This window comes from Aquibacillus sediminis (assembly GCF_005870085.1).
Lineage (GTDB): Bacteria > Bacillota > Bacilli > Bacillales > Amphibacillaceae > Aquibacillus_E > Aquibacillus_E sediminis.
On sequence record NZ_SZNM01000012.1, the window covers coordinates 1 to 57,671 of the forward strand.

Consider the following 57,671-nt stretch of genomic DNA (forward strand, 5'->3'; position numbering starts at 1 on the left):
GTTTCCTTTACCAAGTTAGCTGAGGCCGTGCCCATGGAAAGCGTAGTATTCTGCCGTAGCGATGGTATAACACTTATTTTAATCAGAATAGAAGAAAGCAGAATTACAATAGTTATTGCACAGTATATAGCAACTGCGCAGTAAGACCATCAAAACTTCCGAAATAAGCCTTAAAAAATGGTAAACATAATGTTGGATGATAGGAAACACGTTAAAATAAAAAATGAGGCCAACAACAGTGTGTCGACCTCATCTTCCTTTTCATCTATCGATTCAATAAGCTTCCAACATAACGTAGCAAATCATTGGCAGATGTGGAGTTATAGCCATACTCATCGATTAATGTTGCGACCACTTCGTTGATTTTTTTCAATTGTTGTTCATCTGGTGTTTGGGTTGATGTCGTAATTTTAACTATATCTTTTAAATCGGCAAACAGTTTCTTTTGAATTGCTTCTCTTAAACGTTCATGGGATTGATAATCGAATTTCTTCCCTTTTCTTGCATAGGCGGAAATGCGAATTAGTATTTCCTCCCGAAACGCTTTTTTGGCATTTTCAGATATACCAATCTGCTCTTCAATCGAACGCATCAATTTTTCATCTGGTTGCATTTCTTCCCCTGTCAGCGGATCAGGGAGTTTTGTTTTATTGCAATACGCTTCCACATTATCCAAATAATTGTTCATTAGTGTTTTCGCTGATTCTTCATACGAATAAACAAATGCCTTTTGTACTTCTTTCTTGGCAAGTTCATCATATTCTTTACGCGCAATCGAAATGAAGTTCAAGTAACGTTCACGGTCTTCTTTGGAAATGGAAGGATGATCATTCAACCCATCTTTTAATGAACGCAATACATCTAACGCATTAATCGACGTCATTTCTTTTTTAATAATAGTAGAAGAAATGCGGTTAATCACATAACGTGGGTCAATCCCACTCATTCCTTCATCAGGATGTTCATTCTTGATTTCTTGTAAATCTGTTTCACTAAAGCCCTCTACATTTTGCCCATCATACAAGTACATTTTCTTCAATGGATTTAAGTTTGCTTTATCCGATTCCTTCAAACGAGTAAGAATGGTAAACATTGCCGCCACTCGTAATGTATGTGGTGCAATGTGCACATCTTTTATATCACTTTCATTAATCATTTTCTGATAAATTCGTTCTTCCTCAGTTACTTTTAAATTATACGGAACAGGCATAACAATCATACGCGAATGCAGGGCCTCGTTTTTCTTATTCGAAATGAAAGAACGGTACTCAGATTCATTGGTATGAGCAACAATTAATTCATCTGCTGATATTAAGGCAAATCGCCCTGCTTTAAAATTCCCTTCTTGTGTTAGGGATAGCAAATGCCATAGGAATTTCTCGTCACACTTCAACATCTCCTGAAATTCCATGATCCCTCGGTTTGCTTTGTTTAATTCACCATCAAATCGATAGGCACGCGGATCTGATTCAGAACCATACTCAGCAATAGTGGAAAAGTCAATCGAACCTGTTAAATCTGCAATATCTTGTGATTTTGGATCAGACGGACTAAATGTTCCAACCCCTGTACGTTTATCCTCTGAGAAAAATACTCGTTCAACCATCACATCTTCAATTTTCCCGTCGTATTCTTTTTCTAAGCGCATCATGTTTAGCGGAGAAAGGTTCCCCTCGATTTTGATGCCATATTCCTTTTCGAATTCTGGACGCAAATGTTGCGGAATAAGATGGAGAGGATCTTCATGCATTGGGCATCCTTTGATCCCATATACGGCCCCTTCATCGGTAAGGGTATATTCTTCTAATCCTCTTTTTAACATGGTTACTAATGTTGATTTCCCACCACTTACAGGCCCCATCAATAGCAAAATCCGTTTCCGAACGTCTAAACGCTTTGCAGCTGGATGAAAATACTCTTCGACCAATTTTTCCAATGCCTCTTCCAAACCAAACAACTCATCGCCAAAAAACTTATAGATTTTTCTACCATCGACTTCTTCTACGCCCTTATGCTTAATCATATTATAAACCCGTGAATGGGCGGATTGAGCGAGATAAGGACGTTCTTTTAACAACTCTAAATAATCGGCTAGTGTACCTTCCCACTTTAATTTTTCTTGGTCCTCACGATAATTTTGGACTTTTTTTAATATATCCATAGGTGACCTCCCAGTGAAAATGGTGATACAGATGCTATTTGTTACAATCTATGTCACTATGGACAGGAAAATGAGTAGTTAAAAAAACTGATTTTAAATTAAATCATTTTAGTAATGGAGAAAACGGGAGAAAAAGAAGGAATAAGGAAGATATATGAGCAATAACTTTTTATTAATTTTCTAAAAATTTTTGCCACCAGCGGTTGTTCCTTCACAAGGCTTAATCAATTCGTTATAATAAAGTCAACATACATTACATACTACTATTACTACTTTGTTAATTGATCAAGGGAGGATTAGATCGAGATGGGGATTGTTCTGATTATAGGGGTTAGTATCGCATTTTTATCAGCCATTTTCGCCGCTGGATATGAATCCAAGCAAGTTCCAAAGCGATAAATAGGTCTATTAAAAAAACGTGCTCATATTATATGGGCACGTTTTTTAGTGAAACGGGTTTGAGGTTTTCCTTGCCGGTTCCTCGTTCCTTTACTATTATAGAATGCTACTGCTACTTAATCCAAGCCTGGAAATCCTTGTTGCTTCAACACATCGTAGATAAGGATGGCAGCAGTGTTCGATAAATTTAATGAACGAACTTTATCCGTCATATGAATACGAAGGCAACGATCCTCTTTACCCTCTAATAGTTCTTTGGGAATCCCATTTGTTTCTCTTCCAAAAACAAAGAACTGATCTTGATCATGGTTACTAAAATCGAAATCGGTATAATACTTCGTTCCAAAATTTTCAATATAATAAAATTCACCGCTTGGATACTTATCATATATTTCATCTAAAGAATCATGGTAATGAATCGCCACATCATGCCAATAGTCTAGTCCAGCTCGTCTTAACATTTTATCGTCGGTTGAGAAACCAAGTGGGCGAACTAAATGAAGAATGGTATTCGTTGCTAGACACGTTCTCGCGATATTACCTGTGTTGGCAGGAATTTCTGGCTGAAATAATACAATATGATTAGCCACTTTGTTCACCTCAAACATTATTATTAACTTGATCATTATAGCACAATCATCTTATTGTTACACAAAATCATTTTTATCTTACCTAATTTATTTCGTCTTATAAAAAAGGCTTTTTTGTAAAGTTTGTTGCTTCGCAAAACTTCGTAGTTGATAGAAACTCCGACGTAACTCTTGTCGTTGGGATGTTAGCGGATTCTCATTCCGCTATTTCGTTAAATTTCCTCATTTTGTGGCGCGAAACGGTTCCTCGTTCCGCTATATGTCGTTTCCATAACGATTATCACCACTTTTGTGCCTGATAGCGGAATCACGAACCGCTTCCCCCTGTATTTAAGCTTTTTTTCATGAAATAGCGGAACCACAAACCGGTTCATCCTACAATCCGGGCCCTCATTTCGTTATTTAGCAAAATACCCATTTTGAGGTACGACCAGGTCTTCCTTCACCTTTCCTATTACGTCGGATTCTATGGTTAATCCATCTGCTTTGGACTCCTAATTTTTTTCATTGTACTCTTGAATCGAATAACTAAATATTCCTATCCTTTAAAATTTCATTGTTACCCCACTTCAGTCCCCAATTCGAAAAAGTTTATATTTACAATCAGAAGTCCATGCGCGCGAGTCTTCATAGGACCAGTACCGGTGTCTACTATTATCGGTGTGGGCGTTGACTAGTGGCATGCCATCACCATCTTTTTCAACGACAATTGTGTTATGATCCCAACGTCCATCTCCCTCGAAATCATAACAAATCACATCTCCAGGAAGTAATTCTGTTGGATCTTCTACCTCTTTCCCTTCTAACCCTTGATTCGATCCACTCAAATACCAGCGCAAGGAATGGGCCACTGCCCAGCTATAGCTCCAAGAATTGGACTGATACCACCAACCTTCCCCCTTATTCGGCGCCCCTCGCATTGGCGCTCCTCCAGCACGAAGGCATTGTGATACAAAATTCGTACAATCTACATCAAACTGCTTATACTCTGGATTATAATCATTCCACCATCGTTCCGCATACTGGACAGCGGCATGTCGATCATATTCAAACCTTGTGTTCCGATCTGCATGCTTTGCTAGTGGTTCAATTGTTGGAACTGCTTTTTCAGACTGAACCATTTTCACTTCCTCATCTTCCACTAATTGATTCCCATGAAAAAGTGCACGGTGAACATGTTCTTCTTCCTCATGATAAAACCTCTTACCTTGTTTTATGAAAAAGGTAACAGCTAGGTTATATTCTACTTTTGTTTTGTCTTCATCAACTTGATAACTACGAAAAAGCTTTCCTTTACCAGTCATACGCGGTACTTTATTTCCCCTTTTTTCATGGATACTTTTTTTGTTTAACACCCAGTTAGCATTTGGTTCTTCTCTTTGTTCAGTTAACTGTTCTTGCCAATATTGTTTGATTTGTTCTCCTATCATCATTGCACCACTCCCTCTTTTTACCCTATGAAATGGTGAAAGGAAGCATGAGTAGAAAGTCTAGATTAAGAATGAAGTGCACCAGTGCGCCGCTGTTCTGATTCACGAGATTCTGGTTCCTTTTTAGGGGTTCTGGTGTTTATTTACGGGAATCCAATTTCAGCACAGCACCTATTCAATAAAAAACACCCATCGATGTTAACGAACATCAATGGGTGCCTTTTCCAATTCTAGAAGTGTTTTCTTTTTCTCCATTCCACCGTTATATCCAACTAATGAGCCATTACTACCAATAATACGGTGACATGGTACGAGAATAGAGAGCGGGTTCTTATTGATCGCTCCTCCTACAGCACGTATTGCTTTTGGTGCTTGAATTGCTTTTGCTATATCTTTATACGATCTTGTTTCTCCATATGGGACCTTTTCTAACAGTGCTTTCCATACCTTTTTTTCAAAAGGAGTACCATTGAGGTGAAAATCAGTCGTAAATTCTTTCCTTTCCCCTGCGAAATACTCTGTTAGTTGCCGTTTTACTTCTTCTATAGGCGCTGCATCTTGAACCATTTCTGTGCAAAGATAATACCGTTTACTCCACCTTTGAAGACTTGACTTCAAATCTCTCATCTCACCAAAATCAATCCGACATAGCCCCTCACCTGAAGCAAGAATAGTAAGTGGACCAATTGGAGTTACCAATTCATCATAACGTAAGACTGTACGCTTCCCCATAGACAACCCCTTCTAACACGTTTATCTTTTTATACTGATTAGCACGGAGGAATGAACAACGTCGTAGCAGTTCAAAAATCAGTATAAGTGCAACCAAGGCTCTGCCTGCGCTCCTTGGCAATCGCCAAGGCATTTCTTTCTATTCTGTTTTACCCTGAGATGAGTGTACAATGACCATACAACCATTGTACAAGAGTCCTTATAGAAGTAGAAGCTTTTCCGTTACGTTTTTTGATAATAGATCGATTCAAAATCCAATCCTTTATCCATTTCTGCAAGTACTTGTGGATCCGACTCTTTTTGTTTTGCTTGTTTAATTGCCTCATATCCATCTGTGGTTCCAATTTTACCAATTGCCCATGCTGCTGTTCCGCGTATGACTGGGCGTGGATCTTCTCGCATCAGTCGAACCAATTCATCGACAGCTGATGTTTCTTTAAAGTGAGCTAATGCAAGAATCGCATTGCGTTGAATTGGTTTTTTGCCACGCCAGGAACCAGCCATGTTACCAAACTTCTCTTTAAACTCACGATTCGATATGGACAATAATGGTACTAAACTAGGCTTTACTAATTCTGGATCTGGTTCTAACTCTTCATGAAGATGAAAATCAACATGTTTATTATAAGGGCAAACAACTTGGCATGTGTCAAAGCCGTATAATTGATTCCCCATTTTAGAGCGAAATTCATCAGGAAGAAAATCTTTTGTTTGGGTTAAAAAGGCAATGCAGTTCTTCGCATTTAAACGCCCGCCTTCCACTAATGCACCAGTTGGACAACTATCAATACATTTGGTGCAATCGCCACAACCATCGGCAATCGGTTGATCGGGGCGAAACGGAATATTGGTGATCATTTCCCCAAGATATACATACGAACCAAACTCAGGAGTTATGATGGCACAATTTTTTCCACTAAAACCAATCCCTGCTCTTTGGGCAACGGCACGATCGGATAATTCCCCGGTATCAACCATCGGCTTATAGTGAAAATCTTTCACCTTTTCACTGATATATTGGCCTAACTGCTCAACTTTTTCACGTAATACATGATGGTAATCGGTTCCCCATGATGCTCGGCAAAACATTCCACGTCGATCACCTTTAACACTTTTAGGAGCATTTTTCATCCTTGATGGATAGGCAATAGCGATCGAGATAATCGACTGTGCTTCAGGCATCAACCGAGTAGGTTCGGTTCGTTCCTCAATCGTCCCTTTTTCAAAACCTGATTGGTATCCAGATTCTTGTTGTAACTGAAGTCGTGATTTTAATTCTGAGAACACATCGGCAGAAGTAAAGCCGATTTTATCTATTCCAATACTTTTACTATATTCAATGATATCTTGTTTCAGTGATTCATATGCCATCAAAATTCCCCCTTTCTATTGTTGTTCTTTTGTATTGTCAAGGAAATGATAGATGTTTCCATTGAATCTTTCTGTGATTTAGGACATATCCTTTACTTTTGCGGTACGAATTCGATTCAATGTTGCCGCAATCTCAAACCGACGTGGTCTTGCTAAATCACCTGGATGTTGGTTTGGAAAGGGGGCAAAAGATGCTAACCCTTGCTGATTCATTTGCGCTTCGATTTGGTCCAACAACTCAGCCAATGACTGATTTTTCTTCAACCAGCCTTTTTGGTCGATATGGCGAATCATTTCCGCAATCATTCTTGTTTGCGAACTATCGACTAACTGCTCTACATAATGGAGTGAAATGTCTGTTCTTCCCATGATAACGGTGGCTAATCCCTTCGCTTGGACTTTCGATTTTTTGCCTTTTTGCATTTGGATACTGCCTGGCAAAAATTGTCGGTTCGGAAGTTTTCCAAAATCTTGATCCGCCTTAGATGTCCGAGCAGTTGGATTCTTCTCTGCAATTTCCTTCGCTTTATCCGTTACATTAAATGGTTTATATTGATCCATCATAATCACTTGATCGGCAACATCAAAATAGTCACCAGAACCACCCATTACTAATATAGTCGATACATCTAGTTGTTGTTTCATTTGTTCTATTTTATCAATGAATGGAGTGATTGGTTCTTTTTCTTTCACAACTAATTCTTGCATGCGACCGTCACGGATCATAAAGTTTGTTGCGCTCGTATCTTCATCAATTAATAAGGTACCAGCACCTGCTTCTAATGCTTCGACCACATTCGCTGCTTGGGACGTACTTCCACTGGCATTTTCTGTCGTGAAACGATTGGTGTCTTGTTTATGTGGTAAATCATTAATAAACGAAGAGATGTTGACAGTTGTGACTTGTCTTCCATCCTCAGCCCTAACCTTCACTGCCGTTGGATCTGTTAGGACATATTCACGTCCATCTCCAATAATATGATGATAGACACCTCGTTCAATCGCATTTAATAGGGTACTTTTTCCATGATACCCACCACCAACAATTAATGTGACACCTTTTTTGATCGCCATTCCTGTTAAAGGTTCCTCTTGGTGTGGAATGTTTATCCTTACTTGATTGGCTTCAGGACTTTGAAACGGAATCGCATTATTAAGAGGTCGATTGCTAATCCCGCTTTGTCTTGGTAAGACAGAGCCATTGGCAATAAACGATACCCAGCCATTTTCTTTCATTGCGTGTCGGATTGCTTGATGTTGATCGGCTAATTTAACTGCTTGGTCAATCGTTTCATCTTTAATCGCAAACACGGATTGACTTAAAATACTTGGAATCGCATCAAAAAACAACTTCTCTGCTTCTTTTCCATTGATTCGACGACCATTCGCCGGTAAGCCAATCGATAAACAAATGGTTATATGATTTGGGTCAAGGTCAACTGCTGTCCGTTCTAAAATTTCTTGACCAGGGGCATCAATTGCAATTAAGCCACTTTTTCCTGAACCTTTGCCATGAATGGAGTTATTCGAAATCGCACGTGCGACCGAACGAGCAACCACATCTTCTGTGTATACCTTTCGATTCTGGTCATTTTTCCATTCAGCTTTTATTTTACGATACGCATCAGGGATAATGATTCTAATTTTAGAAGGAGACGCAAATGGATCTCCTTGCACATAATCAACGATGACTTCATATCGATGAAAAGAAAACCTGCCTTGTATTGTCTTATATGCTTTATAGCTTTTCCCATCTATTTGTCGTAATGATTGTTGTAATCGATTCATTCTCCTATCACCTCTTTTGTACTACCTAAAACATAAATTCGCATAATGATAGGATACATCCTGCTAGCGTTATCTTTCAAGCCATGTCACCTAACACCTTGTTAGTAATTATTGGCGACTAAAGCCAATTTTCTCAAGTGCCTGATGGAGACTCGCTAATGTATCGACCCCTTTGAATTCAATCCCTAAAGATACAACCGTCTGAGCAATCTCTGGCCTTATTCCAGTGATGGTTGTTTCAACACCGATAAGTTGTAAGGCATTCACAACTTGAAATAAACTATGCGCAACAGCAGTATCAACAATTGGCACCCCTGAAACATCCATAATTAAATATTCAAGGCCGTACTCGGTACTTTGCTCTAATGCCGTTTCCATAATTAATTGAGCTCTATGGGTATCAATTTCTCCGATTAATGGAAGCACGGCTATGTCCTTCGCAATCGGAACCACTGGAACAGATAGTTGTTGCATCGTGTTATAGGCGCGTTTGATTTTTCGCTCATTATTTTCAGCGTACATTTGACTGATGATAAACATAATTTCGTCGATAATTGGGTTGATCATTATGCTCACGTCTAACATCGTAATTGCCGCAAACTTTCGTTGTGTTAATTCTTCTGAAAAACTCTCCCAAATAACCGTACGAAATGACGATAGCAGTTTAATTAAATTTTCTACTGGGATCCCTCTTTGAACAGCAAGTTTTCCAGCTCGGTTTGTCCAGTCACGTACTTTATCTAATATAATCGACTGGTCAGTAAACAGGGCTTCACCTAAATAATGAATCAGCTCTGTACGATTTTCTAATATTTGTTTTTCCGAAAGACCTGCTTCTTTTATATCCTTAGCATAAACTTCCCCTTGTAAATCAATCGTTTTTTGTGCAAGCATTTCTTTATTGGAAATTACTCGCTGCCCTATATACCCTAGTTCTTCTTTCATTTCCCCTACCCCTTTTTTTCTGTGGTTAAAATTCTCGTATGTCTTAATCAGTAACTCTATCATATATGAATTTTAGAATTATTTCAGTAACGATCACTTACTATGGTTGATCAAACGTTTGATTAACTTATAACAAAGGCGCATGTTGCCACGGGTTAACAACGTTTTGATTAAACGTTTGATTAACTTATTTGCTCCTTAAAGCCTTTATCGCTAATACATCAGCTATTTTATGAAAGATGTTTTTTCGCGATAAACATAAAATCCGACGTAACTAGTATAGTGAAGGAAAGCGGGTCACACGTTATCGTTTGTTTTGCTAAATAACAGAATGAGAGCCAAAATCGAAGGGTGCCCGTTTGTGGTTCCGCTAATTCAAGAAAATGAGCCTAAATACAGGAGAAAGCGGTTCGTAGTTCCGCTACTAGGTAAAAAAGTGGTGATAATCATTAAAAAACAGCAAATAGTGGAATGAGAAACCGTTTCGCACCTCAAAATGAGAAAATTGAACGAAATAGCGGAATGAGGATCCGCATCCATTCCACCGAGAAAAGTGGTACGTCGTCGTTTCTATCAACTACGACACAAAAGCAACAAAACTAACAAAATAGTATAAATAAAAAACGCAATGCTTCGTTGCCAAATCAACGAAACACTGCGTTGCACACATAAGTAATGGAGCGGGTGAAGGGAATCGAACCCTCGACATCAGCTTGGAAGGCTGAGGTTTTACCACTAAACTACACCCGCACAATAATATAGTATTCACTTTAGTTTTGTTCACGATCAAATCATGCTCGTCTCGTTGCAAGTTATTTCGGCGACATTGTCATTCCTCGCAACTCGTTAATTTTTCAAAATATTTTAATTAACGTGATGTTTTATAGTATAACAAGTTGTCCAAATCTATGCAATAGAAATTCCTCTTTTTTTGTCGAAAATATTATATTTTTTTTAATTCTTAGTTACTAAATATTTCTATTCGATTACATACAATGATACGAAGAGCGTAATTAGCATTTCGCAAGGAGGAAAACTATGGCTGTTTACCAACAAGTATTGACCGATGATGGATTCGTTAAACAAGAGCAACTGCACTTTCCATTTGAAGAACGCGGATTACAATTTGGCGATGGGATTTATGAAGTCATCCGAATTTATAACGGACATTACTATTTACTGACCGAACATATTGATCGCCTTTATCGATCAGCTAAAGCAATTCGCTTGCACCTTCCATTCCGCAAACAAGACTTATGTAAACAATTACTTGAACTACTCGAGGTCAATCACGTTCGCACCGATGCGAAACTATACCTTCAAGCGACAAGAGGATCTGCGCCTAGAGATCATGCCTTTCCAAATGCAGCCATCAATTTTTATGCATATATTGAAGATCTTCCTAGACCGACAGAAAACCTTCTTCAAGGTGTAGAAACGATTACCACGCCTGATGTACGGTGGCAACATTGTCATATTAAAAGTTTAAATCTACTCCCAAACGTTCTAGCTAAACAAGAAGCAATCGATCACGGTTGCTTTGAAGCAATTTTTCATAACAATGGTAAAGTGACTGAATGTAGTTCCTCCAATATTTATATCGTGAAAAAAGGAATTATTTTCACACACCCTGAAACCAATCAAATTTTACACGGTTGCGTTCGGTCTAAGGTTAAACAATTTGCAACAAGTTTATCAATTCCATTTGTTGAGAAACGTTTTCTGCTTGAGGATCTTTCTAGAGCTGATGAAGTATTTTTATCCAGTAGTACATCAGAAATTATGCCTGTCATCAAAATAGATGGATATAAGGTTGCAACTGGCCAACCAGGTGCGCTAACGAAGAAACTCCAACACGCTTATGAGCAAGATGCTGGGATTAGGGATTGATTGATTTATATCCACACAAGGTACACGCAACTAGGGACAGGTGTTAGTTGGTAGCTTCTTTGATCCTATAGTTAATCCATATTAGCACACTGCCTCATTCCTCTATTCTCACTTTTCCAGTCTCAGTTCCAACCCACACCAACACTTAGTCAATTAGTTGATCTAATTGTTCTTTTACCCAAGCATTACGAAGTCTTTCTTGATAAATGTGATCAGCAATTTCATAGAATGCATGAATTCGACCTGTGTAATACATCTTTTGTAAAGCCGTATTCGCTTCCTTTTCTTTTCGTTTATACGATTGTAATAACTGCTGTTCTTGTTCTGTTAACATTTTGATCTTTTCAACTGGAAATGCAATTTGTTTTTCCATACTAGATTCACCCTGTTCCTCTATTTTTTCTACTAGTATGGCCAAAATCTCTTGAATTCAACCTCCTTTTAAAGGAACAGTTCTCTCATAAAACCTAAACAGGTAGAATCTATACCATCAAAAAAAGCTCAGTATTTAATCTGAGCTTTTTTTTACTATCTTATTTGCATTTCTTTCCCCAAAACTGAACCTGTTACCAAAAAGCTACTCGTTTATTTTCTAGATAAATAGCAATAGACTCAACGCCATTACAGCCATGCCACCAATTAAACCATAGATCGATATATGGGCCTCATCATATTTTTTAGCAGCTGGTAACAATTCATCTAACGATATAAACACCATGATCCCTGCCACAGCTGCGAAAATGACACCAAACATAATATCATTTAAAAAGGGCATGAGAATGAAATAAGCTGCAAGAGCACCAATTGGTTCTGATAACCCAGATAAAAACGATAATTTAAATGCCTTTTTCTTATCGCCTGTTGCGAAATAAACTGGTACCGATACGGCAATTCCCTCTGGTACGTTATGAATCGCGATCGCAACAGCGATTGCAATCCCAAGGGTTGGATCTTGTAAAGCGGATGTAAATGTCGCGATCCCTTCTGGAAAGTTATGGATTGCGATAGCGAGTGCAGTGAATGTCCCCATCTTCAACAAATTAGGATCATTAATTCGCCCTTCCCCTTTTTCCATATCTTCGACTTTCTTTAACTCATGCGGATTCCCTTGTTTAGGAATAAATTTATCGATCAACGCAATTAAAATCATACCGCCAAAAAAACCTGCAACCGTTAACCAATTCCCGCCTTCCGTTCCTAGCGCTCCGACTAACGCTTCTTGTGCTTTCACAAAAATTTCTATCATCGATACATAAATCATCACCCCAGCTGAAAACCCAAGCGCTAAAGATAGAAATTTTGTATTGGTACTTGATGTGAAAAAGGCAAGCACACTTCCGACACCTGTAGCAAGCCCTGCCATTAATGTTAATCCAAATGCGAGTAACAGATTTTCAACCATACTTTTCTCCCCTTTATCATTCGTTTATGTCCTTTTATTTATCGTAGTTTTTATTTCTTTACTTGATTTATATAAAGTGTAACTTCAATCAGTGGTTTTTTTACTCTTTTCACACTGAGTGTTAGTACCACAAGGTGAGACCCGCATCCCCTTGAATCAATCGGTGTGAAAGCGAGAGTTTACTCCCACTTAAACATCTCATTTCACTTCATGTTTTGAAGTGGGAGTCTTACGACGTTTGCCCGGGATAAATAAGGAAGCACTTCTTTCTCACTACGTCTTACTAGAGCCCATGCTTAGTATATGAAGCTACACTACATTTCGTTTCATATAAATTTCTCTTTATTTAATATATATATATGCTCCAAACTAAAAAAGTTTCCTATAGGAAAGATTTTAACCTTATACAAAAATTAAAGCAATATTTTATGATTAAATGTAAGAATTTCATTTTACTATTGTCATTTTATGTACAATAGTGCTTAATATAATGGCTCTAAATCCGCGCTGAGAAGAAACAGATAGGAAAACTTCCCTTCAAAACGAATCTTCAGTCAGTGGGGTTTTGGCTCTACCTTCGACCGAGTATTAGCCTGAACCAACCGGGAAAGCGAAAGTTTACTCTCCTTTAAATCTTCGTTTCATATCTTTTTTAAAGTGAGAATCTAGAATAAAAGAGACGATGTTCAAGCAATTAGAATTATTTTTACCATATAAAAAACAAGCTAGATTTTTCTAGCTTGTTTTGATATCCATTTATTGTATGTATTCGATGTTTTACTTGTACTGATCAAAAAGATCCCTTCATATAATTAGGACATGCACCTATTCAGGAGGGAAACGATGTTTTCTATATTTGGAAAAACCATACTAGTAATGGCGTTATTTAGACTATTATCAGGAAGCTTTGAAATAATAGCAGCACTTTTAATACTAAAATATAATGATATTGAAAAAGCATTAATCATTAATAGCTCACTTGCTTTTGTCGGACCATTGATTCTAATCATTACGACTGCTATCGGTTTGGCCGGGATGTCTGACAGTATTTCCTTTAAAAAGTTGTTGTTCATTTTTGCTGGGGTCGCATTAATTATATACGCTGTAAAAAATTAATCACCCATCCGCATATACGATTACAATAATAACAAAAAAATGTCAATCAAGTTTACCGTTCTTGATTGACATAGTCCACAACTTCTTTTATCGTGTATTTTTTTAAATAGGTGCTCAAATGTTCTTCTGCACCCATAAATATACTAAACAACACATTCTTCATACTAGCACCTACAATACAGTCTTCATTTGAGGCTGGGCATTTTGGCTGCAAGGCACCTTCCGAAGTAATTTGGTAAAGATCCCAGAGCGTCACCTCACTTGGATCAACGCCAAAGATAAAACCGCCGCCTGTTCCCTCTTTCGATTGAATAAACTTATTTTTTTTTAACAAACTTAATACTTTTCGAATTCTAACTGGGTGAACACAAGCACTTTCAGCAATTGCGTCACTTGAAGACATATGATTGGGTTGTAGGGCAAGATACGTTAAACTATGAATCGCTAGCGTGAAATTGCTATTCATCTCTCTGCTCCTCCTACTAATAAAGCCCCACTTTTTTCCTTTGTAATCATAAGTGGTATGATCGACGAAGTCAAGATGCTTGAATGTTCCCTATACTGGCGATCACTCAACAGACTGTTCACAATTTCTATTCACTAGATTTTTTTTATGCTGTCCCGCTCCGTTTGGCCGAACTGTATTTAATTGTTCTGATAACTCCATAAACCATTCACGATCATTTGTTATAAGAGCTAGATCGATTAATGTTTCCAGTTGTTGCTCATTATAGACGGTCGCATTCTCCATTTTCTTAACATTTTCCTTTGACACACGTAACGTATAGCCAATAATTCTTTCATTATCACTAGCGACTACTTTCAAAGCTACTTTTGAAAAATCTGGGTTTGCACGTTCCAAATAACCATGGATCAGTTCCCCATTTTCAGTTTTTGTTTTCACCCAATCGCCAACTTGTAACTTTTCCTGACTGTTAAATTCCATTCCTTTTACCACCTTTATAGTATAGTATGAACCATGTCATTTAGACAAAAAACACTATTTACAACTGATAGGTGTTGCCCTTTGATGAACAATGAAGTATTTCAACGCATGTCCTTTTCTCATATGGCTATAAATTTCTTTGGTTATGGTTAAAAGGTTGGGACGTTGTTTCAAATAAATAGCGTGTTGTGATAAGCTAGTCGTTATTTCAAGTGCTAATTTTGTATCTTTATACATTAGCCACCTAAACACAGACTCATCCATACAAATATATTTTATATCAGTTATTGCTTCCGTATAGATTTTATCAGAAGCAAAAATACCTCGATCTCCAAAAAACTCTCCAGGTCCAACAATTTTTATAACGCCCTGTTCCTGATTCACAAGTCTTACATACCCATCCGTTAAATAAAAAACAGCGCGTTTAGGATGTTTAGGACTATATAACACATCACCTTTTAGCTTGGTATTTGGCTTTCCATAATGATCTAACAGTTGATGATCTAGTTGTCTGTTGTTTCGTTTCGTCACTTCAACCCACCTCCATGTATCTGTAATTAAATTTGTTACATTTAATCGAGTAGTCAACTCAACCTATCCATACATTGATGGTGGTAATTAGTTAATATTATAGAAAGATCCTTTCAACTGCAATCATAATAGTTACAGTTAGTAATGTCAATCAACTTCAATCAGTGAGATGTTTCTTTCCTTGTTCATTGAACAGAATTAGACATATACTGGCAGCCTGTCCCAAAAGGATATGACGTAAAGGCCTCCCCTACTTACCTTTGAAGTGTGAGAATGCGAGATAAGTGTAACTCCATAAAAAAAACCACTCATTTTCTAATGGCGGTTCTTTTTCTTTATTAATCGTTCTTACCTTTGGTTAATTGTCGTCGATCACTTGCTAATGGCGGTTGCTCTAACCACCCATTTTCAATCATTAATTCAGCCCCATCTTCTGCAAATTTAGCTAACTCCCCCGTTAGCAAGATATACTTTGACGCTATATCTCTTCTTGCATTCACACTAAAAGCGGTGCCGTAGAAAGCAATCGCAATTTGCGTAGACAGTTGTACTTGATACATGATTAATTTGTCAGAAAACGGTGAGATCGTAGAATCCGTCACGAATGATTGCCAGGACATTGGCGAATTTAATTTTTCTTCTCGAAAAATATCTTGAAATTCATCAAGGTGCTTATTAGTTATTTTCATCCCTCGTTTTATATATTTACGAACCTTATCTGACTTTACAACTTGACAAAATCCTACTTTTAACGCTACATGCATATTCATTTTCACGGCATTAAAGGAAATGTCACCAATTTCCATAGCGGTAAGTGGGCGCCGTTGTCCAAACCAGCCTGTTAAAAAACTTTTGTCTGTAACAAAATCAATCGAGTTTGGTTTAGGTAGAATTGGCGGACGTGACAACAATCCTTTGGTAAGCATGGCATCCGTTATTTGATCGAATAAGTCCATTGTTTCCCGGTTTACTTCTATGTAATACTGACGCAAATCAGCGCGAATCGAGGTACTAACCGACAGCCCATATCCTGTTAACCCTTGTAACGTCATGACATACAGATAATACAAATAAAAAGGATCTTGATAGAGTCGTGGTGCTGTAAGGTTGACGTCTTCGTCGGTAAATCCTTTCGGAACGGGATAATTCTCCCCCTCCAAAAACGCTTTTATTTTTTCTACATGACTCTGTGATAATGCTAATGCTTGTCGGTAGAGTGCCCGAATATCTTCATCTTCGATATGCTCTAGTGCATACCTAATAAAACAAACGGACATGGTATCGAATTGATATTGTGTCCATAGACTCGCCATTTCTGATGCTGTTAATGGTAAATGCTGATGATTGGATTCCATAAGCCCTCTCCTTTTATTATGGTACCCTTAAGTTTTGAAGATTTGATAATTTTATTCGGTTAAAGCAGTGATTGAATGAGGCTGGTGAACATCTTTGCAGGCTGAATTATGTTAAAATTTTAAATGATTAAATAATTCAACGGCATGGAGAGGAGTGGTCGTCATCGTGTATATTTCACCGATTGTAATTGATACAGTGCAAACAGACCGCGGGGAAGTACAATTACAGCAACGTGGAAGTGATTATGAAGTTATTAGTAATGGAACATTTTTAATGGCAACGTACAATGGAGAATCGGAAAGACTACTTGTCCGAGCAGCGATTAAAGAAGCTCCAGAACCAAAGCGTGTGCTAATTGGCGGGCTTGGTGTTGGAATTTCTTTAGCTGAAACTCTTTCCTATTCTTTTATTAATGATGTTACGGTTGTTGAAATTGAAGAGAATATCATCAAGTGGAATAAAACATATTTGGCTGCATACTCTTCACATAGTTTAGAGGATCCACGTACATCAATTGTCCATGCGGATTTTACCAAGTGGATGTACGAAACACAAGGTACATATGATGCTATTTGCCTCGATATTGATAATGGCCCAGACTGGACTGTAGTGGATTCGAATAATGCTTTATATGAGAAAAATAGTTTACACGTATTAGCATCGTTATTATCGGATAGAGGTGTGCTAACATTTTGGAGCGCGACTGCTTCACCTGATTTTGTAGCTAGACTACAAGAAAACTTTTTACACGTGAAAGAATTACAAGTACCAATGGAACGCGGCGAACCAGATTATATCTTTATCGCCATGAACCATTAGTGGGACATGCGTTTGGTGCGGGACAGGGGGACAGGTTTGCTGTCCCAGTGACGGTGGGACACGGGGACAGGTTTAATGTCCCAAAATCACGAAGATAATTAATCCACAATCATTTATGTATATCATTTAATTGTTTGGGTGGGACAAGTGTGGGACAGGTGCCCTGTCCCCTTGTCCCAGTTTTATTAACCAAAGGCGGCAACCGGATTCGAACCGGTGCTCGGGGTTTTGCAGACCCTTGCCTTACCACTTGGCTATGCCGCCACATGGAGGGAGAAGGATTCGAACCTTCGAACCCAAAAGGGAACGGATTTACAGTCCGCCGCGTTTGACCACTTCGCTACCCCTCCGTTATCCCAATACACTATTACCCTATGCAGAAAAAAACAAAATGTGAACCTGGGACATGGGGACAGGTTTGGAAAAGTTTCAGTCAGATTAAATGAGGTTGTTCGTGATGGTGATTTCATTTCACGTATTGGTGGCGACGAGTTCGTTGCAATCTTTGAAGAAACAAACAAGGAAGAAGTAGAAGTTATTGCCGACAGACTATTGATGGAATGATCGCAACCATACTTATTAAATGAAGAAGAGGCAAAAATATCCTCAAGCATCGGAATTAGTGTATTTTCTGATGACGGAGAAGAGATGGATACGCTGATCAAGAATGTAGATAAGGCCATGTATTACGCTAAGAGTAAAGGAAAAGCCAATTACAAATTTTACAGCGAGAACCTCCCTGACCTGACAACGAAAAAAGAAAATGTCTTCGAAAAGGTTATCAATCGATTTACCAAATCTAAATAACATAGAAAAGAGATGATCATATTTATATGTGATCATCTCTTTTTAGTGGGACACGCTGGACAGGAGAGTTGTCCCACCACACAACGATTCGTTTACCCTGTTATCTCAAGAAAGAAACTTAATCCATTTACTTATCCGTTCGATTTGATTTTGTCTTTGGTCGTTCATTTTGGTTCACACGACCTTGGTTCATTTTTAATGTTGATGCATCTAAATTGTTGTTACGTGCTGCTTCTTCGTTTAATCGTTCCTTTTTCGCCATGTCCATATCCTCCTAACTTTCTCAGACTGAATATTCATGTCCTCTATCCATGAAGTGAAATTTCCATACATGGGTTTTTCATCCCCCGCTGATTATTAGTACCTTGAGGAAAGATCTGCGAGCCCTCACGTAGATGGAAGTGAGGGGCTTACTACTAGTTACATGCGGAATAAATAAAACTATCGTCTCATTTTTTCAATTGCATAATGAACGCCATATAATAAGAAAACTTTATAATATAGATAGACGAAAAATTGAATGTTATTTAAACGATACAATCCAATAATTTTAATTTTTTTAAGTATATTGATCACTATAAAGGCAAAGATTCCATCCGCGATTGCATTAATAACAAGAAACTTCCTAAAGTTGCCAAAGGAAAACTTAAGCATCCACATCGACAGTGGCATATAGGGTCCAAGTGTAAAGGGAAGTTCATCTGTTAAAAACGATCGTCGCTTATTATAGAAAATCCACCAATTACGCTTTTGACCATATTTATGATTGATGATCTCCCAAATTCCAATCACTAATGCTGCAGGAAGAAAACGTTTTATGTTCCGCTTTCCTAAAAATATCGTAGACAACCAAGGAAACAAAATCATACTTATATTAAATAGTAAATGTCTTTTTGACAAAATGATTTCACCTGGCTACTAAAACCTATACACTCTAGGGGGGGGTTAGCTCTTGTTCCACTCGAGTGTTGACCTGAAGCAACGGGATAAAGCAAAAGTTAACTCCCACTTTAAACATTCCGTTTCCTTTCATTTTAATAGGGATCTTACGGACAGTTACACCGGTGTTAACCTATTTTTGCCCTCACCCTCCGAATCTAATCAGACGGCTTTGCACCACTCCGCTGTCGTTTAGTCATGGAAGGGTTAAGATGGTCCATAACCTATCAGTTAATTCCCACGTCATCCCGTCAAAATCTGCTTTAATTAGGTTAGTCTATTGCATTTGGTTTTAGTACCAGGAATACACCTCCTTAAGTTGTATTATATGGTTTGGTTTCTAAATTCTAAGGTAGTCGCTCTCATTCAAGTTATCTTTGTTATGGTGATGGTTATTATGGCACATAACCAAAAAACAGCCATCCGTTTATTTGCTCCGTGGAACTACTATCCTCCTCTAGAAAGTCATGGTTTTACTTTAACCAGATTCAAAAAATATATTCTGTTGATCTAGGAATAGGGAGTTTTCCTAATTTGCGATTCAGGTTGGACTTTTTTTAAGTATATACATCATAACCGTATTTAATAGAAGGTGGGATAAGGAGCCCTTGTCCCACCTCAGTTAATTTTGCTAATGATCTGTTCGCAAAGTTGGTGTGTGGCCAGTTGCACCTGCGCTAAAAAAGAGGAAAGTTTCCCAGCATTACCCACGTACTTTTTCGTTAATTTTAGCAACCACTATTTACCATTTACTACATAACCATTCTTTGGTATTATATTTCTCTATATCTATTAAACAATTCCTTACAATATATCTTTTTATTTTAAAAAAGGGAGGCAACGAGAATGGCTAAGAAATCAATGGTCGCCAAACAAAAGCGCCCTCAAAAGTTTAAAGTACAAGAATACACACGTTGCGAGCGCTGTGGACGCCCACATTCAGTTATTCGCAAATTTAAACTATGCCGCATTTGTTTCCGAGAATTAGCTTATAAAGGGCAAATTCCTGGAGTCAAAAAAGCAAGTTGGTAAAGGGACATGGGGACAGGTTTTCTGTCCCCATTCTTCTGTACTTAGGAGAGCACAAAGCAAAAACTACCATATTAGGGGATTTTCTTCTTCATCGCGATGAACTTTTTCCGCCTCCTCTTAAATAGTGACATGGCTACTATCTAATAAGAAGCAATAAAATGAAACTTCCATCAGTGTTGTGCCTCTCATATCCTTCTGATTTTTAGTAAAGAAGTGATCCGCAGGCCCTCCCCTCCCCATTTATCTTCTTTCCTAGAGTGAAGTGGGAGGCATACTTCCAGTTACATATGGGATAAATAAATGAAACTGTGTAACAACTAAATTAGAAATACGTCTATACATATAGAAATTCATACAAGGAGGTGAACAATGAAAAAAGTAATTTCCTCTATTTTACTATTAGGAATTTTTGCAATTGGCATTGGTTATGCACTTTACGATACAGTACAAAACCAAGCGCTAGCAGGTGAATCAAGTAATGCAAGTCCATCTAATAGCAAAAATCTAGGAACAGAACTAGAAGAGAAAGATTGGTCTATTTATGAAAATGATACGTTACACATTTCGTTTCGCTATCCTTCCTCTTGGCACCAAATGGATGTAGGGGAATATGAACCGATCAGATATGAAGGTGAAAATGGCTTCTTTGAAGTAACGAGTATCATTGCCAATTCTGTTGATGCCCCTGGTGAGGTCACACCATTGAATACTGTTTGTGAAGAATATGCATTCAGTAAATTTGATCCATACGGAACTGAACCAACCATTGAAGAAGTTACAATCCAGGAACAAAATGGTTGTATTATTTTACCTTCAGACGATCAACGGGAAGATTTTGATCAACAAACAGCATTTATATTAGAATACCCTCAACCTGTTGAAGTAGATGGTATAGAAAGCCATTACTTCCTATTATATGCAACTCAAGATTACATTCATTCGATGGTCCATTCTTTGTCACTTACTATGGAATAGTTTGGATGATGGGGGTAGCTCCCCATCACTCCGTTCAATCAACAAATTCAAAATAACTCTTCGCCTTATTCGGATATACAGAATTAGGAAAATACAATGTCCAAAACAGATCCTCTTCTTTTTTACCAAACACTCCTTCAATTAGCAATCCTGGTGATGGTTTATTTGTTGCTGTATTTATTATTTGGTAAGGTTTCCATGTGTCTAAATCAATCAAGGTTATAATGTCGTCTGAAACCTGACTCACCTCAAAAATACTGTGCATGTTGATACTACAAGCCTCTAACTCACTAAATACCTTATCAAAGTCTTCTAATACGCCCAGATTATTAGCGTTGAGATGCGGATAATTTTGAACATATAAATCGTTTAAAATACTTTCACACCTTTGTAATTCAGACAAGTTTTCTGTTGCAATTTTTTCTATCGTTTCAAACCAAGAACAACCGTTACGTTCATCAAGCCAACTAACAAATTTCTTTAATTGGGTTAAAAAATTTTGGCTTTCATTTTGTTTTGTCGCAACTTTTATATAGTTAGGCATACAAGCTATTATTAACGCTTCCCAAAAGTGGAATTTACATTGGTGCCAACTATCAGCACGATCATCATCCCACTCATTCAAAAAGATGGAAAAAATGCGAAGAAATTCATTCACATAGGGGCACGAATGATGTTGCTGCTTATACGTGATTAGGTCTTGACCATAAAAAGTAAAAATGGAACGTGGTCGCATATCAAACTCGGATCCTAGTTGAAGCATTTCAAGGTATTTATTCCTTTCATCAGGATGTGAAAACGCGTACATAAATGCCTGTTCCTCCATAGCTCTTTTCTTCTCTTTCTTCGTTTGATTGACTCGGTTCATTTCATCTACTCCTTAGTAAAAGATTTTAACTTTGAATCTAGTGTAATCATTTGCAGAAATATTTTCTTAAATGGATACACCAAATTTTGTTTAACATGTTTTGTCGAATATCTACTTCAGCATAGAACGGAAAAAACTTGTGTTAAAAGGATCTAATCGTTTTGCGTGAGATTTTGTTGGATCGTATGCAATGGAGATAGTCGTAGAGGGAAAATGAGGCAAAACGATAAGGGGTCAGGTTGGGAACGAATAAAGTGAAACTTAAATCAGTGGGGGTTTTTGCCCTTGCCATATTGGATGTAGCCTGAATCAATCAGTGGGAAAGCGAAACTTTTCCCCCCTTAAACATCTAGTTTTGAAGTAGGAGTTTTAGGGACGATTGCTTCCGGATGATTTAGTTCTGTTTCATATTCGTTGTATCTTTAAGATAGATGATAGCATCTCATAAGTCAATCTCCCTTTAAAATGAGGATTTTATATTTTTAAAGACTCTATTTGATCATTATTTTAAATTCACGTTCAACTATTTCTAGTAAAACTTCAAATCCCCCAAGTGATAGTGCTTAAAAATAATTTTAAAAAACTTTTATTTTTTTTGATTGGCGGGACAAAGGTGGTGGTGATGGGACGGAGGGACAGGTTTGTTGTCCCAGATTGATTGTGGGACAACAAACCTGTCCCCTTGTCCCACTTCAGGCAGGAAATTGGTTGTGTGTGACGAAGTATATAAAGTGGAAGGTTCTTCATCTTGTTTAAAATGAGGAGTGATAAAATGACAACTACCATCCCAGAGATTACATTAAATGATGGTCTACGTATTCCAGTTATTGGTTTAGGAACTTATAAACTTAAAGGAAATCATGGGGCCGCAGCAATAGCCAATGCGATCGATCATGGTTATCGATTAATTGATTCAGCTTATAATTATGAAAATGAGGGGACAGTTGGGGCTGGGGTGCGACGAAGCTCAGTGCGACGAGAGGACTTGCGCATCACATCAAAACTTCCCGGACGGTATCATACGTACGAAGACGCAGTTACTACCATTCAAGAATCACTGTATCGCGCAAACCTTGATTATTATGACCTCTATTTGATTCATTGGCCAAATCCAAACCAAGATCAATATGTAGAAGCATGGCAAGCATTGATCGATGCTAAAAAATGGGGGCTAATCCGCTCCATCGGTGTCTGCAACTTCTTACCGGAACACTTGCAACGATTAAAACAAGAAACGGGTGTGTTGCCATCGATCAATCAAATTGAATTGCACCCTTTCTTCAATCAAGAAGAACAACGGAAATGGCATGAGGAACACGGTATTATAACGGAATCTTGGAGTCCGTTAGCACGTGCAAATGAAGCATTCGATAATCAAACGATTCAAAGTATTGCTGACAAGCACAACAAAACTATTTCACAAGTTATTTTACGTTGGCATTATCAATTAGGTGCCGTATCTATTCCTAAATCAGCATCCCCTATCCGTCAACGTGAAAACATGTCTATTTTCAATTTTTCCTTAGACGATGACGATATGTCCAAAATTGGAAACCTCTCACGTCCAGATGGAAGAATGAAAAATCAAGACCCAGCCATATACGAAGAATTTTAATACTGGTGGTGGGACATGGGGACAGGTTTGATGTCCCATTTCTTGCAAAAAAGACTGGGACAAGTGCCCTGTCCCCTTGTCCCAGTCTAGTTCAGTGCATTCATTTTGGTGATTATTTTTTTATAGACGTGCATCATATGTGGTTCATTTGCACAACATTCTTCGATTTGTTCTAGAGGAATCCAACTGACATCACTATTCTCATCTGGTTTGACCTGAAGTTGTTCATTCTCATCAGCTTCAAATAAATAGGCAACGGACAGATGTAAATGCGGTGCTACATACTTGCCTCGTTTTTCATGTCCTTTTACAGGTAAAATATCAAGCGAGATAATCCCATCGGTAATAGCACTTATTTTTTCTACACCGGTTTCTTCATTAACTTCCTTCTCGGCAACATAAAGCAAGTCTTCATCTCCATCAGCATGTCCACCTGTCCATGACCAGGAATTGTATATGTTATGATGAACCATCAGCACTTTATCCCTCTTTTTATTGACAACGAAAGCAGAACTAGTTACATGCGCAACTTCATTGTTTCTTGTGAGAATATCATCAAAAGTCTCCATACAGTTGATAATGATCGCTTTATCTTTTCGCTCTTGCTCGTCCCAAACAGTGTAGTTCTTAATCAATTCCACCCAACTCATATTCACCCTACTTTCTAAGAATCATGCTTTCTCCATATTCATTATAATCCTTTTTCTAATATTCGATAAAGTAAAACGTCAATCAGTCGAGTCTTACAGCCAGCGGCGGGACACGGGGACAGGTTTGGCGTCCCACTCCTATCCCCCTTAATTGATGCTTGCTAACACTGGGACAAGTGCCCTGTCCCTTTGTCCCAGTTTATTTAATGCGATCAATCACACTTTTAGATATGCCTGTTACGCGTGATAGTTGTCTGATTGTAACGCCATTTAATTGCTTTAACGTTAACAAAATATTATTTCTTTTTTCTCTCTCTAAATGTTGTAAGGTACTGCAATCAAGACCAAGTCCTTTTACATAGTTTATTACTTCATAATCAGATATCCTTGTCTGATTATAATCGTCTAAATACTCGTCATCATTTCTTTTGTTCATATAATCGGAAAAATACTGAATGGCTTCTGTTCGCTTGAGGGAAAATAATTGAAGAGTTAAATCGGTATCAACTATTGATGGGTTCTTGACGTAATATTCATGTAAACTTGTCCATTTACAGGAAAACACGTCTTTAGCTAGTCCAGCCTTGATGGGATTCTGATGAATATACCTTAGTACTTTTAAAAACTTTGGGAGATTTTCGACATTCTCACTTTTAAACCTTTCTTGAAACAAATGACCACAACGTTCATATTTGCTATTATACCAAGAAACATAGCTGGCGCTAAGCCTTTGAATAAACTTGGATACTGGTTCCTCCTCATGTTCTCGTAGCAATAAATGAATGTGATTATCCATTAAACAATAACCATAGACTCGGATCTGGCCTCTTTCCTTACAGTTCTTAATTGTATCTAATAACCTCAATCTGTCGACATCATCTTCAAAAATAGTTTGTTTGTTAATACCTCTTAACATAACGTGATACATTCCATTTGGACTTTTCTTTCTTGGTCAATCTTGACATCGTATTGATCACCTCGAGGATTTTTTGTTGGCTGATATTAATGCCTGGCTTATAAGCGGAAAATCGTAGCAACTTGTTAGATACGGATACAACAGTTATGTTTATCAATCGATTCAACATAGATCAACAAATTCCTGCTAAAAGAACACAACCTTTAAAAATTAGTCACATAATTTGCCGGGACATGGGGACAGGTACACTGTCCCACAACTGCCACCAACCGGGACAAGGTCCCTGTCCCCATGTCCCCATCATTAGAAACAACTACCATTCACATGATTGGGGAATATCTCGGTGGCTAAAAAGACAAATTAAAATTATCTTTTGAAAGGAGTGAAGGATAAATGACACAACAAGCACAACAAGTTCTTAATCAAATTGCACAGATGGCACAAAAATTAGAACAACAAGAGGCGCAAAATGCCCAACAACTTCAGGGGCAACAAGTTGGAGACCAGCAACAACAGCAAATGGCAAATCTTGAACAAAATGCAGCTCAACAGTTGAATCAAATTCAACAACTTATCCAACAATATCAACAACAAGGACAAACACAACAAAATCTTCAACAAACAACAGGAAACGGCGCAACAGCAACTAACGGAACACAATCCGCTTTCCAACCTGGGTTTGCCGGAACAAATGCGGAGGAAGTAAGACAACAAAATCAACAATCCGCACAAAACCAAGCTGGTGGAAATGGTTTTAGTCAACAATAGTAATATTTAATTACTATTTCATAAAGTGAAACTCCATTCAGTGGGGGTTTTTGCTCTTCCCCCCACTGAGTGTTATTGCGACATGTAGAGAATTGCAGTCCCCCGGAATCATCGGGATGAAAGCGAAAGTTTACTCTCACTTATACATCTCCGTTTTGTATCATGTTTTGAGGTAGGAGTATATTAAGGACGACTGCACCGGGATAAAAGCCGTAAATCACCACACCTAAATCTGCTCATTTTTATGCGCAAGCTAATAAATCAATAGAAAGGAGGAACCTATGAGATATACGAAAGCTTTGTTCCTAAAATTCGTTATGGTCACTGTAGTAATTGGGGTTGTATTCAGCTTATTTTTTGGGGTTAATTTTGGTGATATATTCATAACAAGTTTAATTCTAACAACATTTGCATTTGCTGTTGATGTCTTCTTTTTACCAAGAATAGGTAATGTCATGGCAACAGTTGGTGACTTTGTAGTTGCTTTCTTTGGTATATGGGTACTCGGTGGTTACTTTTTTGAAGGTGTACTTCCGTTAGTCACCACTTCCTTCATCGCAGCGATCATAATAACGATCGGCGAGGCTATTTACCATCGCTACTTACGAAATCATGTATTTGTGAATGAAGATTATCCAACATTCTCTCGCCCCTCTTCTACAGCGAATCTTCAAACCGAAACAAGTGAAGAATTAGATCCTGACATCAAAAACAAACAGAAATAGTTCACAGACTGGGACATGGGGACAGGGCACTTGTCCCACCAGCGCTATCAACTGGGACACGGACCCTGTCCCCATGTCCCACCTAGAAGGATAGGAGGTTTTCGATATGGAACGTAAGGGTTTTGCACGTGATAATGACTATTATGATAAGGTGATTGGGTTAAATGGTAGGCATGCGATTGACCCTCAAGTTTTGGAACAGAAAGTTGCCCTAAAAAAAAGCTTAAAGCCCTTGCATGAGCAAGTGATTGTCATTACAGGAGCTTCTAGTGGTGTGGGGCTTGTAACAGCAAGAATGGCGGCATATAGAGGGGCAAAACTCGTTTTAGCCGCTAGAAATAAAAAGGCTTTGGAACAATTAACAGAAGAATTAAAAGCACAAGGCTACCCAGCGACCTATGTACAAGCAGATGTAGGAATTGAAGAAGACGTTCAAAAAATTGCTGAAACAGCCATCAAGGAATTTGGACGTTTTGATACATGGGTAAATAATGCTGGTGTAACCATCTACGGCTATGCAATGGATGTAAGCATCGAAGATATGAAGCGGATGCACGATACCAATTATTGGGGTGTTGTCTACGGGAGCAAAGTTGCGGTAAACCATTTCAAACAGCGCGGCATACCTGGAGCGCTCATTAATGTTGGAAGTCTTTTCGGTGATCGCGGTACGATCATCCAATCTACTTATGCTCCATCTAAATTTGCCGTCCATGGCTGGACAGAAAGTCTACGCATGGAACTGGAAAAAGAAAAGGTACCAGTCTCTGTTACCCTTATTCATCCCGGGCGAATCGACACGCCATATAACGAGCACGCCACTAGTTATTTAGATGAACATCCTGTACACAAAGGAATGATTTATCCACCAGAAGCAGTCGCTGAAGCAATTCTTTTTGCTGCAGAACACCCGAAACGCGACATGTATGTTGGTTCGCAAGCTAAACTTTTGGCACTGTTGGGAACTCTTTTTCCACGATTAACAGATAAACTAATTGAAATGTTGATGGCTCCCACACAGTATGCTAACCGTCCTTCAGATTCAAATAACAATAGTGCGCTGTACCATGCTGGTTATGGAATGCATGAAAGAGGCACCAATGTTGGTTGGATTCGTGAACAAAGCATTTATGTGAAAGCAGCTAAACAGCCAGCACTCTCAGCAATCACAGTCGCTGCGATAGGCGGCATTTTCTTAGCGATCGCTAGGAGAAAAAAGCACGGTAGTACCTAGTTATCGAAGCGTACTACCTCCCTCCACTTTTGCAGGAAAACAAATGATTAAACATAAGGGCAAATCTAATACTATAGTTAGAGTTATGAAAAAGGAGAGAGCAAAGTCATATGGCAGAAAATCAAGAGATCCCACAAGATCAAACTTTGGACAATAGCGTTAATTTATTAAAAGAAGGCTTCTTATTTATTCCAAATCGAATGGATCGTTATAATACGGATATCTTTGAAGCAAATCTGTTAGGCCAAAAAGTACTTTGTATGCGAGGGAAAGAAGCAGCAAAAGTTTTTTATGATTCGGAAAAATTCACACGGAAAGGAGCAGCACCTAAACGTGTTCAACAAACCTTATTTGGGAAAAATGCGATCCAAACGCTAGATGGCGAAATCCACCTTCATCGCAAGCTTCTGTTTATGTCATTATTAACACCATCCCATCAACAGCAACTTGCCAAGCTTATTAGTGAACAATTGGAAAATGCTATTGAACGATGGGAGAATATGAAAAAAGTGGTTCTCTTTAATGAGGCCAAAAATATTCTTTGTCGTGTCGTTTGCAAGTGGGCTGGGGTTCCACTTGCCGAATCAGAAGTTGCGGAACGGGCAGACGACTTTATTTCCATGATCTATGCCTTTGGAACAATCGGCCCAGAACACTGGAAAGGAAGAGTAGCTCGCAATCGTGCTGAAGGGTGGATTCGAGGGATAGTAGAAGATGTCAGATCTGGAAACCTTTCTGCAGAAAAAGGAACAGCACTTTACGAAATGGCTTTTTATAAGAAGCCTGATGGAAATCAATTAAACACACAAATGGCCGCAATTGAACTAATCAACATTCTGAGACCAATTGTAGCAAATGCCACCTATATTACATTCGCTGCTCTAGCGCTACACCAGTATGCAGATGAAAAGGAAAAACTACAGTCAGCTAGTGATAGTGAGTTGGAGATGTTTATCCATGAAGTGCGACGTTACTACCCTTTTGGACCGTTTGTAGGGGCCAGAGTTCGTGAAAATTTCTCATGGAATAACTGTCATTTTGAAGAGGGGACACTTGTCTTGCTTGATATGTATGGCACCAACCATGATTCGCGTTTATGGGATAAACCTAATGATTTTAACCCAAGTAGATTTTCCGAGTGGAATGGAAGTTTATTTGACTTTATCCCTCATGGTGGAGGCGATCCAGCAAAAGGACACCGTTGTCCAGGAGAAGGTGTCACAGTTGAGGTCATGAAAGCAACCATAGATTTTCTTGTCAATAAAATCGAATTCGACATTCCCAACCAAGACTTAAATTACAGCCTAGACGAAATGCCCACACTACCAAAAAGCGGCTTCATCATGACCAACATCCACCGAAAATAGAGTGGGACATGGGGACAGGTCCACTGTCCCATTTGCTGGCTGGGACACGGTCCCTGTCCCTTTGTCCCACGTTCAATGTCAGTTGTCGGTGTAGTTAATGTAGCTAAGTGCTTGCTTTAGGTCTGCAATTAGATCATCAACATTTTCTATCCCTACTGAATAACGAACGAGGCCTTCTGGGATACCAAGTGCAGCACGCTCTTCTGGTGTATTTTCAATGTGACTTGTGGTTCGAGCAGGACCTACTGTTGTTTCAACTGCACCAAGGTTTGCCGCTCGATTGGCGTATTCCAGTCGTGGTAAGAATTGACGAACGGCATCCATTTCCCCTTTCACAGCAAAACTCAACATTCCACCAAAATCACGCATTTGTTTTTTTGCAATATCATGGTTTGGATGATTTTCTAAACCTGGATAAAAGACAGCTTCGACCTTATCATGTTGCTGCAAAAAGCGGGCAATTTTATCTGCACTTTCACATTGTTGCTTGATCCGTAAATGTAACGTCTTCATTCCTCGCAACAATAGATATGCTGCCATTGGATCCAAACTTGCACCGTTTATTTCACGATAATGATAAATTTTTTCTACTAATTCTTCATCATTACTACAAACAACGCCTCCTAGTGCATCCGCATGACCACCTAGAAACTTCGTAGCACTGTGAATCACCAGGTCAACGCCGTAATCAAGTGGATTTTGTAAAATCGGTGTTGCAAACGTGTTATCAACAAAGACAAGTGCACCAACTTCGTGAGCAACCTTAACCATCCGTTCAATATCGGTAATTTTCACAGTCGGATTGGTTGGTGTCTCCAAATAAAGAATGTCGCATCCTTTCCTTACTTCCGCTTCCATTTCCTCGTGATTCCCCGTCTCACAAAGAGTGACATCGATATTTAGCTTGGGTAAAAATTCATCAAATATCTTGTTCGTACCACCATACGTATCCTTAATCGATACAACACGGTTTCCTGGAACTAGAAAAGTTGCTAGCGCATTACTAATAGCAGCCATCCCGGTAGAAAAACTTGTGGCAGCCTTAGCCCCTTCCAAATCCTTCACTTTATCTTCGAAAGATTGAACGGTCGGGTTAGTATTTCGACCATAAATATGCCCCTCTTCCTTACCAGTAGCCACATAAAACCAATGGTCCATGTCGTCATAACCATATGAAACACTATGAACAACAGGAACTTGTGTTGCACCATGTACCCGATACTCTTTTTCTCCAGCCCATACCGAGCGGGTATCAACACTTGCACGATGTTCTTTCCTTGTCATCCATACCACCCCTTGTCAATGTAAATATATGGGCTGAACACCCATATACTCTCATCGTACTGAATGACACACCTTTTTACCATACGACAAAGTGTAAGAAAATCTCACACTCCCACCATACACTCCGGGACATGGGGACAGGTTTACTGTCCCACATTTGGATTCAACTGGACTGGGCTGGGCTGGGACAAGTGCCCTGTCCCCATGTCCCACCGATTTATGTAATGCTCCAATCAATTTCTTCTAATCCAATTTCACGCAAGATGGCATTTGTTTTGGAAAATGGGCGACTTCCAAAAAAACCTTTATTCGCTGAAAATGGGCTGGGATGTGGCGACTTAATGATGTAATGTTTTGGCGATGTGATCAGGGATTGCTTTTGTTGTGCATTCCTTCCCCAAAGAATAAATACAACTGGTGTTTCGCGTTCATTTAACAGTTCGATCACCCTGTCTGTGAACTTCTCCCACCCCAGTGACCGATGCGAGTTTGGACTCGCTGCCCGGACAGTTAAGACTGCATTCAACAGCAACACACCTTGTTTCGTCCAGTTCACCAAACAACCATGATTTGGAATTTCTACCCCTAAGTCCGCATGCAATTCCTTATAAATATTTCTTAACGATGGTGGAACGGTAACTCCTGGCTGAACCGAAAAACTTAACCCATGCGCTTGTCCTTTTCCATGATATGGGTCTTGTCCAATAATGACCACCTTTGTATCTTGATAACCTGTATAATGTAGTGCATTAAATATATCATTTTGATTAGGATAAACTACGTTTGTCTTGTATTCTTCCTTCAATCTCTCTCGCAATTGCTGATAATATGGCTTTTCAAACTCCTCCTCTAACAACGGAGCCCAATCATTGTGTAATATTGTCATTCATTCAACACTCCTTTTCATTAGTGGGACATGGGGACAGGTTTACTGTCCCACCCCACGTACTGTTCCATAAACGAAGGACATCTCCTCAGATACAATGTAACTTCCTCTTCCTACTTACTGGCTATCGAGCTGAAATACCTTTTCCATTTTCACTTTGACCGGGACAAGTGCCCTGTCCCTCTGTCCCACCTTAGCCCACTATGATAATGAGAATGATGGAGATGGTAATAATGGAGATTATGGTGGTGGCAAGTATGTATAATGGAGCTTGCTTCACCAATGTTTGATATTTATCAGCAAACACGTTGACAACCGCTCCCGTTGGCATAGCTGATAAAATAATAACGGCCATGGCCCACAAATTATCTTCAAGCGGAAATACAATATATACGAAGTAAGCAGCCACCAATGGTAGGATGATTAATTTCAAACTTAGTAGTGTCATAAATTCTGAAAACCTGTAATTTTTTCCCTTTAAAATATTCCGTTCACCCGTTAATCCTAGTCCTAAGGCGAACAAGGCGGTTGGACCTGCAGCAGGACCCAGAACATCGGTAAATACATAAATCGGTTCGGGAAGTGATAGTTGAAAAATAGCTACAGTAACTCCTAATAATAACGAAGCATTAATCGGATTTAATACAATCGATTTTACAATCCAGCCAACCATAGGCAAAAACTTTGCTTGCGAGTTATGTTCCTCCACCGCAACCTTTTTGAGTTCAAATGTCAAAACAACCAACGTTACGATGGTTAGATCATAAATAAATGTAACAATCGCAGCCGGTACCGCTGCATCTTGCCCAAAGGCTGCGACTAACAATGGAATACCTAAAAATCCCGTGTTCCCATAGGTGGTAATCATCGCATACATGCTTAATTCTGGAAACCGTTTTTTAAAAATAACCTTAAATAATAATACCGTTAAAGCAAAACAATCCAATACAGTAAATAAATTAGCCAAAATAAAGTTTACATTTATAATTTGATCGACAGGTGCCGTTGAAATGGAAGAAAATAGTAAGGCTGGAAGTGCAAAATAATAAACAAAATAATTTAGCGAGGATCCCCCATTTGACGGTAATAATGCAAGCCTCCCTGCTAAAAAACCACATAACATGATAGCAAAAATCGGAATAATTACTTCAAATAAAACCATCACTATCCCCCATTTTTTTCTCAGTCATTAGGGACAGAAAACCTGTCCCTATGTCCCTCTCAGTATAAAAGTTTAATAGATTTGTAGCAATAAACACCTTATCTAGTGGGACAGAGAACCTGTCCCCGTGTCCCACTCCTTATTCGACATAGGTGTTTAGAAACTTGAGCATTTTTTCAAAATTTTCTTTGGCATATTTATTATTTAGTGATCTTTCATATCTATGCCTAAGTTCCGCCTCATTTTTATCATACAAATTTAGAACGTGGGGGATGCTTAATTCGGTCATATGGTTTGCTAAGTCTTCTGCTTGATCGGTAAAGGTTGCTGTATTTCCATCCGTTATAAAAGATGGGGGAAAATCTGAATTCATATGAGTGATAACATTTGATTGTTCCACTTGATCACTATTTTTTAAATCATCTGTATCAAAATAAAGTTCGCCTAGGAATCGGAATTTAATATCTTTTAACAAGTTTCCAGTCTTATCAAAACGAGAAGCATCAAGCAGTGCGGAGTTGAATATTACTGCTTTGATTGCTTCTTTTGTTAAAGAGGGACTCATTCCCATTGATTCAGCATAATTGGGATTCGTTTGAATATTTACATATTGTCCGACTAGCTGCCCACCAGCACTTGCTCCAGCAAATACAATTGTGTCCATATCTAAACCATATTGATGACTAGATTGCTGTAAAAAATTTATTGCTTGATCAATTTGGTATATAGGCGTTGGATAAAGATAATCAGGAGTTAACGCATAGTCCATGCTTACTACATTAAATCCATTCTTTACCAAACGCCTTAAATATCCTTGGGAATTATCTGCTAGTGGATCCCCTTCCACCTTGTCGCCCCATGCATATGCTCCACCATGAACATAGAAAAAAGTGGGGGGACAAGTTTCCGTATCATCCTTTGTTAGGTAAAGATCTAAATAACTGTTCGGATAATTTTCCCCATAAGCAATTTCCGATATATAGGTCGTACCATCTGATAATGTCTTTTCTATTGGCGCCGACTTTGGTTGATAGGAGTTTATTTCACCATCCATCTTTCCCTTTTGCAATGCACTTATGACCGGTAGTGGTGTAATTGCTATAATCATAAACATAAAAGCGACGATCCCTATCAAACAAATGGCTGCTACTTGTATGAATAAAAGGATTTTTCGTTGATGAACACTATCGTTGTTTTCCACTTAGATGTCCCCTTCTTCTGTAGTCATGCCCTATTCGTAATTTGTACCAATTTACAAAAAAAACACACAAAGATACTATTTTTTTGAGGGACATGGGGGTGGTGGGACATGGGGACAGGTTTGTTGTCCCATCATTCAGTGGAAATGGCGGGACAGAGTGTCTGTCCCCATGTCCCAATAACATCAATTTTCTCGGTGGTTTGTCTCGAATCAATCAGGTGTAAATTCATTCCGTAGTTCATCGCGCTGAGGTTCTAGTACACAATGAGCCACAGACCCTTGGACGAATCAGGGGGGAAAGCGAAAGTTTACTCCTACTTAAACATCTCCAGTTCATTTCATGTTGTTGTGGAAGTCTTACGGACGGTTGCAAGGGATAAATAAAAAAAGTCACATTAGGAGAAATGGAGGAGAGGGGGATAAGGGATTGGATAGTGGGACAGTGGACCTGTCCCCATGTCCCACCTTGGGACAGTGAACCTGTCCCCGTGTCCCATTATTTCAAATAGTTACATATGACGTGGCCGACTGATTTGGCTGCTACTAGGATGGCGTCTTCATCGAGATCGAATTTTGGATGGTGGTTGAAGTATGGTTCTTCCACCCCTTTTGGTGTACATCCGACATAGAAATACGATCCCGGTATCTTTTCTAGATAATATGCAAAATCATCAGATGGTGACATTTTAGGAAATTCTTTTACCTCTTTAATATGATGATCGTCCGCTTGACTTAATGTCTCTGCAACGAAATCGGTCAGTGCTGGATCATTATATAGCGGTGGATAGTCCGGTACATAAGTAAGTTCACAAGTTACACCGTACATTTCTTCCAATCCCTTAACAATTCGATGAACTTCTCGATCAATCACTTCTTGTGTCGCGTCATTGGAATAACGGATATCCCCTTCAATTTCGATGCTATCTTTAATCACATTAAAGCTACCTTTTCCATCAAAGGAACCAATCGTTACGACACCCGCATCAAAAGGATTCACCCTACGACTAACAACCGTTTGTACTGCAGTGACAAAATAAGAACCTGCAACAATCGCATCATTTGCTTTATGCGGAGATGAGCCATGCCCACCACTTGCTTGAATCTTTAATTTAAAGTACGTACGACCATTGAAAGAATAGCCACTATGATAGCCAACTGTTCCTGCTGGAGCCATTGGTAACACATGGATACCAAAAATCGCATCCAAATCATCTAGTTTACCTGTTTCCATGATACTTTTTGCACCACCAGGTGGTTCTTCTTCTGCATGTTGATGAATAATTTTAATTGTACCGTTCCATTCATCTTTTAATTGGATCAGACAGTCAGCTAGTATTAGTAAATAAGCTGTATGGGCATCATGACCGCATGCATGCATTACGCCGTCATTACTTGACTTAAATTCTAAATCTGTTTCCTCATTAATTGGCAATGCATCAAAATCCGCACGAAGTCCAATTGTTTTGCCAGGTGAGGCACCTTTTATCGTGACAATTATGCCGTGGCCGTTCCCTACATTTGTTTCGATTTCGACATCTTTGCCCTTATAAAAATCGGCAATGTATGCTGCTGTTTTTTCTTCTTTAAAAGAAAGCTCAGGATGCTGGTGTAAATAACGACGAATAGCAACCATTTCACTTTCACGCTTCTCCAACATGTTCATTAATTTTTCCTTCATTACATATGCTCCCTTCTGATTCCAATTTTTAAGGATAGGCACAACAAAGCGCCTATCCGACTGTTACCCTGCCTTTTGCGCTGATTTCTTCGTTGTTTTTGAAACTTCTACATCTCCCTCATGGTTTGGAACAAATACTAGGATCGAGATTAAGGACAAGGCCGCAAAAATGACATTGACAATAATTCCGACAGTTGCAGAAACATGAACAGAACTTACCATAGCAACCGTACTATAAACAGTAGCTGAAATAGCTACACCAAAAGCGTTTCCTAGAGAACTCGCCATTTTGTAAATCCCGGAAGCTTCCCCTACTTTATCATCTGGCGACGCAGAAACAGCTGTATCTGTTGAAGGCGTTGCATACATTCCTAGACCTAAACCAAATAACATGAAACCAATAATGACCATAACCGTATACATCAAGTTTGGTAAGAACGTTAGACCCATTAATGCTACCCCGATTAAAGTAGCTAGTGCTCCCCAGACCATTGGTTTTTTAGCACCAACACGTTGCATGAGTTTTTCCCCGATACGAATCATAATAAGGATAACGACTAAATAACCAATCGATAACAATCCAGATTGAAACGAAGAAAAACCGCGTCCTACTTGTACATACGTATTCGCAACAATTAACGTACCTGCAACTGCATTTAATAGGAAATTCGAAATTGTCGCCCCTGTATATGGCTTGTTTTTAAATAAATTAAAGTCAATTAGTGCATTTTTTCGTTTACCTTCATAACGAACAAAGACAATCACACCGACAACAGATATAGCAGCTAACGAAAGCGATGCAACACTTGTCCACCCAAAGTCTGCTCCTTGCGTAATCAAGATGTTAATCGCAAGCATCGTTACAATAAAGATTGCTAAACCACCAAAATCAAATTTAAATTTACCAGTCACTTTCGCTTTACTTTCAGGCACTTCACGAATGAGCCACATTCCTAATAAAGCGAAAATAATTGAAAAGACGAAAATCCATTTCCAACCCATTGACGTTGCAATAGCACCACCGGCAAAGGAAGTAAGACCAGATCCTCCCCATGAACCAATTGACCAATAGCTTAGTGCACGCTGTCTTTCCGCACCTTCAAAGTATTCTTTCATTAAGGCAATTGTTGCTGGCATAACAAATGCAGCTGATAGTCCTTGTAAGACACGGCCAATAATTAATAGTGGCGCACCTTGGGCTAACACAAGTGCTAATGAACCGATCACACTTAAAATCAAACCAATATTGGTAAATTTCTTCCTTCCAATTCTATCCGCTAATCCACCAGCAACCACGATAAATAGCCCTGAAAATAGAGATGTTAAACTAATCGCGATATTTAACACACCTAATTCAACACCTAAATCTTCTTGAACTGCTGGAACAATGTTTACCATTGCTTGGGCAAATAACCAAAACGTAATAACACCAAATACAATACCAGTAATCATCTTATTTGTACCCTTATAAGCTGTAGCTTCCATTTTCATCCTCCTCTACTTTGTTCAATAGTTAACAAACTTAACTATAACCTTATTTTACTTATATTTTAGATTAGGAATAAGCTATTATTTCACTTCATCGCTAACTACTTTGTCACTATTTTTCATTTCATAATTTACGGGTGAAAAATAAACCGTTATTTTTTTACAAAAAAAATTGTGGACTGGAGGTTTTAAAAGTGAGACAACATGTACTTCTAACACAAAAACGCATCAATGTTATTACACATTGATGCGTTTGATTGCTAATTGCCGAAAATCATCGATTCATTTTTCGAATATCAAAGAAATGAATGGCATTAAGGGATAAATAGGAGTAGAACGACCATTCCGTATCAAACGTCATATCAAACAACTCTAAAGATGGTCGGCTCGTTTGAATGATGTATTGGATTACTTCCTCATCCATGCCATGTTCACTATTCAAGTCCCACCATTTTTTATATAGTGCACCATTATCCTTATCAAAAATTCGTTTTCGAACTTGATAGTTACCAGGTTCAAGATTTGTGAGAGTGACATGGAGATCTTTGTTTAACTTCTTCAAAAAGGTTTCTTCTGTTGAATAGTAAGGATTGACATAATTACAATTCAACAAAATAAGCTGATAGCCCCTATCATTTCTCGTCATCACATATTGTTCTCCTATTGTGATAATCTCACCGTTCATATTTTTCAAAAATTGCATCGCAAAGTAAGCTGGTCTTTTTCCATTGAACTAATGATAAAGCTCCATCCCTTCTAGAGGGATTTCATTATTCTTTCCTTTTTTCTCATGCTGTTCCGTGTTGATCCAAAAACCTAGCGACTCTACATCACTTGCTATTTCTAATGCATTTCTAAATACTAATGCGCCGCGGAAGAACGTCCCATTTGTAAATCGAGTATTGCCAGTAAGTGTGTTCCAGCTAATCAGATGAACAGGTTTTTCCATCTGATGCTTTCTTAAGAACTTTTTTAACTTCTCTGTTTTTTCCTTCATATAGTTTGCAGCATAGGCAAAAGGTTCATCATCAAGGTTTTTAAAATCGATCACATCGTTTTGATTGGCCTCATAACCAACGAAGTCAACTGATACATCACTGTCCACCATCCATTGATGATGCTGACTTGTGCGTTCTTCTTCAAACGAAAATGGCAAAAATAGTCCTACTTGAAAGGAAGGTAAGATTTGCTTTAGGATTTTATATAACTTTTTATAAACCCTGCACATTTCTTTTTCGCTTACCGCCGTTACAAAAGGTTCATAGAACATAAAATACCATGACTTTAGAAAGGTACTTCCATAAACATTTAAGCAATGGTTCAAAAATAACTCTAATTCCTTGAAATAATGCTCCTCATCTTCTGAAATTTCTCGGAAATCCACCCGTACAAATAAGGAAAAACCATGTTTATGGATAAAGTTCAATGCAAAATCTGCATTATAGTAAGGCGAAGTTGAAGCAATAATTTCATCCGTTTCGGTGTGGGGAATAATGGTATTACCATGAATCAGTCTAGATACCCCAACATAGTCAAGACCGATATCTTTCCTTGCCATTAATAGTTGAGATCTCACGCCTTCTTTTAGAGCTTCTCTCAATTCACCAATCCAAAGATTATGCCATGGACGAACAATTTTATTGGATTCGGTCTGCGATACATCAATTGTTAATTCCTCTGACAGCCACTCGGTATTATCGTAGGATTCGGTGATTTCCTCTTCAAGGAAAATCCGTAATTTTTCTACGATTTCTCGTGGTTTGATATCTTGACTGTCATCATCATATCGGTAAACTTTCACTTTATCTTCTTGCTTATGCTGATGGTCTTTTCGATACGTTTTGGGTGTTTGCTGATAAGTATCTTTAAATAATTTCGCAAAGGACTTGGCACTTGGAAACCCATTATTCATTGCGATCCGCTCAATCGTGTTTGAGGTGTAGAGCAAATCTTTAACCGCGTGTTCCAGCCTTACTTTCATTAAAAACCGAGTAAATCCAATCTCCATATTATCTTTAAAATATCTAGATAAATACCCCGCAGAAAGGTAAAATTTGCTTGCAGTTTCTTCTAATGTGATTGGCTCGTTATAGTTTTCTTCTATAAAGGTAATGATTTGCGTTAACCGGTGGTCATTTATATTAATGTTTGCCAGCCTACTTGATTTTTGTTTAAACCTTCGAATTAAAATAAGTAAAATTCGATTAATAAAGGAAAGAATTTCTATTCTATAACTATCATCTTTTCGATAGTAGGAGATCAGTGTCTCCGCTAGCAATTTTCGTATTGTTTTCACTAGCTGTTCCCGTCCTACGTCGACTTCTTTCGAATAACATTCAAACCGACTATTACGATAGGCGGTGTAATTTCGAACCATATAGTCGTCTTCAATCGTAATAATTAACACTCTATTATGATCGCTACCACTAATCTGATAAAGCTCATTTCGATTAATGATTAGTAAGTCCTTCTCTTCCAAAGAGTAATAATGGCTATTGGTTTCCACAACTATTTCCCCAGCTATAACCATAACCAATTGAAGCCCACGATTTAACTTTGGCGCTAAAAACTTAATTTCCTGTAAACTAATCGTAAAATCATTCATTTGTGGCATAAACCATCCTCTTCCTCATGTGGGACACGGGGACAGGGGGCTTGTCCCACTTTTCGTTTTAATATGTCCAGTTTAAAAGATTCCCCCAGGGCTTGGGAGCTGGGACCTGCCCGCTCTCTCGTCACTAATTTACCAGGCGGGACAGAGAACCTGTCCCACTGTCCCGCTCTATTATACAACATAGTTGGGACACGGGGACAGGGCACTTGTCCCACTGTGGGTGGGACAGAGGCCCTGTCCCCGTGTCCCTACTTTTGGTTACCGCTGACAAAGTTTTGGATGAATTCGATTTGTTCTTCATTTGGCGTTGTTTTTCGTATTTCTTTAAATTTCGTCATCGCTTTTTCAAATGAATCTTCATCGCCGACAATATCCCCAATAGTTAGTAACTCATCGAAAAAACTCCACATGTCTTCATGTGTCTTGGGAGTTTGATGACCTGTGACATAGTAGTTCACTTCGTACTTTCTTATTTTATCGATTAGAAGGCGCAGTTCGTTCAGGTCGTAACTCCACTCACCACTATAAAAATCTTGATAAATACAATCTCCGAGAAACATAATCTTTTCTTCTGAAATATAAATTATCGATGAATCTGGCGCATGGACTCCTCCAACATGCTCAATCACACAAGTAATGCCACCTAAATCAATCTCCATTCGATCATTAAATGTTACGTCTGGCGATTTCAACTCCAAATCATCACGAACAGGCAGTTCGCGCTTTATCATATCCCTACAAAATTCAATTTCTTCACCAGTTTCGACACGCTTATCTAATGAAGCATCATCCCACTGAAGAGTTTTCATATAATCAATTTGCTTCTTCGTATCTTCATGACTGATCGTTACAAAATCCATCGTTTTGATACCAAAAATATGATCCCAATGCCAATGGGTGATGACTAAAAAATTCACCGGTGCTATATCGATCTGTTTCACCAAATGAAGAAAATCTCTTGCATGTGCAGGTGAATTACCAGCATCCACAATCAAGCTATACGTATCCCCACAAACTACCCCTAATGTGGGCCGATCTGTTTCTGAATAATGGGGCAGATAACGGACCCTGTTTGTCAATTTTTCCAACATAAAAAGACCTACTTTCTTATTTTTAACTAAAGATACACTTATCTTTTGTAGAACATCTTACAAATTGTACCATTTACTTACCTACTACGCATGAATCGTATATTAGAACTCCTCTTAGCGTTGCGCGCACTTGTTCAACTCGCCCCCACAGTCATTATGCCTCACTAGCTATAAAAATAATATTCGACGACTTTAAGCTGAATAATCAAGCAGCTTATAACCACTTAATGATAACAAAATCATTTTACAGCATGTCGATTATTGCTTATACTGAATTTTATAATAATTATTGGGAATGAGGCTTGCATTATGAAGATGGATTACGTTCCACTAAGAGAAAAAAGTATTATTCTTATTGGATTTATGGGGGTTGGGAAAACAACAATTGGAAAATCGGTCGCCAAAAAATTATTTAGAGATTTTATTGACACCGATCAAGAAATTGAAGATGCATTTCAAATGCCTCCCACCAAAATTTTCCAAACCTACGGTGAAAAGGCGTTTCGACAAAAAGAGAAGGAAATCATTACAAACCTTTGTAATCAACGGCTAAAAATCATTTCTGTAGGTGGTGGCGCGTTTTTACAAGAAGAAATTAGACAAGTTTGCTTATCCAAATGTATTGTGATTTACCTTGATTTATCATGGGAATTTTGGAAAGAAAGAGCCAATATTCTCATCGAAAGCCGCCCTGTTCTGCAAGGAAAAAATAGCGAAGACATGAAAAAACTTTTCGATGAACGTTCGCCAATCTATGAAGAACATCATTCAAAAGTAGTGACGGACCACCTCGATGTAGAAGAAGTTTCTGACTTTTTGGTTGATTCACTTAAAACAGCATGGGATATTTATGAGCCGAATCATTAATTCAGGAGGCTCCCATCCATAAAGTGAGATTTATATCAGTGGGGGGTCTTCATCCCCCGACTGATTGTTAGTTGGTTAGAATCGGACATTCACTGGCATCCCGCCACACCACTAATTTCCCTGGTAGATTGAAGTGGGGGCTTACTGCCAGGTACGTGTGATACCCGTATAGATCACCTCTATGACTTTGCATTAAGAGATCGAATAAACAGTTTATCAAAACTTTGCAGATTAAAGATTGCGATGCAAAAGGTTCATCGTACTTTTTAGTTCAGTAGCTGCCACTTGCCCTGGTGCAGAAGCCTTTTTTGCTGCCCCAAACGTTAAAGCTGAACCAAAAACTTCGCCTGCCAAACGGCTAATCACGCCTTTACCAGACATCGACATCGTAATAATTGGCCTATCCGCATATTGCTCGTTCATTTCTCTTGTTGCATCTAATAATGTCAATACATCAGCAGTATTTGTTGGCATAACTGCAATTTTCGGTAAGTCGCCTCCTAATTCCTGCGCTTTTCGCAATCTAGATACAATTTCCTCCTTTTCTGGCGTTTTGTTAAAGTCATGATTGGAAATAATAACAAACACATTATTTTCATGTGCTGATTCAATCAATTCTTTTACATCGGTTTCACCCTGAAACAGTTCTACGTCAATCATGTCAATTTTCCCTGTTTCTACCATTTCCCTGTTCAATTTCACATAATGTTGAGCAGATAGTGCTTTCTCTCCACCCTCTTTAGAACTACGGAAAGTAAAGATCAGCGGTGTTTGCGGTAATAGCTGGCGTATCTCCTTTAGTGCTTCTTTTACCTTTGTAATATCTTCTACATATTCAAAAAAATCAACACGCCATTCTACAACATCGAATTCTAACGTTTTTAGAAAAGTAGCTTCCTCGATTAATTGTTGAACCGTTTTACCAACCATTGGAATACAAACCTTTGGTATTCCTTCACCAATATGGACATCTCTAACTTTTACTGGCTTAATCATTCTACGCTTCTCCTTGTGAGTTATTTTTAAGATATACCAATAACTGCAATGTTTTCTATCATTATGATATATTTGTCTTTACTTCTTCAACTCTATTGCTTCATACTACCAAACATTGAAAAACGAATTCGATAAAATGATATTGGAATGCAGGGAATTGAGAAGCTCTTCATAACTAGAAACATCGCTAACTTCTAAAAAAATTAGACAAAGAGTATAAAGCTGAATCCTTTGGTGAGATTGACCAATGCTTCCATTTTCCTCTCCAAAGATCATTAGATTGTAATAAAAATCGCATTCGATTTACCGATAGAAAAAGGGATCCGCACATCAAAAAGACAACTGTCCTTTTGGAATGCCTGATCCCTTAAACGTAATACTTTTTATTTAGCGTCTGCCAGCGCTTGTTCTGCTAAGTCAAAGAATTCAACAACGTGAATCGATACACCTGAGATTGCGTCCGTATGTCCTTCATCACTTGAATACTCAATTGCAGTTGGATCTTGGACTTCTAATAGGTATTCTTCCGCTAGTTCTGCTTGCTCGTGCCATCTTGCTTGGGCATCACCATTTTCTACCATTCCATATTCACCATTAGCTGAGACGGTATCTTTGTCATCTCCGCCATCTTCATGAACACCATTCCAGTCAGCGGCAACAATATTACCATTGATGACAGTTAGAGAAGCCGTATACTTCCAGCCGCTATCACCGAAATCCGCTTCTTCTGCATAATAGCCACCATCGGCGTAAGGACCTTTCTCTACAGGGCCATTTGCTAACGCTTGTTCTGCTAAATCAAAAAATTCTACCACGTGAATCGATACACCTGAGATTGCATCGGTATGTCCCTCATCACTTGTGTACTCAATTGCAGTCGGGTCTTGAATTTCTAATAAGTATTCTTCTGCTAGTTCTGCCTGCTCGTGCCACCTTGCTTGGGCATCACCATTTTCTACCATTCCATATTCACCATTAGCTGAGACGGTATCTTTATCATCCCCACCAGCTATATTTGCTCCATTCCAGTCAGCGGAAACGATTTCACCAGATTCTACTTCTAAAGTAGCAGTATATTTCCAACCACTGTCACTAAACCCATCTTCTTGCGCAAAGTAAATGCCATCTTCATAATTACCAACTTCTAAATCACTCGCTGGTTCTTCTGAGTTGGTTGCTGGTTCTTCTGTATCATTTGTTGGTTCTGTTCCACTCGCTTCATTATCAGACCCACAACCAGTGATCAAAAATAAAGAAACAATTCCTGCTAAAACTAAAGTCAACCATTTTTTCATACTCATTTTCCTCCTCAACATATAACATTAAAGTTTGTTAATTACTTCACATAGATTGTATAACAATAAGATTAATAGGTCTACAAATTGTTTATTATTTCACAATCTTTTCAAATTGTTATCCATTTTTTTCATATTTTCGTTGACAACTATTATATAACAGTATAACGGGAAAGGGTACGATTTATGTGGATTCAACGATTTCCTGCAGGCTTGTGTCCTTACGACAACTCCCTTTTCCAATATGTGAAAACAGGCACAAAAATGTGAAGTAATAAACATTTGAAGTGACTAAAAGGAGGAGAGAGATATTGAATACTGGGACAAAGGGACAGGGCACTTGTCCCAGTCATCTACTAGATGGTGGGACAGAGTACCTGTCCCTTTGTCCCGGTTGAATGTGGGACAGTAAACCTGTCCCCATGTCCCACTATTTTGTTGGGCTTGGTGCGTTTACTAGTGGTGTGCCGTATTTGAAATAGGAGTCTGGAAGTGGTGCTCCATAGAATATGATTGCTTCTTCTACTTGGTCTTCTGTCCATCGTACTGGTTTCCAATCCGGGTCAAAGATGAGATAACCAGAATCACCAAATAGTTCAATGCGATTACCGCCTGGTTCAAACACATACATACACATTGCTTGGGATACGCCATGTTTTAATGGACCTGCTTCAATTTTAATACCATTTTCTGTTAGGATTTCCGATAAATCATGTAAATGTTGAGGAAACCCGTACCAAAACGCAATGTGATGGAGTCTTCCTAATCCTTGTTCAGCTGTTCCTTGGTCCCCCATGAAAGCAAGTTCGTGAACCAATGGACTAACACTTAACCATGATCCGATTTCAGATCCATCATTTTTTACTACATGCTCTCTTAAGTTAAATCCTAGTTCATCTAACATGAAGTTTTTGTTATTAGTTACATTACTAGATAACAAATTAACATGGTCAATTCGGCGAACCGGCACCCCTTTGGTTGGACGTTTTTGTGGGCGATTATTCAAAATCGAAAATTCACTCTCTGTTGGTTGAAAATATTCTACATCCCAAAGGATTTCCATATTATGATTATCCGGAGTGACGAACTGATAGGCATCACCATGACCAAGATCACCGTCAATCCAGCCCTTTCCAGCACCAGACTGTTCAAGATCTTTCACCCGGCGATGGAGGGCGTTTTTTGAACTAGCTCTCCAACTGACATGACCTAAACCTGGTTGGTCTCTTTCTGTTACTTTTAAGGAATGATGGTAATGGTCTTCGTAAGAACGAAGGTAGACGGACTGTCCTTCTCTTGCCGTTTCCGACATACCTAGTATTTCTTTGAAAAACCATAGCGTTCCGTCTGGATCTGGCGTGAACATCTCCACGTGAGCTAACTGCGCAACATCAAACTTCTTTAATTCTTTTTCCATTAAAAATCCCTCCTATTTTTTTAAAACAGCTTTATTGTTAACGCTTACAAATAAGCGTTCATTCACAGTGTGAAAAATATAAAAAAGAGAAGAAACCACCAGTTGTAAATTTTACCGAATTGCCCTTAATCGACAAGGCTGATTTTCCCTTATACAGAATTAAATTCCAAAAATTCGGAAATTTTAAATCAGAAGGAGAACCAATGATAGATTCCCCTCTTGCCTTTTACCTTCCTAAGTTCTTAGCACTTACTCCACCAATTGCCCAATGCGTCTTTGGAACTTCCGTTACGACGACACGGACATTTTCTTTTGGAGCTTCTAACGATTGACTAACTGTTTCTGTCACATTTTCCATCAATCTATCAATTTTTTCTTGAGATCGTCCTTCAATAATTTGAATATTCACAAGTGGCATAGCTATCCCCTCTCTTCGTGTCTAAGTTTACGAACGGACAGAAAACGAAACTTCTCCGAGCCCCCCATACTTAGCGTAAACATAGTCACCAGGTTCTAGTCGAACTGCAGATGTGATCCCACCAGATAGGATTGGCTGTCCGGCTTTTACCTTTTCTCCTTTTTCACTTAGCATATTGGCAAGTCTTGCAATTGCATTAGCTGGATGACCTAATACCGCAGCACCTGCTCCTAACGATCTTATCTCGCCATTAATAGTCAAGGTAACGCCTACGACATCAAGTTCTAATGATTCGGGTTTCTTTAACGACCTTCCAAACACAGCACCAGCTGCCGATGTATTATCTGCTACTACATCTGGTAGGGTAAAATTAAAGTTTTCATACCGACTATCGATAATCTCAATGGCTGGAAAAACATATTCTGTCGCCCTCATGACATCAAATGCTGTCACATTCGGCCCTTGAAGATCGCGAGACAACACAAATCCTATCTCCGGTTCTACTTTTGGATGGATATAATCGGTGATCGTGATGGCATCCCCTTCATTAACGATCATGTCATCAAACACATATCCATAAATTGGATTATCCACATTCATTTGTTTCATTTTCGCTTCACTTGTAATGCCCATTTTTGGTCCAACTATTTTTTGGCCTTCTGCTATTTTTTGGCTGATTAATTCTTGTTGGACGAGATATGCTTCTTCAATAGATAGATCCGAATATAATTCACCCGTGATCTTAGTAATTTCCCGTTTTTCTTTTTCTGCAAGATGGACATAATCAGCCAACTGTTTGATCAATTTTTTATCCATGTATCTCCCACCTAGCTCATTAGAGTTTCACTGTTACATTCGTTAGTTCGGAATAAAAATCAAAGCTATGCATACCACCTTCACGACCTATCCCGCTGTGCTTCATGCCACCGAATGGCGTGCGTAGATCGCGCAAGAACCACGTATTGACCCAAACCATCCCTGCTTCAATTTGTGCCGATAATCTTGTGGCGCGCTTGATATCGGAAGTCCACAAGCTAGCACTTAATCCATAGTGCGTATCATTTACTTGTTCAAGCACTTCTTCTTCTGTGTCAAAAGGAACAACCGTTACAACCGGTCCAAAGATTTCCTCACGCACACATCTTGACTCTCTTCCTAAGTCCGTGATAATCGTCGGCTCGACGAAAAATCCCTTTTCCATATCACTTGCCTTTCCACCTGTTAAGAATGTACCTCCTTCTTCCTTAGCAATATCTAAGTAGCTGAGTACTTTTTGGTAATGTTCTTTACTCACTAATGCCCCAACATTCGTTGTCTCATCAAATGGGTCGCCTACTTTTAATGCTTTTGTTTTCTCCACAAACCGTTCTAGAAATTGATCATAAATCGAGCGTTCAACATAAATTCTCGAACCACAAAGACACACTTCCCCTTGATTAATGAAGCTAGATTTCATCGTCGTTTCGATCACATCATCCAAGTCCGCATCCGCAAATATGATGTTTGGATTTTTGCCACCAAGCTCAAACGATAATTTCTTTAACGTTGGTGCTGCCGACTGCATAATGGCACTCCCCGTAATGGTTTCCCCTGTGAAAGCAATCGCGTCCACCTGCTCATGAGACGTAATAGCTGCTCCCGTTTCGCCAAATCCGTGTACCATATTGACGACGCCATCAGGCACTCCCGCTTCCGTACAAATTTCAGCTAAAATGGTAGCTGTCATTGGTGTTTCTTCTGACGGCTTCATGACGACGGCATTTCCTGCAGCTAGTGCGGGCGCAAGTTTCCATGTCATTAGTAATAATGGTAGATTCCACGGGTTGATGAGCCCAACCACACCTGTCGGACGACGAACAGCATAATGAATTGCAATATCATCTTGCTGGTAAGATTCGGTTCCAACTGAAGTCATATAATCGGCAAAGAAATGGAAATTATAGGCGGCACGCTCAATATCAATTTTATTGGATAACCACAACGGCTTCCCCGTATCTAACGTTTCTAGTGTCGCTAATTCCGATTTTCTTTCTAAAATTAAGTCACCAATTTTACGAACAATAGCGGAACGTTGTCTTATTGGCATGTCCCCCCATTCACCTTTCAGAGCTTTTCTTGCAGCTGTTACTGCTTGATCAACTTCCTGTTTGCCTCCTTGGGCTACAACACCTAAAACCTCTTCCGTTGCTGGGTTGATATTTTCAAATGTTTGCCCATTCTTTGATGGGACATAGTTGCCATTAATATAATGGGAACAATCTATTGGTTTTACGTCTTGTTTCATTTTGGTAGTCTGCATGACTAAATCCTCCTTTTCCCATTGTTCATGTCGTATCGTACAATTACCCTTGTTTCGGTACACTTTCATTATAATTTTCTTAGATTTTAAAAAAAGGCCACAGTTCCTCTATATGCAACAAATCAAAAATTAATTGAATAAATTTTCTAAAAATTATTAAGAAAGCGTTATCAAAAGGTTATTTATGTGCTATGGTTACTTAATAGATAATGTTCCTATATGTAGAACCAAAAAGTTTAGGGGGAGGTGTTTTTATCGCAAACAATAAGAGCAAACCACAAACTCTTTCTTCTGTTAGCAATGCACTACGAATTCTAAAAAGCTTCTCAACATTTGAACCAACCAAAAAGGTGAGTGAGCTTTCTGAATCATTAGGCCTTGCCAAAAGTACAGTTAGTCGACTGCTTTCCACACTTGCTAGTGAAGGATTTGTGATCAAAGATGATAAAACTGGGGCGTATCGATTAGGCATGTATGTCCTAACCCTTGGTGGAATTGTAACGAACAATTTGGAAATCCATAAAGAAGCAGCTCCGGTTCTTTATAAATTAGTAAACGATACTGGGGAAACGGCACACTTGGCGGTCATGGATGGATTAGACACGATTTACATTCATAAGGAAGAATGTAATAATCCAGTTCGTATCTTAACCCATTTAGGAAGAAGGAATCCCTCTTACTGTACTAGTTCAGGCAAGGTATTGCTTGCTTTTAACGAAACGAACGCCGTGGAAGAATTAATTGATCGTCGGTTAGTTGCCCATACCGAAAATAGTATTACCAACCCTAATCAATTAAGACAAGAACTGGAAACCATTCGTAGGCAAAACTATGCGGTAAGTACGGAAGAATTAACAGAAGGTACGAAATCTGTCGCAGCACCAATACGGGATTATACCGGAAAAGTCGTCTGCGCAATTACCGTTGTAGGACCCATTCAGCGAATGAAGGATCATAAAATTCCGGAATTCGCCAAGAAGGTTATTGCAGCTGCCAAAGATGCCTCAGAGCGACTGGGCTATGATGAACGGTACTTTAAGCACCGCTAATGTTAGTATTACGAAAACGACAAAGGGGTAGCTGGTATGGTGGTATTGGTAGAGCTACTGCACAGCTACATCATTCGTAAACTGGTTCACTAAAACATGTTGATGGTGGAGTATATACAGATTAAGAAAGATGCATTTAAAGGTGCCTAGCACCTTTAAATGCATCTCCACTGATGGATGTATTCTTTTACCTACTTCCTTTAATATATGGTTCTCCGTTTGCTCGTGGAGCCTCGGCACGTCCAATAAATCCTGCTAAGGCAAGAATGGTTAGGACATAAGGCGCGATTAACAAGAACACCTGTGGGATATTTTCTAGTAGTGGGATCCCCGCACTAACGACACTCAAGCTTTGAGCTAATCCGAAAAACAAGGCAGCTCCCATTGCACCAAGCGGATGCCATTTACCAAAAATAACTGCTGCTAAAGCCATAAACCCTTGTCCGACAATGGTTGCATGAGAAAAATTGGAAACAATCGTAAGGGCGAATACGGATCCACCCAATCCACCGAAAGCACCGGACAGGATAACGGCAATATAGCGCATTTTCACTACTTTAATCCCATTCGTATCAGCTGCCATTGGATGCTCTCCAACAGCTCGCAAACGTAATCCAAATGGTGTTTTGTATAGGACAAACCATGCAACAATAGCGAAAACAATCGCAATATATGACGTGACATAGATTCCTTCAAAGAAGATCGGACCAATGATAGGAATATCAGACAACATTGGAATACTAGTTGTATAGAACGGTTGATCCACCATATCTGTTTGTCCTTTACCATACCAAACTTTTGTTAGATAAACCCCTATTCCTAAAGCGAGCATGTTGATCGCAACACCACTAACCACTTGATTGGCGTGAAAGGATACAGAGGCTATTGCATGAATTATGGAGAAGATGGCTCCAATGATCGTTGCGACTACGATAGATATCCAGGGTGTCCAGGAACCAAATACATCTGAAAAAGCAAGATTAAAAACAATACCTATAAAAGCACCCATTACCATAAGTCCTTCTAATCCAATATTGACAACACCGGATCTTTCACTAAATACTCCGCCTAAAGCTGTTAAAATAAGAGGTGCGGAATAGAACAGAACGGTAGGAATAATGGACTGTAAAGCATCAAACATTTAGTTCTCCTCCTTTTTAAAGCGAAGTATTGCCCAGCGAATCATGTAACTAGAAGCAACGAAAAAGATAATGAGAGCGATAATGATATCCACGAGCTCAGTAGGTACTCCCGCTGAGGTAGGCATTTCTCCCGCACCTTCTTTTAATGCCCCAAATAAAAGAGCCGCCAACACTACACCAAATGCATGATTTGACCCAAGTAGTGCCACCGCAATCCCATCGAATCCAAGGTTAGTAAATCCTGACATAACAGAAATGGAACCATACGTACCAAGACCTTCCATTGCACCAGCTAGACCAGCAAACACACCAGCTAGAACCATGGACAATGTGATATTCTTGCTAACGTTCATTCCTGAATAGTTCGAAGCATGTTGGTTAAAACCTACTGCTTTTAGTTCATATCCATATGTCGTACGTTGGATAATAAACCACATAATAAAAGCAGCAAACAAAGCAATAAAAATGCCATAATGAACTCTAGAGTAAAATGTCAAACTTTGTAACCAAGCGGATGCTAAAGATGCTGTCGCCGATATCGCTTCAGATGTCGTTTTTTGATCCGTCAAGACACTTCTAATAATCTCATTTGTCGTGTACAAGGCAATGTAATTCATCATAATCGTTACAATTACTTCGTGGACACCAAGTTTTGCTTTTAATAAACCTGGCAAAAATCCCCACAGACCACCAGCAAGAGCTCCTGTAAAGATAGCAAGTGGCAAATGAATAATCATTGGTGCATCAACAACTAAGCCAATCCATACAGCAGCTAGCCAACCAACGATCACTTGACCTTCCGCACCAATATTAAAGAGACCCGTTTTAAAAGCAAAAGCAACAGCAAGCCCTGTTAAAATTAATGGGGTCGTTCTCCTAACCGTTTCACCTAGCGTATACATATCACCAAATGCACCATTCCACAATGCGACATAACCCTTAATCGGATTATGGCCAGAACTCAACATAATGATGGCACCTACAATCAATCCAAGCAATACGGAAATAACAGGAACCAAAATTCCAAACATTTTATTATTCGTGGTCATGGCTATTCTCACCTGCCTTCACTTGACTACCAGCCATTAACAGCCCAAGCTCCTGTTCAGTCGTTTCTTCAGGTTTTACATTCGCGACAACCTTACCATCAAACATCACAGCAATCCTGTCACTAACATTCATAATCTCGTCAAGTTCGAAAGAGACCAGGAGAATTGCTTTCCCTTTATCCCGTTCTTCAATTAACTTCTTATGAATGAATTCAATTGCTCCAACATCAAGACCACGCGTTGGTTGAGCGGCAATAAGCAGATCTGGCGAACGATCGACTTCTCGTCCAATGATCGCTTTCTGCTGATTTCCACCAGACAGCGCTCGTGCTTTTGTATAAGCACTTGGCGTACGGACATCATACTCATTAATGACATCCTTGGCTTTGCGAAAAATTTCATTATAATTTAACACTTTTGCTTTCGAGTACGGCTTCTTATAGTAAGTTTGTAAAACGATATTTTCACCTATCGAGTAATCTAACACGAGACCATATTTATGGCGATCCTGTGGTATATGACCTATACCACTTTCTGTTATTTTCCTCGGAGAAAGATTGGAAATTTCTTTGTTATTTACCTTAATTGATCCCGAACTTGTTTTTGCTAACCCGGTGATTGCCTCAATCAGTTCAGACTGACCGTTTCCATCCACACCAGCTATACCAACTATTTCACCTGCATGAACGTCTAAGTTTAACCCTTTGACTAACTCTACTTTTCTAGTATCTTTTACAAATAGATTGTCAATTGAAAGAACGTTATCCCCTGGTTTGGCTTCACTCTTCTCTGTTTTAAAATTCACTTCACGACCTACCATCAAGGATGCGAGTTCTGTCACATTGGTGTCGGAAACATTGACCGTTCCAATCCCCTGACCTTTACGAATAACCGTACATCTATCACAAACTTCCATTATTTCCTTCAATTTGTGTGTGATTAGAATGATAGATTTTCCCTCTTGGACAAGGGATTGCATAATGTCCATTAATTCACTAATCTCTTGCGGGGTTAAAACAGCCGTTGGTTCATCGAAAATTAAAACTTCAGCACCGCGATACAGTGTTTTCAATATTTCGACACGTTGTTGCATCCCTACTGAGATGTCACTTATTTTTGAGTCTGGATCAACCATTAGACCATAGCGATCAGATAATGCTTGAATCTCTTTTCTTGCCTTGGCAATATCGATCATCGCAAATTTATTAGTTGGTTCTTTTCCTAACACGATATTTTGCGTTACTGTAAACGGTTCGACTAGCATAAAGTGCTGATGGACCATGCCAATTCCTAAATCATTGGCAATGTTTGGATTCGTTATGTTAACAGTTTTGTCTTTCACACGAATCTCACCTTTTTCAGGTTGATATAAACCAAACAATACATTCATTAATGTTGATTTTCCTGCGCCATTCTCACCTAACAGCGCATGAATCTCTCCTTTTTTCAATTGGATTGTAATGTTATCATTTGCAACAATCCCGGGAAACTCTTTCCTTATATTTAACATTTCGATCGCATACTCCAAGTTTGTTCACCCTCTTTATATAAGACTTGCATTTATTTCGGTACAACCGTCCGTAAGACTCCCACTTTTAAAACATGAAATAAAATGAAATCGATATGGTTAAGTGGAAGTAAACTTTTCGCTCTCACCCTGATTTGTTCAGACTTCACTTAAATAAAAATCACCAACGGAAGAAGGCTTCTCTTCTACCCTCTTTCGTTGAAGATTTTTTATTAGATCCTTACATGAAGTAGAGAAGGCTACTATAGCCTTCTCTACTTTTGGTTATAACGAGTCCACATAAGCCTCTAATTCTTCTATTGTTTGTGGTACTTCCACTTCACCGTTAAGAATTTCTTCTTCCCAATCTTTAACAGTGGAGATGATTTCTTCTGTCATTGCTTCTTCATTTGTGGTAGCAACACGTATCCCGTTTTCTTCTAAACCGTATTCTAATTGTTCGCCTTCAGGGAATTCTCCATTCATTCCTCTGTTTATTACATCTTGAACCGCTACATCTACACGTTTTACCATGGAAGTTAACGTTACATTATGTTCGCCAATTTGACCTTCTTCATACTGGTCACGGTCTACACCGATTACCCAAATGGCACGTTCAGGTTCATTTTGCTTAATATCTTTGGCTTGGTTAAACACGCCATTTCCTGTTCCACCAGATGAATGGTAAATGACATCCACACCACTATCATACATGTTTGTTGCGATTAATTTACCTTTTGCAGGGTCTGTAAATGACTCCGCATATTGCACATCCACTTCAATGTCTGGATTGATAGATTTAACACCTGCTGTGAATCCTGATTCGAATTTCTTAATTAAAGGAGAGTTGATTCCTCCCACAAATCCAACCTTTTCCGTTGTCGTTTTTAGAGCAGCAGCCACCCCTACTAAGAATGAGCCTTGATGTTCTTTAAACGTAATACTTGCAGCGTTTGGAGCATCCACCACATCATCAACGATTGCAAAATTCGTATTTGCAAACTGGTCTGCTGCTTTTTGAATATCTTTCTTTAATTTAAATCCAACACCATAAACTAGATCATAGTCGTCACGAACGAAACGGGTGATGTTAGGCATATAATCCGCTGTTTCATCTGACTGCGCATAGTCAAAACCTTCCCCTTTTGCTAAACCATTCTCTTCTCCCCAAGCTTTTATACCTTCCCAAGCCGATTGGTTAAATGATTTATCATCTACGCCACCTTCGTCTGTAACCATACCAACCTGATAATCTGTTGAAGTTTCTTCTGTTCCAGAAGTAGTGTTTCCACTTTCTTCTGTTCCTGCATTATTTTCTTCTTCCGTATTCTCTTCACTCGCTGTTCCACACGCTACTAGGAATAAACTTATAGATAGAATGATACCAAAAAGTAAAAATTTACGATTTTTCATCGTTTTCCCTCCTATTTCTTTTAAAAATGATATATACATTAACTTTGTATAAACTAATTTGATTTCATCGTTTTTTCACACGTGTATATCATCTACAATCTTCTATGCTCCCCCTATTCCTATCGATGTCTTGTTTTCATATAATCCTATAGAAAAAAAGAAGCTCAAAATACATGCTCACTATGTGAAAGCATATATTTCGAGCTTCAATAGACCGAAATAAGATAAAAATCTATTAAACACACGACTCTTCGACATTTTTCGCCAAATCATCAAAAAAATCGGTGTTTAAATCTATACGATCGTCTGTTAATTGATAACTTCTGACCGTATAAAATAGTCTTTATCTAGACTCGCTTTCCATAGTCAGTTTATTTACGGTAAACTGGTAGAAACTTGCAGGCCATATCCCTGCGACTATATGAAAAAACTATTATTAAATTCGTATTTTAGTATATCACTCATTCCTAATAATGCAAAGATTTTTTTATAAAAACTAAGGTGGATTGTTACACCAAACCTCTCAAACACTTGTCATAACTGAAAAAAAGCCTTCTTATATAAAAAACAACCTTATATCCTAATTCCTATTTTGAAACAATTTATAAATTTGCATTTTCCGAAAACGCAAACATTTAATAGTTTCGTTCGTTAATCGTTCGTTTTATCAAGGGAAGGAAGTCTCTTACATGATCGTAACAAGTACCGCATAAAGAAATAGATCTGGTACTCTAAAGGACATCTGTCCATTTAACGTACCAGGTATTTTGTGAATCCAGTGAAACTATTAGTAATTCCATAAAAAACGGGGATTTCCGTATTATGCAATGACAAAGGGACTGGGACAAGTGCCCTGTCCCCTTGTCCCAGTTAACTCAACAATTCTTGTATATCTTCTTCTGTTAATGTTGTTGTTTGTTTGTCATTTGGATCGATTACTTCTTCGATTAGATGTCGTTTTTTGTCTTGTAAGGCGTTCATTTTCTCTTCAATGGTTCCTTTGGCGACAAGCTTAATAACTTGAACGTCATGTTTTTGACCGATGCGATGGGCGCGGTCTGCTGCTTGTTCTTCAACGGCTGGATTCCACCAGCTATCGTAAAAAATAACGGTGTCTGCACCAGTGAGATTCAGTCCTGTCCCACCCGCTTTTAAGGAAATGAGAAACAAATCCCGCTCGCCTTGATTGTATCGATGACATAAGTCTACCCTTTCTTCTGATGCTGTTTGGCCATCCAAATAAAAATAAGGCAATCCTTGATAAGCTAATTCTTGTCCAATCAGCTGTAACATTTTCGTGAATTGAGAAAAAATTAAGACACGCCTACCAGCCTGTCTCGACTGTTCTATAATGCGTTTTAGTTGTTCAAACTTGGCTGATTTACCTTGATACCCATCGACAAACAATGCTGGATGACAACAGAGTTGACGAAGGCGTGTTAAACCAGCGAGAATTTTTATCCGATTTTTTCGGATTGTTTCTTGGTCCAAATGTTTAAACGTATCATGACGTAGCTTGGCCAAATAACTACTGTACAGTTTCTTTTGGCCTGGAAGCAGTTCGGCATAATCAATCGTTTCACTTTTCTTTGGTAATTCGCCCAATACATCTTCCTTGACCCTACGTAGCATAAATGGACGAATCCTTCTTGCAATTTGTTTTTTCGTTAATTCACTGAACTCTCTTAAGCCTAGGAATAGTTCAGGGAACACAACATGAAAAATCGACCAAAGCTCTTCAAGTGCATTTTCCATTGGAGTACCAGTTAAAGCAAAACGATGATTCGCTTCAATTTTTTTGACGACACGAGCCGTTTGGGTTAAGGGATTTTTAAACAATTGGGCCTCATCAAAAAAGACGACATGGAATGTTTGGCTCTCATAGGCTTTACTGTCACTGCGTAGCAATGGATAACTCGTGATAACAACATCCACATCTGTCCATTGTTGTTGTAGTTTCCTTCGATTTGACTTATTCCCGTCCACAATCAGTGTCTTTATGTTTGGGGCAAATTTCGTGAACTCATGTTGCCAGTTATAGGTAACGGATGAAGGACAGACAATTAATGCAGGTTGCTTCCGTTCACGTATGGTAGCCAGTTCAGATAACATAAACGCAATACTTTGAATCGTTTTTCCCAGCCCCATGTCGTCGGCAAGAATTCCTCCAAACCCGTAGCTAGCAAGAGATTTCATCCATTTAAACCCGTGTGCTTGATAAGGGCGTAATGTGTCTTTTAGGGGTTCTGGAATGGTAAACTCCAATTGTTCGGGATGGTTTAGGCCGGACAAAAACGTACGAAAAGATTGTTCTAGAGTGACGGTATCACTTTCCCCCATTCTGTTGAGGATTCGCAGTCCTTCTACGATCGGAACTTCAAATTGTTTTTCCAGTTCATCATCTTGAACAGGGACAGCTTGCAAGAACTGTTTTATTTCTTCCATTTCTTTTGTTTCCAAGGAGAGCAAGGCGCCATCTCTGAGGTGATAATATTTCCGCTTCTCTTCTAATGCAGCTAATACTTCCTTAATTTCTTGTTCCTTAATCCCATCCATCTCGAACGTAAAATCTAGCCAATTGGTTCGTTCTTTTTTATGTTTTACTTTAATTTTAGGAAAAGTACTTTTTGGTGCGATCCGCATTCTTACTGCGGTTGTCGCATAGACATTTGTTAGCTTTTGTAATTTCGGTAGCTGATGGTATAAGAAATTATATTCTAATGCCTCATTTTGCAAAAAGTAGCCACTTTCGGTTTGGCTAAACTTGCTTTCCTCCATCAACTGCAGGATCTCTTCTTCTTTGGCCATGTCCCGAATAATCAAGGAACCTACTTGCATGTTGCGCTGATCCAGTGGGTTAATGATCACACTGTCGTAATGAAATTCTAGCCCAGCAAGCAAACGATTTTTGATACGGTCTACGTACAACTTTGCCTTTAGTGGTGTTTTTTGTAATGTCTCGGAAATCTCCCCTGATAAATGAACTTCCCCCATTTTTCTTAACGATGGGACTAATCTTTCCATGTAATCCTTTAATTGGTGCGTCGGTATCGGAATGACGTTTGTAGCTGAATTGTCGGTCATGCGTTTTAATTCATAGAGACGTTCTGCTTCTTGTTGGTTAACCCGCACCATTTTCCCATCATATAGGACGGTGTGATACGCTTTTAAAACTGCCATTTTGCTTAAACCAGCAATCGATAGGCTATATCCATTTTGGTTGTTTCCTGTAAATTCAAATGTTAATGGTAAAGCGTCATCGACTACTTGAAAAGGCAGCATACTTCCATTCCATTGCACATGTACCTGTGAGGCACGTAATAATAGGGGTTCTAGTCGATTCCAGGCGGAAGCAGGAATCAGGAGCAACTGTTTATTTTGACTGGTTTGGGTAGGCATTGCCCGCTGATACATTTTTTCATCCAACATGATCATAATCAGCT

The 57,671-nt window shown here is 38.8% G+C and carries 50 protein-coding genes, 3 tRNA genes, 1 pseudogene and 1 riboswitch (1 of these 55 running past the window's edge); of the genes and pseudogenes, 13 read left to right on the plus strand and 41 right to left on the minus strand.

What is annotated here, in order from left to right:
- Positions 1-265 precede the first annotated feature (265 nt).
- The 8 genes from FCI53_RS12215 to FCI53_RS12250 all read right to left on the minus strand — a co-directional run bounded on the left by FCI53_RS12215 (position 266) and on the right by FCI53_RS12250 (position 10,166).
- On the minus strand, positions 266-2,161 hold the full coding sequence (locus tag FCI53_RS12215; protein WP_138419251.1) for a PrkA family serine protein kinase: 1,896 nt from the start codon (positions 2,159-2,161) through the stop codon (positions 266-268).
- 515 nt (positions 2,162-2,676) lie between these two features.
- The gene (trmL, locus tag FCI53_RS12220; protein ID WP_138419252.1) at positions 2,677-3,150 is read right to left on the minus strand and encodes a tRNA (uridine(34)/cytosine(34)/5-carboxymethylaminomethyluridine(34)-2'-O)-methyltransferase TrmL; all 474 of its coding nucleotides are present in this window, start codon (positions 3,148-3,150) and stop codon (positions 2,677-2,679) included.
- Between the two features lie 569 nt (positions 3,151-3,719).
- Complete coding sequence (locus tag FCI53_RS12225; RefSeq protein ID WP_138419253.1) at positions 3,720-4,583, minus strand: amidase domain-containing protein; 864 nt, start codon at positions 4,581-4,583, stop codon at positions 3,720-3,722.
- Between the two features lie 195 nt (positions 4,584-4,778).
- Positions 4,779-5,312, minus strand: a complete 534-nt coding sequence (locus tag FCI53_RS12230; protein ID WP_138419254.1) for a methylated-DNA--[protein]-cysteine S-methyltransferase — start codon at positions 5,310-5,312, stop codon at positions 4,779-4,781.
- A gap of 222 nt (positions 5,313-5,534) precedes the next feature.
- The gene (queG, locus tag FCI53_RS12235) at positions 5,535-6,683 is read right to left on the minus strand and encodes a tRNA epoxyqueuosine(34) reductase QueG (protein ID WP_138419256.1); all 1,149 of its coding nucleotides are present in this window, start codon (positions 6,681-6,683) and stop codon (positions 5,535-5,537) included.
- Positions 6,684-6,761: 78 nt separating this feature from the next.
- Positions 6,762-8,471 (minus strand): ABC-ATPase domain-containing protein, encoded by a 1,710-nt coding sequence (locus FCI53_RS12240; protein WP_138419258.1) that lies wholly within the window; start codon positions 8,469-8,471, stop codon positions 6,762-6,764.
- A gap of 108 nt (positions 8,472-8,579) precedes the next feature.
- Entirely contained in the window at positions 8,580-9,416 is an 837-nt protein-coding gene (locus FCI53_RS12245; protein ID WP_138419260.1) for an STAS domain-containing protein, read from the minus strand.
- A 676-nt stretch (positions 9,417-10,092) separates the two neighbouring features.
- Positions 10,093-10,166, minus strand: a tRNA-Gly gene (locus FCI53_RS12250).
- 288 nt (positions 10,167-10,454) lie between these two features.
- On the opposite strand from FCI53_RS12250, the gene dat reads away from it, so the two are divergent.
- On the plus strand, positions 10,455-11,306 hold the full coding sequence (gene dat / locus FCI53_RS12255; protein ID WP_138419262.1) for a D-amino-acid transaminase: 852 nt from the start codon (positions 10,455-10,457) through the stop codon (positions 11,304-11,306).
- Positions 11,307-11,451: 145 nt separating this feature from the next.
- On the opposite strand, the gene FCI53_RS12260 is transcribed toward dat, so the two are convergent.
- Both FCI53_RS12260 and zupT read right to left on the minus strand, forming a co-directional pair.
- Positions 11,452-11,679: a hypothetical protein gene (locus FCI53_RS12260; protein WP_138419264.1), complete on the minus strand. Its 228-nt coding sequence runs from the start codon at positions 11,677-11,679 to the stop codon at positions 11,452-11,454.
- A 219-nt stretch (positions 11,680-11,898) separates the two neighbouring features.
- On the minus strand, positions 11,899-12,708 hold the full coding sequence (gene zupT, locus FCI53_RS12265; RefSeq protein WP_138419266.1) for a zinc transporter ZupT: 810 nt from the start codon (positions 12,706-12,708) through the stop codon (positions 11,899-11,901).
- Between the two features lie 843 nt (positions 12,709-13,551).
- Between zupT and FCI53_RS12270 the strand changes: the two genes are divergently transcribed.
- Complete coding sequence (locus tag FCI53_RS12270) at positions 13,552-13,824, plus strand: YqhV family protein (RefSeq protein WP_138419268.1); 273 nt, start codon at positions 13,552-13,554, stop codon at positions 13,822-13,824.
- A 52-nt stretch (positions 13,825-13,876) separates the two neighbouring features.
- On the opposite strand, the gene FCI53_RS12275 is transcribed toward FCI53_RS12270, so the two are convergent.
- From FCI53_RS12275 to FCI53_RS12290, 4 genes are all read right to left on the minus strand, one after another.
- A complete protein-coding gene (locus FCI53_RS12275) occupies positions 13,877-14,290 on the minus strand; it encodes an RrF2 family transcriptional regulator (protein WP_138419270.1) in 414 nt (137 codons plus the stop codon).
- A gap of 102 nt (positions 14,291-14,392) precedes the next feature.
- The gene (locus FCI53_RS12280) at positions 14,393-14,770 is read right to left on the minus strand and encodes an IDEAL domain-containing protein (protein WP_138419272.1); all 378 of its coding nucleotides are present in this window, start codon (positions 14,768-14,770) and stop codon (positions 14,393-14,395) included.
- Positions 14,771-14,824: 54 nt separating this feature from the next.
- A complete protein-coding gene (locus tag FCI53_RS12285; RefSeq protein ID WP_171038160.1) occupies positions 14,825-15,301 on the minus strand; it encodes a Crp/Fnr family transcriptional regulator in 477 nt (158 codons plus the stop codon).
- Positions 15,302-15,639: 338 nt separating this feature from the next.
- A complete protein-coding gene (locus FCI53_RS12290) occupies positions 15,640-16,656 on the minus strand; it encodes a DUF3231 family protein (protein ID WP_138419301.1) in 1,017 nt (338 codons plus the stop codon).
- A gap of 166 nt (positions 16,657-16,822) precedes the next feature.
- Between FCI53_RS12290 and FCI53_RS12295 the strand changes: the two genes are divergently transcribed.
- Complete coding sequence (locus FCI53_RS12295; protein WP_246050093.1) at positions 16,823-17,476, plus strand: spermine/spermidine synthase domain-containing protein; 654 nt, start codon at positions 16,823-16,825, stop codon at positions 17,474-17,476.
- Positions 17,477-17,669: 193 nt separating this feature from the next.
- Here the strand turns inward: FCI53_RS12295 and FCI53_RS12300 are convergent.
- Together FCI53_RS12300 and FCI53_RS12305 are read right to left on the minus strand one after the other, a co-directional pair.
- A tRNA-Cys gene (locus FCI53_RS12300) sits at positions 17,670-17,740 on the minus strand.
- A gap of 3 nt (positions 17,741-17,743) precedes the next feature.
- Positions 17,744-17,826 (minus strand) — tRNA-Tyr (locus tag FCI53_RS12305).
- Between the two features lie 43 nt (positions 17,827-17,869).
- Between FCI53_RS12305 and FCI53_RS21890 the strand changes: the two are divergent.
- Positions 17,870-18,283 (plus strand): annotated as a pseudogene (locus tag FCI53_RS21890) (diguanylate cyclase domain-containing protein).
- A 127-nt stretch (positions 18,284-18,410) separates the two neighbouring features.
- On the opposite strand, the gene FCI53_RS22050 reads toward FCI53_RS21890, so the two are convergent.
- Positions 18,411-18,545 carry a hypothetical protein gene (locus tag FCI53_RS22050; protein WP_281279532.1) on the minus strand — a complete coding sequence of 45 codons (135 nt, stop codon included), beginning with the start codon at positions 18,543-18,545 and terminating at the stop codon, positions 18,411-18,413.
- A 179-nt stretch (positions 18,546-18,724) separates the two neighbouring features.
- Positions 18,725-19,183: a hypothetical protein gene (locus FCI53_RS12320; protein WP_342774209.1), complete on the minus strand. Its 459-nt coding sequence runs from the start codon at positions 19,181-19,183 to the stop codon at positions 18,725-18,727.
- 885 nt (positions 19,184-20,068) lie between these two features.
- Here FCI53_RS12320 and FCI53_RS12325 point away from each other — a divergent pair.
- Together FCI53_RS12325 and FCI53_RS12330 are read left to right on the plus strand one after the other, a co-directional pair.
- Positions 20,069-20,254, plus strand: a complete 186-nt coding sequence (locus tag FCI53_RS12325; RefSeq protein ID WP_138419307.1) for a type Z 30S ribosomal protein S14 — start codon at positions 20,069-20,071, stop codon at positions 20,252-20,254.
- 369 nt (positions 20,255-20,623) lie between these two features.
- Positions 20,624-21,229, plus strand: coding sequence for a hypothetical protein (locus FCI53_RS12330; RefSeq protein ID WP_138419309.1), 606 nt, complete (start codon positions 20,624-20,626; stop codon positions 21,227-21,229).
- 34 nt (positions 21,230-21,263) lie between these two features.
- Here the strand turns inward: FCI53_RS12330 and FCI53_RS12335 are convergent, their stop codons facing one another.
- Entirely contained in the window at positions 21,264-22,097 is an 834-nt protein-coding gene (locus FCI53_RS12335; RefSeq protein ID WP_138419311.1) for a hypothetical protein, read from the minus strand.
- A gap of 772 nt (positions 22,098-22,869) precedes the next feature.
- On the opposite strand from FCI53_RS12335, the gene FCI53_RS12340 reads away from it, so the two are divergent.
- Positions 22,870-23,712 carry an aldo/keto reductase gene (locus FCI53_RS12340; protein ID WP_138419312.1) on the plus strand — a complete coding sequence of 281 codons (843 nt, stop codon included), beginning with the start codon at positions 22,870-22,872 and terminating at the stop codon, positions 23,710-23,712.
- 86 nt (positions 23,713-23,798) lie between these two features.
- Here the strand turns inward: FCI53_RS12340 and FCI53_RS12345 are convergent, their stop codons facing one another.
- Both FCI53_RS12345 and FCI53_RS12350 read right to left on the minus strand, forming a co-directional pair.
- Positions 23,799-24,362: an NUDIX hydrolase gene (locus tag FCI53_RS12345; RefSeq protein ID WP_138419314.1), complete on the minus strand. Its 564-nt coding sequence runs from the start codon at positions 24,360-24,362 to the stop codon at positions 23,799-23,801.
- A gap of 199 nt (positions 24,363-24,561) precedes the next feature.
- Entirely contained in the window at positions 24,562-25,278 is a 717-nt protein-coding gene (locus tag FCI53_RS12350; protein WP_246050094.1) for a transposase, read from the minus strand.
- A 393-nt stretch (positions 25,279-25,671) separates the two neighbouring features.
- Here FCI53_RS12350 and FCI53_RS21895 point away from each other — a divergent pair, with 393 nt between their 5' ends.
- The 4 genes from FCI53_RS21895 to cypC all read left to right on the plus strand — a co-directional run bounded on the left by FCI53_RS21895 (position 25,672) and on the right by cypC (position 29,372).
- A complete protein-coding gene (locus tag FCI53_RS21895; RefSeq protein WP_246050095.1) occupies positions 25,672-26,046 on the plus strand; it encodes a hypothetical protein in 375 nt (124 codons plus the stop codon).
- Between the two features lie 281 nt (positions 26,047-26,327).
- Entirely contained in the window at positions 26,328-26,771 is a 444-nt protein-coding gene (locus FCI53_RS12360; protein ID WP_138419318.1) for a YndM family protein, read from the plus strand.
- Positions 26,772-26,877: 106 nt separating this feature from the next.
- Positions 26,878-28,005 (plus strand): SDR family oxidoreductase, encoded by a 1,128-nt coding sequence (locus FCI53_RS12365; protein WP_138419320.1) that lies wholly within the window; start codon positions 26,878-26,880, stop codon positions 28,003-28,005.
- Between the two features lie 110 nt (positions 28,006-28,115).
- Positions 28,116-29,372 (plus strand): CYP152 family fatty-acid peroxygenase CypC, encoded by a 1,257-nt coding sequence (cypC, locus tag FCI53_RS12370; RefSeq protein WP_138419322.1) that lies wholly within the window; start codon positions 28,116-28,118, stop codon positions 29,370-29,372.
- A gap of 78 nt (positions 29,373-29,450) precedes the next feature.
- On the opposite strand, the gene FCI53_RS12375 is transcribed toward cypC, so the two are convergent.
- The 9 genes from FCI53_RS12375 to FCI53_RS12410 all read right to left on the minus strand — a co-directional run bounded on the left by FCI53_RS12375 (position 29,451) and on the right by FCI53_RS12410 (position 40,776).
- Complete coding sequence (locus FCI53_RS12375) at positions 29,451-30,656, minus strand: cystathionine gamma-synthase family protein (RefSeq protein WP_138419324.1); 1,206 nt, start codon at positions 30,654-30,656, stop codon at positions 29,451-29,453.
- A 217-nt stretch (positions 30,657-30,873) separates the two neighbouring features.
- Positions 30,874-31,542, minus strand: coding sequence for a uracil-DNA glycosylase (locus FCI53_RS12380; RefSeq protein WP_138419326.1), 669 nt, complete (start codon positions 31,540-31,542; stop codon positions 30,874-30,876).
- A 193-nt stretch (positions 31,543-31,735) separates the two neighbouring features.
- Positions 31,736-32,704, minus strand: coding sequence for an AEC family transporter (locus FCI53_RS12385; RefSeq protein WP_138419328.1), 969 nt, complete (start codon positions 32,702-32,704; stop codon positions 31,736-31,738).
- Positions 32,705-32,843: 139 nt separating this feature from the next.
- The gene (locus FCI53_RS12390) at positions 32,844-33,905 is read right to left on the minus strand and encodes an alpha/beta hydrolase (RefSeq protein WP_138419330.1); all 1,062 of its coding nucleotides are present in this window, start codon (positions 33,903-33,905) and stop codon (positions 32,844-32,846) included.
- A 496-nt stretch (positions 33,906-34,401) separates the two neighbouring features.
- Positions 34,402-35,583 (minus strand): amidohydrolase, encoded by a 1,182-nt coding sequence (locus tag FCI53_RS12395; RefSeq protein WP_138419332.1) that lies wholly within the window; start codon positions 35,581-35,583, stop codon positions 34,402-34,404.
- Between the two features lie 63 nt (positions 35,584-35,646).
- Positions 35,647-37,068, minus strand: a complete 1,422-nt coding sequence (locus tag FCI53_RS12400) for an MFS transporter (RefSeq protein WP_138419334.1) — start codon at positions 37,066-37,068, stop codon at positions 35,647-35,649.
- Positions 37,069-37,345: 277 nt separating this feature from the next.
- Positions 37,346-37,720, minus strand: coding sequence for a hypothetical protein (locus FCI53_RS21900; RefSeq protein ID WP_246050096.1), 375 nt, complete (start codon positions 37,718-37,720; stop codon positions 37,346-37,348).
- 84 nt (positions 37,721-37,804) lie between these two features.
- Positions 37,805-39,685 (minus strand): helix-turn-helix transcriptional regulator, encoded by a 1,881-nt coding sequence (locus tag FCI53_RS12405; RefSeq protein WP_246050097.1) that lies wholly within the window; start codon positions 39,683-39,685, stop codon positions 37,805-37,807.
- A 248-nt stretch (positions 39,686-39,933) separates the two neighbouring features.
- Positions 39,934-40,776, minus strand: a complete 843-nt coding sequence (locus FCI53_RS12410) for an MBL fold metallo-hydrolase (RefSeq protein ID WP_138419336.1) — start codon at positions 40,774-40,776, stop codon at positions 39,934-39,936.
- A gap of 309 nt (positions 40,777-41,085) precedes the next feature.
- On the opposite strand from FCI53_RS12410, the gene FCI53_RS12415 reads away from it, so the two are divergent.
- Entirely contained in the window at positions 41,086-41,643 is a 558-nt protein-coding gene (locus FCI53_RS12415) for a shikimate kinase (protein ID WP_425457178.1), read from the plus strand.
- A 231-nt stretch (positions 41,644-41,874) separates the two neighbouring features.
- Here FCI53_RS12415 and aroD read toward each other — a convergent pair whose 3' ends face one another.
- From aroD to FCI53_RS12445, 6 genes are all read right to left on the minus strand, one after another.
- Positions 41,875-42,639 (minus strand): type I 3-dehydroquinate dehydratase, encoded by a 765-nt coding sequence (gene aroD, locus FCI53_RS12420; RefSeq protein WP_138419338.1) that lies wholly within the window; start codon positions 42,637-42,639, stop codon positions 41,875-41,877.
- A gap of 383 nt (positions 42,640-43,022) precedes the next feature.
- Positions 43,023-43,934 carry an FMN-binding protein gene (locus FCI53_RS12425; protein ID WP_138419340.1) on the minus strand — a complete coding sequence of 304 codons (912 nt, stop codon included), beginning with the start codon at positions 43,932-43,934 and terminating at the stop codon, positions 43,023-43,025.
- A 430-nt stretch (positions 43,935-44,364) separates the two neighbouring features.
- Positions 44,365-45,351: a catechol 2,3-dioxygenase gene (locus tag FCI53_RS12430; RefSeq protein ID WP_138419342.1), complete on the minus strand. Its 987-nt coding sequence runs from the start codon at positions 45,349-45,351 to the stop codon at positions 44,365-44,367.
- Positions 45,352-45,577: 226 nt separating this feature from the next.
- Complete coding sequence (locus tag FCI53_RS12435) at positions 45,578-45,769, minus strand: 4-oxalocrotonate tautomerase (protein ID WP_138419344.1); 192 nt, start codon at positions 45,767-45,769, stop codon at positions 45,578-45,580.
- 27 nt (positions 45,770-45,796) lie between these two features.
- Positions 45,797-46,585: a 2-keto-4-pentenoate hydratase gene (locus FCI53_RS12440; protein WP_138419346.1), complete on the minus strand. Its 789-nt coding sequence runs from the start codon at positions 46,583-46,585 to the stop codon at positions 45,797-45,799.
- Positions 46,586-46,604: 19 nt separating this feature from the next.
- Complete coding sequence (locus FCI53_RS12445) at positions 46,605-48,068, minus strand: aldehyde dehydrogenase (RefSeq protein WP_138419348.1); 1,464 nt, start codon at positions 48,066-48,068, stop codon at positions 46,605-46,607.
- 209 nt (positions 48,069-48,277) lie between these two features.
- On the opposite strand from FCI53_RS12445, the gene FCI53_RS12450 reads away from it, so the two are divergent.
- Positions 48,278-49,117 carry an IclR family transcriptional regulator gene (locus tag FCI53_RS12450; protein ID WP_138419350.1) on the plus strand — a complete coding sequence of 280 codons (840 nt, stop codon included), beginning with the start codon at positions 48,278-48,280 and terminating at the stop codon, positions 49,115-49,117.
- 187 nt (positions 49,118-49,304) lie between these two features.
- Here FCI53_RS12450 and FCI53_RS12455 read toward each other — a convergent pair whose 3' ends face one another.
- The 5 genes from FCI53_RS12455 to FCI53_RS12475 all read right to left on the minus strand — a co-directional run.
- Positions 49,305-50,258, minus strand: a complete 954-nt coding sequence (locus tag FCI53_RS12455) for an ABC transporter permease (protein WP_138419352.1) — start codon at positions 50,256-50,258, stop codon at positions 49,305-49,307.
- A complete protein-coding gene (locus tag FCI53_RS12460; RefSeq protein ID WP_138419354.1) occupies positions 50,259-51,308 on the minus strand; it encodes an ABC transporter permease in 1,050 nt (349 codons plus the stop codon).
- Positions 51,295-52,836, minus strand: a complete 1,542-nt coding sequence (locus tag FCI53_RS12465; RefSeq protein ID WP_138419356.1) for an ABC transporter ATP-binding protein — start codon at positions 52,834-52,836, stop codon at positions 51,295-51,297. The genes FCI53_RS12460 and FCI53_RS12465 overlap by 14 nt, the downstream gene beginning before the upstream one ends.
- Positions 52,837-53,100: 264 nt before the next feature.
- Positions 53,101-54,228 (minus strand): BMP family lipoprotein, encoded by a 1,128-nt coding sequence (locus tag FCI53_RS12470; RefSeq protein WP_138419358.1) that lies wholly within the window; start codon positions 54,226-54,228, stop codon positions 53,101-53,103.
- A 343-nt stretch (positions 54,229-54,571) separates the two neighbouring features.
- A riboswitch (purine riboswitch) is annotated at positions 54,572-54,673 on the minus strand.
- A gap of 425 nt (positions 54,674-55,098) precedes the next feature.
- Positions 55,099-57,671: the 3' portion of a DEAD/DEAH box helicase gene (locus FCI53_RS12475; protein ID WP_138419360.1), read on the minus strand. 622 nt of this gene lie beyond the right edge of the window; the window shows 2,573 of its 3,195 coding nt (coding positions 623-3,195); the start codon falls outside the window, past its right edge — the gene reads right to left on this strand; the stop codon is at positions 55,099-55,101.

Coding starts and splice junctions, on each gene's coding strand:
- FCI53_RS12215 (WP_138419251.1), bottom strand. CDS start 2,161: ATGGATATATTAAAAAAAGTCCAAAATTATCGTGAGGACCAAGAAAAA.
- FCI53_RS12400 (WP_138419334.1), bottom strand. CDS start 37,068: ATGGAAGCTACAGCTTATAAGGGTACAAATAAGATGATTACTGGTATT.
- FCI53_RS12410 (WP_138419336.1), bottom strand. CDS start 40,776: ATGTTGGAAAAATTGACAAACAGGGTCCGTTATCTGCCCCATTATTCA.
- FCI53_RS12340 (WP_138419312.1), top strand. CDS start 22,870: ATGACAACTACCATCCCAGAGATTACATTAAATGATGGTCTACGTATT.
- dat (WP_138419262.1), top strand. CDS start 10,455: ATGGCTGTTTACCAACAAGTATTGACCGATGATGGATTCGTTAAACAA.
- FCI53_RS12380 (WP_138419326.1), bottom strand. CDS start 31,542: ATGACAATATTACACAATGATTGGGCTCCGTTGTTAGAGGAGGAGTTT.
- FCI53_RS12275 (WP_138419270.1), bottom strand. CDS start 14,290: ATGAATAGCAATTTCACGCTAGCGATTCATAGTTTAACGTATCTTGCC.
- FCI53_RS12455 (WP_138419352.1), bottom strand. CDS start 50,258: ATGTTTGATGCTTTACAGTCCATTATTCCTACCGTTCTGTTCTATTCC.
- FCI53_RS12240 (WP_138419258.1), bottom strand. CDS start 8,471: ATGAATCGATTACAACAATCATTACGACAAATAGATGGGAAAAGCTAT.
- FCI53_RS12350 (WP_246050094.1), bottom strand. CDS start 25,278: ATGTTAAGAGGTATTAACAAACAAACTATTTTTGAAGATGATGTCGAC.
- FCI53_RS12415 (WP_425457178.1), top strand. CDS start 41,086: ATGAAGATGGATTACGTTCCACTAAGAGAAAAAAGTATTATTCTTATT.
- FCI53_RS12450 (WP_138419350.1), top strand. CDS start 48,278: ATGTTCCTATATGTAGAACCAAAAAGTTTAGGGGGAGGTGTTTTTATC.
- FCI53_RS12290 (WP_138419301.1), bottom strand. CDS start 16,656: ATGGAATCCAATCATCAGCATTTACCATTAACAGCATCAGAAATGGCG.
- FCI53_RS12445 (WP_138419348.1), bottom strand. CDS start 48,068: ATGCAGACTACCAAAATGAAACAAGACGTAAAACCAATAGATTGTTCC.
- FCI53_RS12335 (WP_138419311.1), bottom strand. CDS start 22,097: ATGAACCGAGTCAATCAAACGAAGAAAGAGAAGAAAAGAGCTATGGAG.
- FCI53_RS12230 (WP_138419254.1), bottom strand. CDS start 5,312: ATGGGGAAGCGTACAGTCTTACGTTATGATGAATTGGTAACTCCAATT.
- FCI53_RS12325 (WP_138419307.1), top strand. CDS start 20,069: ATGGCTAAGAAATCAATGGTCGCCAAACAAAAGCGCCCTCAAAAGTTT.
- FCI53_RS12375 (WP_138419324.1), bottom strand. CDS start 30,656: ATGACAAGGAAAGAACATCGTGCAAGTGTTGATACCCGCTCGGTATGG.
- FCI53_RS12385 (WP_138419328.1), bottom strand. CDS start 32,704: ATGGTTTTATTTGAAGTAATTATTCCGATTTTTGCTATCATGTTATGT.
- cypC (WP_138419322.1), top strand. CDS start 28,116: ATGGCAGAAAATCAAGAGATCCCACAAGATCAAACTTTGGACAATAGC.
- FCI53_RS12360 (WP_138419318.1), top strand. CDS start 26,328: ATGAGATATACGAAAGCTTTGTTCCTAAAATTCGTTATGGTCACTGTA.
- FCI53_RS12365 (WP_138419320.1), top strand. CDS start 26,878: ATGGAACGTAAGGGTTTTGCACGTGATAATGACTATTATGATAAGGTG.
- FCI53_RS12245 (WP_138419260.1), bottom strand. CDS start 9,416: ATGAAAGAAGAACTAGGGTATATAGGGCAGCGAGTAATTTCCAATAAA.
- FCI53_RS22050 (WP_281279532.1), bottom strand. CDS start 18,545: ATGGCGAAAAAGGAACGATTAAACGAAGAAGCAGCACGTAACAACAAT.
- FCI53_RS12425 (WP_138419340.1), bottom strand. CDS start 43,934: ATGAAAAAATGGTTGACTTTAGTTTTAGCAGGAATTGTTTCTTTATTT.
- FCI53_RS12435 (WP_138419344.1), bottom strand. CDS start 45,769: ATGCCACTTGTGAATATTCAAATTATTGAAGGACGATCTCAAGAAAAA.
- FCI53_RS12330 (WP_138419309.1), top strand. CDS start 20,624: ATGAAAAAAGTAATTTCCTCTATTTTACTATTAGGAATTTTTGCAATT.
- FCI53_RS12440 (WP_138419346.1), bottom strand. CDS start 46,585: ATGGATAAAAAATTGATCAAACAGTTGGCTGATTATGTCCATCTTGCA.
- queG (WP_138419256.1), bottom strand. CDS start 6,683: ATGGCATATGAATCACTGAAACAAGATATCATTGAATATAGTAAAAGT.
- FCI53_RS12225 (WP_138419253.1), bottom strand. CDS start 4,583: ATGATGATAGGAGAACAAATCAAACAATATTGGCAAGAACAGTTAACT.
- FCI53_RS12430 (WP_138419342.1), bottom strand. CDS start 45,351: ATGGAAAAAGAATTAAAGAAGTTTGATGTTGCGCAGTTAGCTCACGTG.
- zupT (WP_138419266.1), bottom strand. CDS start 12,708: ATGGTTGAAAATCTGTTACTCGCATTTGGATTAACATTAATGGCAGGG.
- FCI53_RS12470 (WP_138419358.1), bottom strand. CDS start 54,228: ATGAAAAATCGTAAATTTTTACTTTTTGGTATCATTCTATCTATAAGT.
- FCI53_RS12260 (WP_138419264.1), bottom strand. CDS start 11,679: ATGGAAAAACAAATTGCATTTCCAGTTGAAAAGATCAAAATGTTAACA.
- FCI53_RS12270 (WP_138419268.1), top strand. CDS start 13,552: ATGTTTTCTATATTTGGAAAAACCATACTAGTAATGGCGTTATTTAGA.
- FCI53_RS12460 (WP_138419354.1), bottom strand. CDS start 51,308: ATGACCACGAATAATAAAATGTTTGGAATTTTGGTTCCTGTTATTTCC.
- FCI53_RS12345 (WP_138419314.1), bottom strand. CDS start 24,362: ATGAGTTGGGTGGAATTGATTAAGAACTACACTGTTTGGGACGAGCAA.
- FCI53_RS12405 (WP_246050097.1), bottom strand. CDS start 39,685: ATGCCACAAATGAATGATTTTACGATTAGTTTACAGGAAATTAAGTTT.
- FCI53_RS12395 (WP_138419332.1), bottom strand. CDS start 35,583: ATGAAGGAAAAATTAATGAACATGTTGGAGAAGCGTGAAAGTGAAATG.
- FCI53_RS21895 (WP_246050095.1), top strand. CDS start 25,672: ATGACACAACAAGCACAACAAGTTCTTAATCAAATTGCACAGATGGCA.
- aroD (WP_138419338.1), bottom strand. CDS start 42,639: ATGATTAAGCCAGTAAAAGTTAGAGATGTCCATATTGGTGAAGGAATA.
- FCI53_RS12280 (WP_138419272.1), bottom strand. CDS start 14,770: ATGGAATTTAACAGTCAGGAAAAGTTACAAGTTGGCGATTGGGTGAAA.